The following is a 57,671-nucleotide window of genomic DNA, read 5'->3' on the forward strand; positions in this document are numbered from 1 at the left end:
GGGGATGGCTGGGTCCTCATTCGGCGACGGCTCCGTCCAGCGTGCGCGTCTGCGTCTGAGCGTCCTTCCGGAGGCCCGTGGGGCCGCGACCGTGTAGACAACGGGTATGGCGCACGACAGTCTCCCCGAGCTCGAACTCGCGAACGTCCGCACCCGCGAACGGATCAGCGACACCGTCGAGCGGATCCGGCACAAGGTCGACCTGCCCGCCCGCGCCCGGCTCGCCGCGGCGAAGACCCGGCAGCGCTGGCACCGTGACCCGACGCCGCTGGTCGCCCTCGGCACCATCGCGCTGACGGGTGTGGCCGCGATCGTCGTCGGCGCACGGATCGGACGGACACCAGCCGGGCACCTCGCCGAGCCGCCGGCGTGGACCGCGTTCTCCGCGCTCCTGCCGTTCGGCGCGCGCGGTGGTGACGAGTCCGCCCCGGGACGTGCCGGGCGCAAGGCACGCAAGGCCGGGCGGAAGGCGCGGCAGGCCCAACTCGAGCAGGACCCGGGGTACCAGTTGCGCAAGAAGCAGCAGAAGCGCCTGGCTCCCGTCGCCGCACAGGCGACCAAGTACCGCAAGCAGGCCGCCAAGCGCTCGAAGGGCAAGTGACCATGGCACGCAAGCGTGACGAGGGCAGCAACGGCAAGCCCGCACCCGACGACGTCCGCAAGCCGGACAACCCGACCGACCTGACGAAGCCGACGCTCAAGTACACGTTGGGCAAGACGCTCCGCGAGTTCTCCAGCGACCAGTGCACCGACCTCGCCGCCAGCCTGACGTACTACTCCGTGCTGGCGTTGTTCCCCGGGCTGCTGGCGATCGTGTCGATCCTCGGGCTGGTGTCGGACCCGAAGCAGACGGTCGACACGCTGCTGCAGGTCATCGGCAACGTCGGCTCGCAGCAGGTCGTGTCGCTGATCCGCGGACCCGTCGAGGGTCTCGTGCGCTCACCGGCGGCGCCGATCACCTTCATCGTCGGTGTCGTCGGCGCCATCTGGTCGGCGTCCGGGTACGTCGGGGCGTTCGGCCGGGCGATGAACCGCATCTACAACGTGCGCGAGGGCCGCCCGATCTGGAAGCTCCGCCCGACGATGCTCGGTGTCACGCTGTTCACCGTCGTCATGCTCGTCCTCGGGCTGCTCGCCCTGGTCAGCGGCCCCCTCGCCCGCAGCGTCGGCGACCTGATCGGGCTCGGTGACGTCGCCGCGACGGTGCTGCTCATCGTGCAGTGGCCGATCATGCTGGCGATCGCGATCATCGTCGTCGCGGTCCTGTACTACTGGGCGCCGAACATCAAGCAGCCGAAGTTCTCGTGGGTCAGTGGCGGGTCGATCCTGGCGCTGCTCATCTGGATCGTCGCGAGCGTGGGCTTCGGGTTCTACGTCGGGAACTTCTCGAACTACAACGCCACGTACGGCTCGCTCGGTGGCGTCATCGTGTTCCTGCTCTGGATCTGGATCACGAACAACGCGCTGCTGTTCGGCGCGGAGTTCGACGCCGAGATCGAACGCGGGCGCGAACTGCAGGCCGGCATCCGCGCTGAAGAGGACATCCAGCTCCCCGAGCGCGACACCCGGCAGATCGACAAGCAGGACGAGAAGCGCGCCAAGGACGTCCTCGAGGGCATCAAGATCCGACAGAGCGCGGGCGAGGAGTGACGGCCCCGGTCGCGCTGGTCACCGGCGCCACACGCGGCATCGGCCGAGCCATCGCTGCTGACCTCGGTCGCACCCACCACGTCCTGGTCGGGGGCCGGAGCACCGACGCGGTGGCCGCCGTCGTGGCGTCGCTGCCGGACGCGTCGCCGTTCGTCGGGGACCTCGGCGCGGGCGACCTGCCGCCGCTGCCCGACCGCCTCGACGTGCTCGTGCACTCCGCCGGCGTCGAGCAGGGCACCCGGGTGGCGGACACCCCGCGGTCGACGTGGGAGGCGGTCTTCGCCACGAACGTCTTCGCCGTCGCCGACCTGACCCGCGCGGCGCTCCCCGCACTCCGCGCAGCACGGGGACTGGTCGTGACGATCAACTCCGGGTCCGGCTTCGTCAGTGGTCCCGGCGGCGGGATCTACGGCGCGTCGAAGTTCGCGCTCCGGGCGTTCACCGACGCCCTGCGGGAAGAAGAACGGAGCAACGGCGTTCGGGTGTCGAGCGTGCACCCGGGCCGGACGGACTCCGACATGCAGCGGCAGCTCACCGACAAGCTCGGCGAGGACTACGACACCGCGTACTACCTCGACCCGCAGGACGTCGCCGACGCCGTGCGCACCGTCGTGGACCTGCCCGAGCGGGGCACGATCGAGACGCTCTCGATCCGCCCCACCCGGAGACGCTGACCCCGGGACGTCACCGCAGCTCGAGCCGCGCGTCCAGGTCGAGCCGGTCCAGGAACGTCTCGTCGTGACTGACGACGACGACCGCTCCCCGGTACGCCGTCACCGCGTCGACGAGCTGGTCGACGCTGGTCAGGTCGAGGTCGTTCGTCGGCTCGTCGAGCACCAGCAGCTGCGGCGGCGGGTCGGCGAGCACCAGACCCGCGAGCGCCACCCGGAACCGCTCCCCACCGGAGAGCGCCCCGGCCAGCCGGTCGACGGTGTCGCCGCGCACCAGGAACCGCGCCAACCGGTTGCGGAGCTCGGCCGTGGCCACCTGCGGCGCGCCCCGTCGGACGTTCTCGAGCACGCTCAGGTCGTCGTCGAGGGTGTCCTTGTGCTGCGGCAGGTACGCGATCTGGTCGACGTGCGCGGTCGCGTCCGTCCCGGGCAGCGGGTGCACCCGTGCGTCGGGCAGGCCGACCAGGTGCTCGAGCAGCGTCGTCTTGCCCACGCCGTTGTCCCCGGCGACCGCGATCCGCTCCGGACCCTGCACGACCGTCTCCCGGCCCCGCACCGTGATCGTCGCGATCCGACGTGACGCCGGGACCCGCGGGTCGGGCAGCTCGACGTGGATCGACTCGTCGTCCCGCAGTCGGAGCTCGGCCTCGCGCTTGGTCGCCAGCGCCGATGCCTCGTCGTCGGCGGTGCTCGTGCGGATCCGTCCGGCGGTCTCCTGCGCCTTCTTGCGGAGCTCGTTGCGCAGGATCGCCGGCATCGACCGCCCGGCCTTCTCGCCCGCCTTCGCCCGACGTGCGATGGTCGTCTCCGCCTCGATCCGCTGCCGCTTCTCGGTCCGGTGGCGTTGCGCCGCGACCCGGACCTCGCGCTCGACGGCGGCCTGCTGCACGGCCAGGTGTTCCTCGAAGGCGGAGAACGTCCCGCCGAACACGGTCATCCGCCCGGACCGGAGCTCGCACGTCTCGTCCACGTGCTCGAGCAGCTCGCGGTCGTGGCTGACGACGACCAGGGTGCCGCGCCAGTCGTCGACCATGTCGAGCAGCATCCCGCGGGCACGGCGGTCGAGGTTGTTCGTCGGTTCGTCGAGGAACGCGATCGGCAGGCCGCGCAGGCGGATCCCGGCGACGGCGACCAGCACGACCTGCCCGCCGGACAGCGTCGCGACGGGGCGGTCGAGGTCGTCGCCGATGCCGATGCCCTCGACCGCCAGGGCGGCGCGTTCCTCGACGTCCCAGGCGTCGCCGAGGACGTCGAAGTGCGCGGGATCGGCGTCGCCGCCGAGGATCGACCGGAGCGCACGGAGCCGATCGCCGACGCCGAGCAGGTCGGCGACGGTGGCCGGCCCGGTGCCGTCGGTGCCCACGGCGAGGCGCTGCGGGAGCAGGTCGACCGGACCCGACGTCGTGACGGTGCCCGACGTGGGGTGGAGCCGACCGGTGACCAGCCGGACGAGCGTGGACTTGCCGGCCCCGTTCCTCCCGACCAGACCGGTCCGTCCGGAACCGAAGGCGGTGGTCAGGTGGTCGAGGGCGACGGAGCCGTCGGGCCAGGTGAAGGTGACGTCGTGCAGGACGACGGAGGGTGAAGCGGGCATGGGGGCCTCTCCGGATCGTGAGCTGTGCGCACGACACCGGACCCACCGCAGTGCGGTGGAGCGCCCGACGGGGGCGCACGATCACGGTGTCAGCGCGAGGGCTGAGCTGAACCGGTGATCGACAGCAATCCGTCTGCTTCCGTCGGGGACCCCCGTGACCGTGACCCGTGCACACGGTCGGTCTCCCGCCCCGTGCGCTCCGCGGTCACGACGGAGTTCGTCCACCGTAAGCCGGTTCCCGGACCGACGCAAGGGATGACAGGGTGGACGCATGCCTTCGAACCTGCTCCCGACACCGTCGACGAACCCCGCGACCCTGCTCGACGCCGACCCTGAGGTGGACGCCGCGCTCGCCGCCGACACCCCCGTGGCGAGCGTCGTCGTGTCGCACCCGTCCTCGAGCCTGGCGTGGGCGCTGCTCGCCGACGAGGCCTGGGAGCGTGGCGCGACGCTCGAGTCCTACGCCTACGCGCGGGTCGGGTACCACCGCGGCCTGGACGCCCTGCGTGGGGCGGGGTGGCGCGGAGCCGGGCCGGTGCCGTGGTCGCACGAGCCGAACCGCGGGGTGCTGCGGGCGCTGTTCGCGCTGCGCCGTGCGGCCCTGGCGATCGATGAGCCCGGCGAGCCCGAGCGGCTGACGACGTTCCTGGACGGGGCCGACCCCGCGGTGATCCCGACGCTGTCCGCGTAGGGCGGCGCTCACAGCACCCCGGAACGGACACAGCACCGAGGATCTCCCCGGTGCTGTGTCCGTTCGACGGTTCGGGAGCGCCCGCCCTCGCCGCCAGCCCTACCCCAGCAGCACGCTCCACGCGGTCGTTGCCGGCCACAGCTGGTGCTCCGGCAGCACGTCCAGACCACAGGCGCGGCTCCCGAGCCCGTGCTGCGCCGCGTCGAGGTACAGGTACGTCGCCGAGGGGGTCGGCAGCTCGTACGGGTGCTGCGCCCGCGCCACCTGCTGCGCGGTCCACGGCGTGAGCGTGAACCCGGTACGACGAGTGCCCACCGACGACACCCGGAACGGCCCGACCGACAGCGTCCGCAGTTCCGGCCGGTGCCCGGTCTCCTGCGGCATCGAGTAGTTCGCCGTCAGCAGCGACACCGGCGACCCGAACACGCCGACGTGCGCCGCGTGCGACGAGTCCGCGTACGACTCCAGCGGCCCCGTGCCGAACCACTCCGCCGACTCGTCCACGAGCGACGCGGGCAGGTCGATCCGGACGCCGATGCGCGGCCAGGTGATGCCCCACGTGCCGAAGGGGACGGCCTCGGTGTCGAGCAGCAGCCCGTCGTCCGTGAGGGTCCACCGGTGCGTCACATCGACGCCGGCAGCACTGTTCGCGGCAGCGACCCGGACGCGCTGCACCAATCCGTGCGGCGTCCGCGACACCGACACCAAGCGGTGCGTCAGCCGGTCGAGGCCATGCTGCAGCCACTTCGTCGCCGACGCGGGCGCGTCCGGGTCGCCGACACCCTGCGTCAGTACCGGGTCGGCGGTCTCGTAGCCGCCCTGCGACGCCAGCCGGTCGTTGTCCGTGGGGGCGCGCCAGAGCTCCAGTCGCGGCCCGGCGACCTCGTGGCCCTTCCAGCTGGACAGGTCGCCACGGTCGGTGAACGTCGCCTCGCCGAGACGGTCGCCCTCCCACCCCTGCCGGGAGGCTCGGGGTGCGTCCGCCACGCGCGACCCGACGAGTGTCTGGGCGCGTGCGACGACGTGGCCGGTGTCCGCCCAGGCCGTCGGCCCGGCGAGCTCCGCGACGACGTCGAACCAGAGTTCCTCGCCAGCGGCGATCGGTCCGGCCGCGGCCTCGAGCACCTCGGTCGGCACGGGCACGGTCGCGGACTCCCGAGCAGCGACGACGCCCGGGGCCAGTCGTCCCGACGCCTCGACGACGCCGTTCCGTGCCAACGTCCACGTGAAGCGCAGCCCCGCGGTCGAGGCCGAGTGGTACCGGTTCTCGACCAGCACCGTCGCCGCGCCGAGGTGCAGCCGCACGGGGGCGACCACCGCGGCGAACTCCGCCAGCCCGGGGGTGGGGGTGTCGTCGGGCAGCACCAGGCCGTCCATCACGAAGTTGCCGTCGTGCACGACCTCGTGGAAGTCCCCGCCGTACCCGTAGTACGGCGTGCCGTCGGGCGTGTGCGTCAGCAGCCCGTGGTCGCGCCACTCCCACACGAACCCGCCGTGCAGCCGGGGGTACCGCTCGACCAGCGCCTCGTACTCGGCGATCTGCCCGGGTCCGTTGCCCATCGCGTGCACGTACTCGCAGTGCAGGAACGGCTTCGACCGCTGCCGAGCTGCCTCGGCCGGGCCGCACCCGAGCAGCGGGGTCGCCGGCCCGCCGCCGATCGACTCGGTCTCCTGCAGCGACGGGTACATCCGCGAGTAGACGTCGGTGTACTCGCCCGTGTAGTCGCCCTCGTAGTGGACGGGGCGCTCGGCGTCGCGGGCGTGCACCCAGTTCGACATCGCGGCGAGGTTCCGCCCGGTGCCGGACTCGTTGCCGAGCGACCACATCACGATGGGCGCGTGGTTCTTGTCCCGCTCGACCGTGCGCGCGATGCGGTCGAGGTAGGCGTCCTCCCACGCGGGGTCGTCGGAGGGGTTGCCCTGCCAGTCCTGGAAGACGAACCCGTGCGTCTCGAGGTCGCACTCCAGGATCACCCAGAAGCCGAGCTCGTCGGCCAGGTCGAGCACGCGGGGGTGCGGCGGGTAGTGCGAGGTGCGGATCGCGTTCACGTTGTGGCGCTTCATGAGCGCCATGTCCGCGCGGGCGTGGTCTTCGTCGAACACCCTTCCCCGCTCGGGGTGGGTCTCGTGGCGGTTCACCCCGTGGAACACGACGCGCTCGCCGTTGACCAGGAACCGGTCGCCCACGATCGACACCGTGCGGAAGCCGAGCCGGAGCGACACGGTCTCACCGCCCTCGGTCCCGCCGGCGGCCGTGCCGGTGGACAGCGTGGCGTCGTACAGCCGCGGGAGCTCGGCGCTCCACGGCTCGACGCCCTCGACCTCGATCGGCACCACGTCGTCCGGCGACTGCCAGGCGACGTCGACGCCGAGCGACGGCACGGCGAACCGCACCGGGAACACCGCGTCGAGTGTGGGGAACGTGATCGTCCCGCTGCCGGTGGACGGTCGCCCGGAGGCTGCCGTCCCCGCGGTCGCCGCGGACCCCAACGTGGCGGACCAGCCGGCGTGCACGAACACGTCGTCGATCGGTGCCGTCGGCCGCGCGAGCAGCGTGACGTCCCGGAAGATGCCGGGCAGCCACCACTGGTCCTGGTCCTCCAGGTACGAGGCGGCGCTCCACTGGTGCACGCGGACCCGGAGCTCGTTCGACCCGGGACGGAGCAGGTCGCTCACGTCGAACTCCGTCGGCAGGCGTGACCCGGTGGACCACCCGACCAGGGTGTCGTTGAGCCAGACCCGGAAGTGCGACTCGACCCCGTCGAAGCGCAGCAGCACGCGGGCCGAGGCGTCGAAGGACCCTGGCAGGTCGAACGCGCGTCGGTAGTCGCCGGTCGGGTTCTCCTCCGGCGGGTGCGGCGGGTTCGTCGGGAACGGGTACTGCAGGTTCGTGTAGCTCGGCGACCCGTGACCGTGCAGCACCCAGTGGGCCGGCACCGGGATCGACCCCCAGTCGTCGTCGGTGGTCGGTTCCGGCACCGAGGCGACCGGCGACCACCGGAAGTCCCACTCCCCGTTCAACGACTGCGACGGTGCGTCCGTGTGCAGCCAGGCCCGAGGTGCAAGTCGGGTGTCCGAGCCCGGTGCGGTCGAGGACAGTGCGGACAGTGCGGACGGGGAGTGGGGAGCGTTGGTCAACCCTTGACCGATCCTTCCGTGAGGCCCCCGCGCCAGAAGCGCTGGAGGACGATGATGGCGATGACGAGCGGGATGACCGAGACGAGCACCCCGCCGGTGGTGAGCTGGTAGAACTCCGGCAGGCGGTCCACCTGGGCACGCCAGTTGTTCAGTCCCAGTGTGATCGGGTACAGCTTCTGGTCTGCCAGCATGATGAGCGGCAGGAAGAAGTTGTTCCAGATGCCGACGACCTGGAACAGGAACACCGTGACGAGCGCCGGGGTCAGCTGCCGCAGCACGATGGTGTGGAAGATGCGCAGCTCGCTGGCACCGTCCAGTCGTGCGGACTCCATGAGCGCGGTGTCGACCGAGGCCGCCGCGTACACCCGGCACAGGAACAGGCCGAACGGACTGACCAGGCTCGGGATGAGCACGCTCCAGTACGTGTCGGTCAGGCCCATCGTCGAGAACAGCAGGAACAGCGGCAGTGCCGTCGCGGTCCCCGGCACGAGCACACCGCCGAGGATCGTGCCGAACACGAGCTGGCGCCCGCGGAACTCGTACTTGGCCAGCGCGTAGCCACCCGCGGCGGCGAAGTACGTCGCCAGGACGGCGCCGACGCCCGAGTACAGGACGCTGTTCGCGATCCAGCGGACGAAGATCCCGCCGTCGTACGTGAACACCTGCTGGATGTTGCTGAAGAGGGCGAAGTCGCCGCCGAACCAGAAGCCGTTCGTCGCGAAGAGCGCGCCGGTCGTCTTCGTGGCCGCGATCACGACCCAGTACAGGGGCACCAGGAAGTAGATCGCGACGATGACCAGGATCCCGGTCACCACGATCTGCGACTTGCCGGACCGGTCGAGCCGGCGGCGCTGGTGCGCCGAGATCGACGTGGTGTCGACCGGCAGGGCGTTCTGCTTCGTGGCCGGAGCCTCGATCGCTTCGCTGGTCATCGTTCGGTCCCCTCGATCGTCGCGACGCGACCGTTGGCCGGGAGGCCCGGGTCGGCTTGGTTGGTGACCGTGCGGACGGCGGCGCCTCGCGTCTGGATCGCGCGCCGGGCCTCCTGGCCGTCACGCCTGGACCGCTTGCGCTGGTCGCGCTCGTCCTTCGGCGGTCGGTTCGTCAACGCGAGGAACGCGAACGACAGGATGAAGGCAGCCAGCGCGATGATCACCGCCTGCGCACTCGCGACGCCGTACTCGTTGAACGCGAACGCGTTCGTGTAGGCGGCGTAGTTCGGCGTGTACTCGGTGTCGATCGCCGGGGCGACCGTCGACAGGATCTGCGGTTCCGCGAACAGCTGCAGCGTGCCGATGATCGAGAACACCGTCGTCAGCACCAGGGCCGGCGCGATGAGCGGGATCTGGATGCGCCATGCGACCTGGAAGGGGCCCGCGCCGTCCATCTTGGCCGCCTCGTAGACCTCGCCGGGGATCGACTTCAGCTGCGCCACGATGATGAGCATGTTGTAGCCGGTGTACGTCCACGTGACGATGTTCGCGATCGACCACAGCACGCTGTTCGCGCCGAGGAAGTCCGGCTGCAGCCCCATCGACTGCAGCAGCGACACGATGGGCGACAGGCCGGGCACGTACAGGAACGACCAGAGGATCGTCGCGATGACGCCCGGGACGCCGTACGGCATGAAGTAGACCGCGCGGAAGAACCCGGGCCAGCGGGCGCTCGCCGACTCCAGCAGCAGCGCCAGGATCGTGCACGCGATGATCATGATCGGGACCTGCACGATGCCGAACAGCAGCATCCGGCCGATCGAGGCGACGAAGCCGGAGTCGTTCAGCGCCGTGACGTAGTTGTCGAAGCCGGCGAAGCGTCCGGTGACACCGTCCTCGCCGAACAGGCCCTTGCGGTCGACGGTCGTGAAGCTCTGGAACAGCGCGCTGATGATCGGGATGATGAACGTCAGCACGAACAGGGCCAGGAACGGCGCGAGCAGGATCCACGGCGCACGCTTCTGCGCGCGGGTTGCCTTCGTGCTGGTGCGGAAGGCGGGCTTGGTGCTGGTCTGCTGGCTCATCGTGCCGTCCTGACGCTGAGGCCCTTTTCCTTGAACGACTGCACGATCTCGGCCTGGGCGAGTTCGACGGCGTCGGAGAGCTTGAGGTTTCCGGTGATCTTGCGGCGGAACTGGTTCTGCAGCGACGTGAAGGCCGACTGCGTCACCGGGGACCACGACCAGTCCACGTTCTGCTCCTTGGCCGCGGGGACGAAGACGTCCTCGTTGTAGTTCTGCCCGGAGAACCACGCGCTCGGCTTCTGCCGCTGGGCGCCGATGTAGTCCTTGGCGGGCGACCACCCGATGCCGCAGTACTTGATCATCGCGTTGATGCCCTCCTCCGAGGTGGTCATCCACGTGATGAACTCGAGTGCCTCCTTGGGGTGCTTGGCGTTCGCCAGGACCGCCGCGCTCGAGCCGCCGATCGCGCTCGAGCCGAAGCCGGACGCGTCCCACTTCTGCATCGGGGCGACCTTCCACTTGCCCTTGCCGCCCTGGATCGACTCGATGAGCGCGTCACCCCAGCTCGCGCTGGTGACGGCGGCGATCCGGCCGCTGGCGCACGCGGCGTACCACCCGGGGGAGTACGCGCCGGCGCTGGTGTCGACCAGGCCCGCGTCGATGCAGCCGTCGAAGAAGTCGGCGACCTTCATGGTGGCATCGTCGGTCATGTCCACGACCCACTCGTCACCGTCGACCTTGAACCAGCGCGCGCCGGCCTGCTGGGCGTAGGCGGCGAACGGCGAGGCGTCGGCGACCGGGAACACCTCGAGGTAGTTCTGCTTGCCGGTCTTCCGGACCTTGTCGGCGAGCACCTTCCACTCGTCCCACGTCGCCGGGGGCTCGCCGCCCGCCTGCTCGAGGATCGCGGTCTGGTAGTAGAAGCCCATGGGGCCGGTGTCCTGCGGGATGCCGTAGACCCCGTCGACGAACTCGACCTGGGCCCAGGCGGCCTCGTCGTACTTCGACTGGAAGTCCTTCGCGCCGTAGCGGGCCAGGTCGACCAAGCCGTTGGCGAGCATGAACTCGGGGATCTGCCGGAGCTCGACCTGGCCGATGTCCGGGCCGCCGCCGGCCGCCAGCGCGGAGTACATCTTCTGGTACCCGCCGGAGTTGCCGCCGGGGATCCAGTTCGCCTGCACCTGGATCTTCGGGTTCTCGGCGTTCCAGACGTCGCAGACCTTCTGCAGGTCCTTGAGCCAGGCCCAGTAGGTCAGCGTGACGGTCTCACCGCCGGCTGCGGCCGGGATCAACCCGGCCTTGTTCACGTTCGTCGACCCGGGCACCGCGCAGCCGGCCAGCAGACCGGTGGCTGCAGCACCGATCCCGAATCCGAACAGCTGTCGTCGCGTGAAGGGTCGTCGTGGGGTCGTGGGCGTCATTGCCTGCACCTCGGTTCGTCGGCGATCGGGTTGCACCTGCACTCTTCCACAGAACCGAGTGATGCTGGGCTTCTACGGACTGGGTGTTCGCTCCGACTGCGGGTCCGGTGTCGGAGGCGGCCGTGGGTCTGGGTGTTCGCTCCGATCGCGGACACGGGGTGCGTTGCAGGAGCAGGGTGGTCGGCACGTGAGAGCGCAGGGGCTCGGCGAGTTCCTGCTTCGTCCTACCGAAGGAGCTGCCATGACGTCGACCAACGCCACGAACGAACTGCACCGGGTCCTCGGGCACCGGCTGGAACGCGGAGGGACGTGGGCGTGGGCGTACGTCGACGCCTCCGGCAACGTCGAGGACCCTCGTCGGCAGGCCGCACTCAAGCTCCGCGGGGTCGAGGAGTCCCTGCGGGCCTCCGGCTCGGACACCGCTGCGGTCGACGTGATCGCCGGCGAGCTCGAGGACACCCCCGGCGTGCCGTCACCCGTCGCCCGGTACGTGCTCGTGCACGACGGGGAGCTCGTGCTGAGCGAGGTGCTGCCCGGCCCGATGCAGGCGGGCGAGTCGATCGGGGTCGGAGCCGTCCCCGACCTGGTCCCGCTCGTGGCGCACCGGCCGATCGAGCTGCCGTTCCTGGTCGTGCAGGTCGGCAAGGACGGTGGCGGGTACCGCGCCTTCAAGCTCGGGCACCCGGCGACCTCGGACGACGAGGAACGGATCACCGGGGAGACGTTCGACCAGCACAAGGTGAAGGGCGGGTTCGGCGACTGGAAGCAGCCGCGCTGGCAGAGCCGCACCGAGGAGGTCTGGCGGCAGAACACCGCCGAGGTCGCCGCCGCGATCGACAAGGCCGTCGCCCGGCTCACCCCCGCGTTGATCGTCGTCGCCGGCGACCAGCAGGCCCGCCCGATGCTCATCGAACGGCTGTCGTCGGACGCGCGGAAGCTCGTCAGCGAGGTCCCCGGCGGCGGCTTCGACGAGACCGTCCTCGGCGACCACGTGCGCGTCGCCCTCGCCCGGGTCATCGCCACGCACCGCCACGACGTCGAGGACCTGCTCCGCGGCCACGTCGGACGCGGTGACAACCAGGCCGTGACCGGACTCGGCCCGGTCGTCGAGGCGCTGCAGCAGGCGCAGGGGGCGACGATCGCCCTCGACGCGGTGGCCATCGGGGACCGGACGCTGCTCGCACTCGGGGCAGCGCCGTGGATCGCGACCGCGCCGGAGCAGGCCTCGGGCGTCCCGGTGATCGGCCCCGTGCCCGCGGTGTGCGCGCTGGTGCGCGCCGCGGTGCTGACGGACGCCGAGCTCGTGCTGGTCAACGCCGCGTCGTTGCCCGGGGGTGCGGCCGCCGCGGCGCTCCTCCGCTGGCCGGTGGGGCCGACCGTCCCGGCCTGAGTCCCACGGGCTGCTCCGTGCCGTCCGGCGTCGTCGGACGCGCGGTCGGGACGGTCAGTCGTGGGAGCGGTCGGCCCGGGGCACCAGGGGGAGCGCGAGCAGCGGCAGGACGGCCACGATGCCGAACGACGCCGCGAACCCGAGCGCCCCGACCAGCGCGCCGATGCCCGGGCCGACGGCGCTCGCCGCGATGAACTGTCCGGTGTTCTGCGCTCCCAGGGCACGTCCCGACCAGAAGGGCCCCGCCGCCTCGGCCACCGACGTGTACGCCAGCCCGTTGTCCGCGACCGTCACGCTCGTCGCCATGACCAGGAACACCGCGGCCCCGGCCAGGTGCGTGACGTCGACGACCGCCAACACGGCCATCACCACCGCCGCGCTCACGGCCACGACCCGCAGCGGCCCGACCCGGGACCCCGCGCGGTCGCTCCACACGCCGACCAGGATCCGGCCGATCGCGCCGACGAACTGTGACGCTCCGACCAGCAGTCCGGCCGCGGGCGTCGACCACCCGAGTCCCACGAGCCAGACCAGGCCGTACGTCGACAGGGTGAACTGCGGCACCACCAGCAGGACCGACACCGCGTGCACCCGCCACAGGAACCCGTCCGTCCGGTAGGGGTTCGCCGTGACGGCCACCGGTGCGCTCGAGCGCGCAGGGCGCGGCGGGTTCGCGATGCCGATCGCGCACGCCACCGCCAGCACGCCACACAGGACGATCGGCAGCACCAGTGCCGCCCGGATGCCCGAACCCTCGGCGAACTGCGGCACGGTGACAGCCGCGAGCGTCACCCCGAGCGGCTGGGACATCTGCCGGATCCCCATCGCCAGGCCCCGCCGCTCCTTCGGGAACCACCCGACGACGACCCGGCCGCTCGCCGCGTTCGTCGACGCGCTCGTCATCCCGGCTGCCAGGAAGGCCAGGCCGAGCAGCACGGGGTCACCACCGGCCACCCAGGCTCCGACGACGGCCAGGGTCGTCAGGACCAGTCCGCCGGCGATCACGACGCGCTCGCCGACCCGGTCCGTCAGTGCGCCCCAGGCGATGAGCGTCAGCACCATGCCGAACGTCGGCGCGGCGGCGAGCACACCGGCGAGGGCGAGCGGCGTCCCCTGCGCGTGCAGGTACGGGATGAGCAGGGCCGGAGCCGAGACGACGAGGGTGCCCGCTGCCTGGGCCGCGACACCGAGCGCGAGCATCGTCCACGCGCGGGTCGGGATGCGGGTGGTCGGGGTGGCAGGAGCGGTGGTGGTCACGAGGGCGTCGTTTCGTCGCGGAACTGATTGGTATACCAAAACGGTATACCATCAGACGTCGACCGCCACTAGGCTGATCTGCCGTGACCGAACCGACCGACGAGACGCCGGTGTCGCAGACGGCCCAGCTCTACGACAACCTGCGCGCTGCGATCCTGACGCTCGACATCGCACCGGGCGAGCGCATCTCCGAGCGCGGCCTCGAGGCACGCTTCCACGCGTCACGGACGCCCGTCCGAGCCGCACTGTCGCGGCTCGAGCGCGAGGGACTCATCCTGCACGAGGGCCGCTCGTGGACGGTCACGCCGATCGACCTGGACGAGATCGCCTCGCTCGCCGAGCTGCGTGGCGTGCTCGAGCCCGCCGCTGCCCGGCTCGCCGTCGCCCGCGCCGACGACGGTGCGCTCGCCGAGGTCCGCGCGCACCTCGACGCCCTCCGCCCGACGCCGGACCGCGAGTCCGGCATCCGGATGGGCTCGACGTTCCACCTGGACCTGGCCGCGCTCGGCGACAACCGCTTCATCACGGACGCCATCGCGGACGCGCTGACCCGGCTCGAGCGCACCCGCTGGATCGAGGTCCGCACGCCCGAGGCCCGCGACGCTGCGTGGGACGAGCACAGCGCGATCCTCGACGCGGTGCAGGCCGGGAACGCCGACGCAGCAGCGGACCTGTTGGCCGCCCACGTCGCCGGAACCAACGACCGCCTGCTCGCGTTCATCGCGCAGGAGCGTCGGCGCCTCCGCGGAGCGGGCATGGCGATCGTCGGGTCCACCGAGCGCTGACGGCGGTCGCGGTGCCCACGCACCGTCGTGTCCACTGACCGTCGCGACCACCCGGGGTGCCGCGCCCGCCCTGTCGGTGAGCGGGGCCTCCAGGCGGGTGTCGCGGTTACTCGATCCGCGACGCGTCGTCGAGGTCGTCCACCGGGATCGCGCCCGTGCGCTCGAGGAGCGCGTCGCGCACCTCGGCTTCATCGCGGCTCACGCGGATCGCGTCGCGGCGTCCTGAATGCGTCGACTGTGACATCTGGTCGTCCTTCCCGAAGGCGGGCGGTCGCCCGCTGATCCTGGTTCCTCACGGGACTCACTGAGGTCGCCCCAGTGTGGTCCGCAGCATCCGCGAACCGCAAGGGTCTCCGGGCGACTGTGGAGAACTCAGGCACGGGGCCGTGCCTAGGATGGTCCGCTGTCGGGGTGGCTCGCCTGCGGCGGATCGCTCACCGGACGGGAGGCCCTGGTTGCCCGAGCAGCGCACGGCGCCTCCCACGGTCTACGACGTCGCCTCGGCCGCCGGCGTCTCCATCGCCACCGTCTCCCGCGTGCTGCGCACGCCGGACGCGGTCCGCGAAGGCACGCGCGACCGGGTCCAGGCCGCGATCCGCAGCCTCGGGTACGTCCCCTCGGGCAACGCCAGAGCGCTCGCGGGTCGGCGCACCGGCGTGATCGGCCTGCTGCTGCCGGGGTTCGACGTCGTCGCGGACGAGCGACCGGGGCTCGTGACCGACGGCGGCGTCCGCGTGGTCGACGACCGTCGGCACGTGACGCAGCCCTTCGCGTCCAACCTGTACTTCGACGAGGTCCTGCGCGGCGCCGAGACCGAGGCCTGGCAGCGCGGTCTGGCGCTCATGGTCGCCGCCGGACGCGGCCCGTCCCGCGACGTCATCGTGAACGACGTCGCCGGCCGCGTCGACGGCCTGGCGGTCCTGGCGCAGACCGTGCCGGACGAGCTCCTCGAGCACGTGGCGCGGCGCATCCCGGTCGTGGTGCTCGCCGACGACCGGCGCTCGCACGGCTTCGACTCGGTGAGCGTCGACAACGCCGCCGGCATGCGCACGCTGGCGTCGCACGTGATCGGACGTCTGGGCGTCCGGTCGATCGCCTACGTCGCCGGCCCCGTGGACTCCCCGGACGACCTGGAGCGGGCGGCGGGCTTCGCGGCGGCGCTCGCCGACCACGGCGTCGACCCGGCCTCCGTGCGGACCGTGCACGGGGACTTCGGTCGGGTCCGAGCGCGGGAGCTCGCGGTGGACCTGGTGGCCGCCGGCATCCCGCGCGCCGTCGTCTGCTCGAACGACCAGTCCGCGCTCGGGGTGCTCGACGCGGTGCTCGCGGCCGGGCTCCGGGTGCCGGAGGACGTCGTCGTCACGGGCTTCGACGGCATCGACGCGGGGCGGTTCGCGGCACCGCCGCTGACCACCGTGCACCAGCCGATGGGGGCGCTCGGGCGGGCCGCCGTCGAGGCCATCGTGGACCGGCTCGAGCACCCCGAAGGGCCGGCGCGTGCGACCCGGCTGCCCGTCGAGGTCCTGCTGCGCGAGAGCTGCCCCCCGCAGCTCTGACGCGGGTGCCCGCACGGTGCGCGATCCTGCGGGCGACTGCGCCCTCGCACCGTGCGAGGTGCGCCGCTGGTGCGAGGTTGCACGCCACGTGCGCCGCAACGCCCTCGCACCGCGCCGACGACCTCGCACGTGCGCGCGGCGACGCGGGTGCCTCGCACCGTGCGCGCGACCTGCGCCCCGCCAGCGCCGCCGTGTACCGGGGGACGCAACAACTCCGCGCTTGCGCCGCGCGATGTAAGCGCATACATTGACCAGGTACCCACTCGACACGGAGGTCGACCGAGCAATGACGCTTCCCCCACAGCGCCCGCGCGGCACGCGCGAACGCGGTGCCGTCTCACGCGGCACGCGCGGACCCGGTGCCCGCACACGCGGCACCCGCGCGCCCGGCGCCCGTCGGCGCGGACGGCTGTTCGCAGCCCTCGCTGGCCTCGCCGCCGTGGCCCTCGCCACCGCCGGCTGCAGCATCCAGGTGCGGTCCGAGCCGGACCCGAGCATCGGCAAGGACACGATGCTCATCAACGCGGACCACGGCAACCCGCTGTTCGACCGCAACTTCAACCCGTACATCGCCAACGCCCGCACGGCGTCGAAGTGGATGTACGAGCCCCTGATCGAGGTCAACCCGCTCGACGGCAAGCGCAACCCGTGGCTCGCGAGCAGCTGGACCCAGCCCGACGCGAAGACGATCGACATGACGATCCGCAGCGGCGTCGAGTGGTCGAACGGGGACCCGTTCACCGCGAAGGACGTGGTCTTCACGTTCGACCTCCTGAAGAAGTTCCCCGCGATGGACGTCAAGGGCGCCTGGCAGCACATCGCGAGCATCGAGCAGCAGGGCCAGCACGTCGTCTTCCACCTGAAGTCCGAGGACGTCCCGAGCCTGACGATCATCGGCCAGACGTACATCCTCGGCGAGCAGCACTGGAAGGACGTCGAGGACCCGACGACCTTCCGTGACCCGAACCCGGTCGGTACCGGGCCCTTCGTCCTCGGGAACTACTCCGACCAGCAGTACTCGATGGACAAGAACCCGCGCTACTGGCAGGCGAAGAACATCGTCATCAAGCACCTGATCCTGCCGGCGACGAACACCCAGCTCGACACGGTCACCCGCGGCTACGACTGGTCGTACTCGTTCATCTCCGACGTCAAGGGCACGTGGGGTGCCGCATCGAGGACCAACACGTGGTGGTTCCCGCCGGGGGGTGTGATCGGCCTGATCCCGAACCTGACGAAGGCGCCGTACGACGACGTCAACGTCCGCCGGGGCATCTCGCTCGCACTGAACCGCGACGACATCGCCGAGACCGCCACCGAGGGCAACCTGAAGGCGGCCGCGCAGACCGGGCTGATCCTGCCGAACCAAGAGCAGTACGTGAACCAGCAGATCCCAGACAAGGGCGTCGTCACCCAGGACATCGACGCGGCCAAGGCGTCCTTCGCGAAGTCCGGCTGGGTGGAGCAGGACGGCAAGATCATGAAGGACGGCAAGCAGCTGTCCATCACGATCATGACCGCCAACGGCTACTCGGACTGGCTCCGCGCCGTGCAGGAGGTCCGCCGCGACCTGACCGCGATCGGCATCAAGGTGCAGATCACCGCGCCGCAGCCCGCCGGGTACCAGCAGAACATCAACAACGGCACCTTCGACATGGCGATGGGCGGCATGGGCAACGGCGACGTCTTCCAGGCGTTCAACTCGCTGCTCAGCACCGACTTCTACCAGCCCGTCGGCAAGTCGACCGTCAACAACTACGAGCGCTACCGGAACCCGGAGACCCAGGCCCTGCTCGATCAGTACAAGGCGACGACCGACACCGCGAAGCAGCAGGAGATCCTGGACCAGCTTCAAGAGGTCGTGTACGACGACCTGCCCGTGATCGGCATGTACTACGGCGGCCTCTGGGGGCTCTTCAACACCAGCAAGTTCGTCGGCTGGCCCAGCGCGGAGGACCCGTACATGGCACCGCAGAACTACGACTCGGCGCCGCTGCTCATCTTCTCGAAGCTCCGGCTCCGTGACAGCGCGGCCGGCCAGGAGATCCTCCGGAAGCAGCAGCAGGACCAGGAGGCCGGCAAGTGAAGTACATCCTGCAGAAACTCGTCCTCTTCGTCCTGACCCTCTGGGCCGCGGTCACGCTGAACTTCGTGCTCCCGCGCCTGATGCCGGGCAGCCCGACCGATGCGGCCCTGGCGAAGCTCAGCCAGAACGGCCCGGTCACCGACGCCACGAAGAAGGCCATCGAGGCCCAGCTCGGCGTCCCGACCGGCAACCTCTGGGACCAGTACGTCAGCTACCTGCACCAGGTCGTGACGCTCGACTTCGGCGTGAGCTACACGTTCTACCCGCAGCCCGTCGGCGACCTGGTCGGCCGCGCCCTGCCCTACACGCTGGTCCTGGTCGGCGCGGTGACGGTCCTGGCGTTCGTCATCGGCACCCTGATCGGTGTCGCGGCGGCGTGGAAGCGCGGCACCTGGCTCGACTCCCTGCCGACCCTGTCGGGGAGCTTCATGTCGACGTTCCCCTACTTCTGGACGGCACTGCTGCTGCTGTTCTTCCTCGGCTACGTCCTGCACTGGTTCCCGACCACCGGGGCGTCCTCGGCGACGAGCATCCCCGGGTTCAACGGGGAGTACATCGGTGACGTCCTCCAGCACGCGATCCTGCCGGCCCTGACGATCCTGGTCACGAGCCTCGGCGGCTGGATCATCGGCATGCGCAACGCGATGATCAACACGTTGGGCGACGACTACGTCACCTTCGCCGAGGCGAACGGCCTCCGTGGCCGCACCGTGGCCGTCCGGTACGCCGCCCGCAACGCGATCCTGCCGAACCTGACCGGCTTCGGGCTGGCGCTCGGTGGCGTGGTCGGCGGCTCGGTCCTGGTCGAGCAGGTGTTCGGCTACCCGGGCATCGGCTACCTGCTGTTCAACGCCGTCATCGGGCAGGACTACCCGCTCATGCAGGCACTCTTCCTGATGATCACCGTGTCGGTGCTCATCGCCAACTTCATCGTGGACGTCCTGTACGGCGTCCTGGACCCGAGGACGCGTCGATGACCAACACCAGCACGAACAACGCAACCGTCGCAGTGCGGACACAAGACGCACCAGAACAGCAAGCCCCGAGCAAGCTCCAGTCAGCCGCGCGCCAGCTCGGCATCGTGTGGGGCAACACCAAGGCCCGCATCGGGATCATCATCCTGGTGGTCTTCGTCCTCGTGGCGATCCTGGCCCCGCTCCTCGCACCGTACGGCGCCAGCCAGAACGGCTTCGCCCGGTCCGCGGACGCCACCGCCGCCCACTGGATGGGCACCACCGCCGCCGGCGAGGACGTCCTGTCCCAGCTGATCTACGGCGCCCGCATCTCGGTCATGGTCGGCGCGGTCGCAGGCATCCTGTCCACCCTCGTCGCCGTCGCGATCGGCCTCAGCTGGGGCTACGTCCGTGGCTGGATCGCCGAGGTCATCGGCTTCGTCGTCAACCTGTTCCTGGTGATCCCGGGCCTGCCCCTGATGATCGTCATCGCGGCCTACCTGCAGAACGGCGGCATCGCGGTCATCATCGCGGTCATCGTCGTGACCGGCTGGGCCTGGGGCGCTCGCGTCCTGCGGAGCCAGACGCAGTCGCTCCGCGGTCGGGACTTCGTCACCGCCGCGCAGTTCTCCGGTGAAGGTGCCACCCGCATCGTCTTCCGCGAGATCCTGCCGAACATGACGAGCCTGATCGTCGGCAGCTTCTTCGGCGCCGCGACCAGCGCGATCCTTGCCGAGGCCGGCCTGGAGTTCCTGGGCCTCGGCGACTCGTCCATCGTCAGCTGGGGCACGATCCTCTACTGGGCGCAGAACTCCAACGCGCTGCTCACCGGCCAGTGGATCCTGCTGTTCGCCCCCGGCCTCTGCATCGCCCTCCTGGCGATGAGCCTCACCCTGATCAACTTCGGCGTCGACGCCGTGTCCAACCCGCGACTGCGCGACGGCGCGCGCCGCAAGCGCAAGGAGGCAGCAGCATGAGCAGCCAGCCCACCACCGGCCTGGAGGCCCGTGACGGCGCCGCCACGCGCCTCCCGTCCGACAGCGGTGACGTCCTGCTGGACGTCCGCGACCTGTCGGTCGTCTACGAGTCCGCCGGCCAGACCGCCGTCCAGGCGGTCGACCACGTGTCCTTCCAGCTGCGCAAGGGCGAGTTCGTCGGCCTGGTCGGCGAGTCCGGTTCGGGCAAGTCGACGCTCGGCTACGCGCTGACCCGCCTGCAGAAGCCGCCGGCGCGGACGAACGGCGGCAGCATCGTCTTCGGAGGCGCGGACATCCGTGACCTCGACGACGAAGCGCTCCGGCAGCAGCGGCAAGGCGGCTTCGCGATGGTTCTGCAGTCGGGCATGAACGCGCTCAACCCGGTGCGGACGATCCGCAACCACTTCATCGACGTCTTCAACGCCCACGGCCACGTGCCGCGCGAGCGCTGGGACAGCCGGATGCGGGAGCTCGTCGGCAAGGTGAAGCTGCCCGAGTCGATGCTCGCGCGCTACCCCGGCGAGCTGTCCGGCGGCATGCGGCAGCGCGTGTCGATCGCGATCGCGCTGTCCCTCGAGCCGCAGCTCATGGTGTTCGACGAGCCCACCACGGCGCTCGACGTCCTCGTGCAGCACGCCGTGATGGACACGATCATCGAGCTCCAGCGCTCCGAGGGCTTCACGGCCGTGCTCATCAGCCACGACCTCGGCATCGTGCTCGAGGCCACCGAGCGCGTCCTCGTGATGCACGAGGGGCGGATCGTCGAGGACGGCGGCTCGCGGGAGATCCTCCGCGACCCACAGGACGAGTACACGCAGATGCTGCTCTCGCACTACGCGGATCCCCGCGCCGAGGTCGTCTCGCTGCCGGGGTTCCCCGACCGGTCGCTCCGCGGCACCGACCAGACCCGGCAGGAGACCACGTCGTCGTTCAGCACCGTCGGATCGCGCGAGCGCTCCGCGGCGCGGAACCCGATCACGGTCGAGCACCTCGTCAAGACCTACCCCGCGCCACGTCGTGGCGAGGACCCCGTGCGCGCCGTCCGCGACGTGTCGTTCACCCTCGAGCCGGGGCAGTCCCTCGCGCTCGTGGGCCAGTCGGGCTCGGGCAAGTCGACCATCGCGAAGCTGCTGACCGGGGTGGAGCAGCCGACCTCCGGCGCCGTCCGGTTCGGCGACCTCGACGTCACGCGGCTCGGGCGTCGGGGACTGCGTGACCTGCGCTCCGAGGTGCAGATGGTGTTCCAGGACCCGTACGCGGCACTCAACCCGCTGCACACCGTCGAGTACACGCTCACCCGTCCGGTCGTGAACTACACCGGACTGCGTGGTCGCGAGGCGCGTCACCGGGTGCTCGAACTCCTGGAGACGGTGGGGCTGACCCCGGTGGAGCAGTTCGCGCAGAAGCTCCCGCACCAGCTCTCCGGCGGCCAGCGGCAGCGCGTGGTCATCGCCCGGGCGCTCGCGAGCGACCCGCAGGTGATCATCGCCGACGAGCCGGTGTCGATGCTCGACGTGACGCTCCGTGCCGGCGTGCTGGCCCTGCTCGAGGACCTGCGCGAGCAGTGGGGCGTCTCGCTGCTGTACATCACGCACGACCTGCTGAGCGCCCGGCTCATCACCGACGACATCATGGTGCTGCACGACGGCGCCGTGGTCGAGCGCGGTCGGACGGCCGACGTGCTGCAGCACCCGCAGGACGACTACACGGTCGCGCTGCTGGACGCGGTCCCCAATCCCCGCAGGAGACTGGCGTCATGACGAACCTGCACGCCTTCCCCGCCGTCCCCGCCTTCGGCCACCTCCCCACCCCGGACGGCGTCGACGTCGTCGGCATCGACCTGCCCGTCGGCCGGTTGACCGCCTACCGCGTCGTGCCGTCGGGGGAGTCGAAGGGCGTGGTGCTCGTCGTCCCCGGGTACACCGGCTCGAAGGAGGACTGGCGCACCTTCATGCCCCTGCTCCGTGACGCCGGATGGACCGCGGTGGCGATCAGTCGTCGCGGCCAGGCCGACTCGGCAGCGCCGACCTCGCTGGCGGACCACTCCCTCGACGAGGAAGCCGCCGACGTCGTCCGCGTCGCCCGCCTGCTCGACGACGGCGCGCCCGTGCACCTGATCGGGCACTCGCTCGGCGGGGTGGTCGTCCGCGCGGCCGCGATCCAGGACCCGAGTGCGTTCCGCGACGTCGTGCAGTTCTGCTCCGGCCCGTACGGCTGGCCGTACCGCAAGGTGACGGAGCTGACGATCCTGCACGACACCGACGGGAACCTCCGACAGCTGTTCGACTCGACGAACCCGCTGTGGGCCGGTCGTCCCGACGCCGAGCTGCCGGACGACGCCCGCATGGTCCGCGAGCGCTTCGACGCCACGAGCCCGCACAGCGTCGTCGCCGGCGCGCACATCCTCGAGGACCACACCGACTCCTCCGCCGAGCTCCGCGCCACCGGGCTGCCCGTCCTCGTCACGCACGGCGAGTGGGACGGCGCCTGGCCGATCCCGTGGCAGCGGCAGATGGCCACGGACACCGGCGCGGAGTACGTCGTGATACCCGAGAGCTACCACGGCCCCCAGGTCGAGAACCCGCAGGGAACCGTCGAGGTCTTCGACCGGTTCTTGAGCAAGCACTGACCCGAGCAAGCACGGAAAGGCACCATCATCACCACGCTGCAGTTCCCCGACGGCTTCCTCTGGGGCGCCGCCACGGCCGCCCACCAGATCGAGGGCAACAACGTCAACAGCAACTGGTGGGTCCACGAGCACGAACCGGACACCACGATCGTCGAGCCCTCGGGCGACGCCGCGGACAGCTACCACCGCTACCGCGACGACATCCGGATCGCGGCGGAGCTCGGGCTGAACTCCTACCGGTTCAGCATCGAGTGGGCACGCATCGAGCCCGAACGCGGGTTCGTCAGCCGGGCCGAGGTCGACCACTACCGCCGCATGGTCGAGACCTGCCACGAGTTCGGCATCGAGCCGATCGTGACGCTGATGCACTTCACGGTGCCGCGCTGGTTCGAGCGCGACGGCTTCTGGCGCGCCCCCGACGCCGCGGACCTGTTCGCCCGCTACACCGAGGCAGCGCTCCCTGTCGTCGCGGACGGCGTGCGGTACGTCTGCACGATCAACGAGCCGAACATCGCGGCGATGCTCGCCGGCGGCGAGGACGCCGCCAACCTGGTGGCCTACGGCCTGCCGAACCCGGACCTGCAGGTGGCCGACGCCCTGCTGGCCAGCCACCAGCGGTCGCGAGCGGTGCTGGCACAGGTCGACGGCCTCCAGTCCGGCTGGACCATCGCGACCCAGGCGTTCCGCGCCTCCGGCGAGCCGGGCTCGGAGGAGATGCTGCGGGAGTACGGCTACCCGCGCGACGACTGGTACCTGGAGCACGCCGCGGGCGACGACTTCCTCGGCGTGCAGGCGTACACGCGGACGTTCATCGGGCCGGACGGGCCGTTGCCGGTCCGTGACGACGTCGAGACGACCCTGACCGGGTGGGAGTTCTACCCCGAAGCGTCGGCCGACGGACTGCGCAGCGCGTGGGAGCTGTCCGGGCACGTGCCGCTGATGATCACCGAGAACGGCATCGCGACCGCGGACGACACCCGACGCGAGGCCTACACCCAGGGCGCGCTCGAGGGCATCCACCGCTGCATCGAGGACGGCATCGACGTCCTCGGCTACCAGCACTGGTCGCTCCTGGACAACTACGAGTGGGCGTCCGGGTTCCGGCCGACCTTCGGGCTCGTGGCGTGGGACCCGGTGACCTTCGAGCGGACGCCCAAGCCGTCCGCGCACTGGTACGGCGGCGTGGCGCGCGCCAACGCGCTGACCGTCTGACGGGAGGCCCGGCTGCAGTCATCCCGTCGGCTCGCGCCGACGGGTGGTCGCCTCAGCGGTAGATGCCGAGCAGTTCGCCCGGCCCGCCGTCTCGCAGGAGCTCGGCGCGGTCCGCCGCGCTCGAGCCCTCGTCGTCCGTCGCGTACCGGTCGACGTCGCGGGTCAGTACCTCGCGGACGGTGTCGACGTCCCCGGAGTCGACCGCCGCGATGAGCAGCGTCGCACCCCGTGAGCCCCGCGCCCGGGGGTCCGCACCGGCGTCGGCCAGCACCCGGACCACCTCGGCGTGCCCGCCCCACGCTGCCCGGATGACCGGCGGGTTGCCGTCGTGGTCCCGCGCGCCCAGGTCCGCCCCGGCGGCGGCCAGCACCGCCACGGCACGCGGTGCATCCCGGTCGATGGCCAGCGTCAGCGGAGTCCGACCCTCGGTGTCCGTCAGTTCGAGCGAGGCCCCGCGGCGCAGCAGTTCCTCGAGCATCTCGGGCCGGTCGAACCACGCGGCGGCGTGCAGCGGCGCGAAGCCCCACCGCGGGTCCACGTCGTCGACGTCGCTCGCGTCGTCGGCCAGGTGCAGGCCGCCCAGGTCGCCGTACGCCGCTGCCCGGACCCCCTCGGTCGCCCACTCGACCCAGCCGTCCGGCACCGGCCCGTGCCAGCCGCGGGGTCGTCGGTCGTCCAGGTCGGTGAACGTGGCCTCGTCGACGCTGCGGACCGTGACGTCGACGTCGGTGAAGCGGATCGCGACCTCGCCCACGGGGGAGACCAGCAGACGGAGTTCCCATTCGTCGCGGCCCGCGTGCTCGAGTTCCCCGCGCAGGACATGGGCATCGCCCGCCAGCAGGGTCTCCGGGTCGAGCTGCTGGGGCTCGATCACGGCGTCGGTGAAGCGCAGCGTCACGCGCGCGTGGTTCCACCGTCGCCAGAGCCCGTCGGCGGTGTCGAGCACCTCGTCGTTGCGGACGAGGACCTCGGCGTGCAGCACGACCGGGTCGGCCTCGCCGTGGTCGGGGAGCGCGGCGTGGTCGTCGTCGGACGGCTCGGCATGTCGGCTGACCGGCTCTGCCCGCCACTGTGCGACGCGGGAGTCGGTCCACCGGACGGTCGCGAGTGCCGCGACGGGCGGGGGAGCGTCCTCGAGCAGGCGGTGCAGGTGCTCGGCGGCGCCGTCGAAGTCCTCCAGCGAGACGTAGCCCACGGCAGGCCAGTTCACTCGACTCCATCGCACGGGTCGACGCTACCGCGTGCGTCCTCGCTCCGCCGCCGCGCGCGGGGCCGCACGTGGTCGGAGTGCCCATCGTCGGAAGCGGGCCGCCGGCCGCTCGACGAGCAGTCTGCCGAGGACCGCGACACCGAGTGACACCGCGAGCGCCACAGATCTGACGGCGACGCCGCCGACCACTGGTTCGATCAGGGCGAGTACGACGAGGCGTCTAAGCAAGTAAGTTGCGCCGTTCAGACGCAACTTTCAGTTGCCAGAGTTGACTCGCCTCCTGTCAGGAGTAGAGTTGAGCCCATCGGACGCAAGTCCGGCAGACTTCAGCACCACGCATCCAACAGAAGGAGCACCACACACATGGGACGTGCAGTAGGCATCGACCTCGGAACCACCAACTCGGTCGTCAGCGTGCTCGAGGGCGGTGAGCCCACCGTCATCGCGAACGCCGAGGGCCTCCGCACCACGCCGTCGATCGTCGCCTTCACGAAGGACGGCGAGGTGCTCGTCGGCGAGACCGCGAAGCGCCAGGCCGTCACGAACGTCGACCGCACCATCGCGAGCGTCAAGCGCCACGTGGGCACCGACTGGACGACCGAGATCGACGGCAAGAAGTACACGCCGCAGGAGATCTCCGCCCGCACCCTCGGCAAGCTCAAGCGCGACGCCGAGCAGTACCTCGGCGAAGACGTCACCGACGCGGTCATCACCGTCCCGGCGTACTTCAACGACGCCGAGCGCCAGGCCACCAAGGACGCCGGAGAGATCGCCGGCCTGAACGTCCTCCGCATCATCAACGAGCCGACCGCGGCTGCGCTGGCGTACGGCCTCGACAAGGGCAAGGAAGACGAGCTCATCCTGGTCTTCGACCTCGGTGGCGGCACGTTCGACGTCTCCCTGCTCGAGGTGGGCAAGGACGACGACTTCTCCACGATCCAGGTCCGTGCGACCTCCGGTGACAACCGCCTCGGTGGTGACGACTGGGACCAGCGCATCGTCGACCACCTGATCAAGAAGTTCAAGGACGAGCACGGCGTCGACCTGTCCACGGACAAGATCGCCAAGCAGCGCCTCAAGGAAGCCGCCGAGCAGGCCAAGAAGGAACTCTCGAGCCAGCTGAGCGCCAGCATCCAGCTGCCGTACCTGACGCTGACCGCTGACGGGCCCCTCAACCTCGACGAGACCATCTCGCGCGCCCAGTTCGAGCAGATGACCTCCGACCTGCTCGACCGCACGAAGAAGCCCTTCAACGACGTCATCAAGGAAGCGGGCGTGTCGGTCAACGACATCGCGCACGTGGTCCTCGTCGGTGGCTCGACCCGCATGCCCGCCGTGGCCGAGGTCGTCAAGCAGCTGACCGGTGGCAAGTCGCCGAACCAGGGCGTCAACCCGGACGAGGTCGTCGCCGTCGGCGCCGCACTGCAGGCCGGCGTGCTGAAGGGCGAGCGCAAGGACGTCCTGCTCATCGACGTCACGCCGCTCTCGCTCGGCATCGAGACCAAGGGCGGGCTGATGACGAAGCTCATCGACCGCAACACCGCGATCCCGACCAAGCGCAGCGAGACCTTCACGACCGCTGACGACAACCAGCCGTCGGTCGCGATCCAGGTCTTCCAGGGCGAGCGCGAGTTCACCCGTGACAACAAGCCGCTCGGCACCTTCGAGCTGACCGGCATCGCGCCGGCTCCCCGTGGCGTGCCGCAGGTCGAGGTCACGTTCGACATCGACGCCAACGGCATCGTGCACGTGTCCGCGAAGGACAAGGGCACCGGCAAGGAGCAGTCGATGGTCATCTCCGGCGGTTCGTCGCTGCCGAAGGAGGACATCGAGCGCATGGTCCGCGAGGCCGAGGAGCACGCGGCCGAGGACAAGGCCCGCCGCGAGGCCAACGAGCGTCGCAACCAGGCCGAGCAGCTCGTCTACTCGATCGAGAAGCTCATCAAGGAGAACGACGAGAAGCTCCCCGCGGACGTCAAGTCCGAGGTGCAGGCCGACGTCGACGCGCTGAAGTCCGCCCTCGCGGGTGACGACGACGACGCCGTCAAGACCGCCTACGACAAGCTCAACGAGTCGCAGGGCAAGCTCGGTCAGGCGATCTACTCGCAGCAGGACGCGGGAGCCGCGGCCGGTGGCGAGCAGCCGACCGCCGAGGGCGCGCCGCAGCAGGACGACGAGGACATCGTCGACGCGGAGGTCGTGGACGACGAGGACGACAAGGACAAGAAGTAGCGATGACGGACCCCAAGGACAACGTGCCCGACGGTGAAGAGCCCCAGGTCGAGGGCGATGCCACCAACGCGGCCGAGCCCGAGGACCTGATCGAGGCCGAGGGTCCGGACGTCGAGGTCCCGACGGACGCCCCCGCCGGCGGTGAGCAGGACCTGTCCCCCGAGGACGAGGCCCTGCTCGCCGACGCAGCCCGCGGCATGGCGGAGGACAAGCTCAGCGCGTCCGACCGCGACCTGGTGGCCGAGATGCGTGCAGACATGCTCCGTGCGCAGGCCGAGCTGGTGAACTTCCGGAAGCGCGTCGAGCGTGACCGCGAGGCCAACCGCGAGGTCGCCATCGCCGAGGTCGTCCGAGCACTCCTGCCGGCGCTCGACGACCTGACCCGGGCCGAGGCCCACGGTGACCTGACCGAGGGCCCCATGCAGGTCATCGGCCAGAAGATCCGCGGCGGCTTCGACAGGTTCAAGCTCGTGCAGATCGGTGAGAAGGGCGAGCCCTTCGACCCGAACGTGCACGAGGCGATCGTGCAGCTCCCGACCCCGGGCGCCACCGGCCAGACCGTGGCGGACGTCGTCGAGCCGGGCTACAAGCTCGGCGAGCGCGTCCTCCGTGCGGCCAAGGTCGCGGTGGCGGTCCCGGCCTGAGCCGGGCGTCCCGTGGCGACGACAGCAGGAGGTAGGTGAGCATGGCCAGTCAGGACTGGTTCGACAAGGACTTCTACAAGGTCCTCGGGGTGTCGAAGGACGCTTCCGAAGCCGAGCTCAAGAAGACCTACCGCAAGCTCGCGCGGCAGTTCCACCCGGACTCCAACCCGGGTGACGCTGCGGCCGAGGCGAAGTTCAAGGAGATCAGCGAGGCGTACTCCGTGCTGTCCGACAAGGACCAGCGCGCCGAGTACGACCAGGTCCGCGCGATGGGCTCCGGCGCCCGCTTCACGGCGGGCGGCGGGGGCCAGGGCGGCTTCGAGGACGTCTTCGGGGGCATGTTCGGGCAGCAGGGCGGTGGCGGACAGCGCGTCCGCTTCGGCCAGGGTGGCGGTGCCGGCGGCTTCGAGGACATCCTCGGTGGCATGTTCGGCGGCGGCGGGGGTGCCGGCTTCGGCCAGTCCTCCGGCGGGTTCCGCGGCTTCGGTGGTCCGACCAAGGGCCGCGACGTCACGGCGTCGACCACGCTCGACTTCACCACGGCGATCACCGGCGACACGGTCAAGCTCTCGCAGGGCAACGGCCGGCCGGTGAACGTCCGCATCCCCGCGGGGGTCGCGGACGGGCAGAAGATCCGACTGCGCGGCCGGGGCGAGCCGAGCCCGGACGGCGGCGACGCGGGTGACCTCGTGGTCACCGTGTCGGTCCGCAAGCACCCGGTCTTCGAGCGCGACGGGCAGCACCTCCGCGTGGACGTCCCCGTGACGTTCGTCGAGGCGGCGCTCGGCGCGACCATCCAGGTCCCCACGCTCGGAGGCGAGCCCGTCAAGCTCCGGGTCGCGCCCGGCACGCCCTCCGGTCGTGTCCTGCGCGTCAAGGGGCGTGGCGTCACGACCAAGAGCGGGACCGGCGACCTGCTGGCGACGGTCCAGGTCGCGGTGCCGTCGCACCTGTCCGACAAGGCGCGCGAGGCCGTCGAGGCGCTCGCGTCCGCCCTGCCGGACGAGGACCCGCGCGAGGACCTGCTCGCCAAGGCGCGCAGCTAGCATGACCAACCCAGCCTGGAGGCTCGGCGCGGCTCCGTCAGGAAGCCAGCCCGAGCCTCCAGTCTGGTTTTCAGACCACGCGGACGACGGAAGGGGCGCTCGATGACCGACATGGACGAGAACTCGCCCGTCTTCGCGATCGCGGTCGCCGCGGAGTTGTCGGAGATGCACCCGCAGACGCTGCGGCAGTACGACCGCCTCGGCCTCGTCGTGCCGGGGCGCACCCGTGGCGGCTCGCGCCGGTACTCGATGCGCGACGTCGCCCAGCTGCGGGAGATCGCGCGGCTCGGCTCGGAGGGCGTGTCCCTCGAGGGCATCCGCCGCGTGCTCGAGCTGGAGAACGAGAACCGGGCGCTGCGTGAACGTGTCCGCGAGCTCGAGACCGCGCTCGCCGACCAGCTCATCAACCGACCGGGTGCCCGGGTGTTCGCCGCGACGGCGACCGGGGCGGCGGTGTCGCTACGGGCCGGTGCGCGGCCGCAACGGAACACGCAGATCGTGCTCTGGCGGCCGCCGAATTGAACGACACGAAGGCCCCTCCGCGGTGTGCGGAGGGGCCTTCGTCGTGCTCGGTTCAGACGGAGGCGGGGGCGAGTGCCGGGTCGACGACGTCGAGCGTCGGCAGCCAGCGGATCTGGTCGCCCTCGCTGAAGGCGATCGAGTCGACGGTGCCGGTCATGGTCAGCTGCCGGCCGTCCGGCGAGATCGTCACGTCCCCGAGTCGGAGTCGCAGGTCGATCGGCTGCCAGTCACGCCCGGCGGGCTTGATCTGTCCGTCGACGGTCGTCATCCCCGGAGAGAACACCGTGCCGGCCGGCGCGGTGAGGGTCATCTCGGTGCGCAGGTTGACGAAGGCATGGGTCGCCACGAGGCCGACCGGGACCGGGGTCGAACCACCACGAACGAGCGTGGTCTCCGGGCTGTCGACGGCGGCGACGGCCTCGACGCTCTCGGGGACGGTGAGCGTGGTGCGGACCCCGTCGGCGCGCTGGAACACGACGAAGGTGTCGCCCGGTTCGGCGTCGGCCGGCAGGGGGAGCCGGAACCCGCCGGTCCCGGAGGAGGTGGCGGTGTCGATCACGTCGGCGGCGAGGGGACCGGTCGCGAGCGACACGGTCGTGTACCCGGAGGCGGTGCCGCGGAGCGCGAGGGTGCCGTCCGCGTCGCGCAGGATCCGTCCGTTGCTGACCGGCGCGGCTCGGACGGTGGTGGCCCACTCGTCCTCGTCGCCGAAGCGGACGGAGACCACGGCGAGGTTGCCGAGCGCTGCGGGCAGCTCGGCGGTGAAGGTGCCCTCGGCCGAACTCGTGGCGACCACGCGTTCGGTGCCAGCGCCGTCGGAGACCGTGACGGGTACCGAAGGGGTGCCGTTGCGCCCGTGCAGCGTGACGGTGTTGGTCGTGTCGTCGTAGGTGGTGGTGACGCGAGGGGTCACCGCCGGGCGGCCGTCGAGGTACGCGGTCATCACGCGGTACGGCGACGACGAGGCGAACCCGGTCATCGTCCATCCGGCGATGCCGCGGGCGTTGGAGACCCAGAGGTCGGAACCCACGTTGTGCAGACGGTTCTCGTTGTCGGCCTGGACCTCCCACTGCTGGTCGGCGTCACCGTCGACGCAGGGCTCAGCGACGGCTCGGCGCGGCTGGGCCGGTGACGTCCGGTCGGCGACGCCGAGGCAGACTCCCTCGTCGACGAGTGCGATGCGACCGTCGTCGGCGAACCGGTCGAGATCGAGCTCGACACCCTGCTCGATCGCGTCGAGCAGGTCGTCGTGCTGCCGCCCGCTGAAGGGACCGCGGCTGTTGTCGATGGAGTGGTACTGCTGGTCGTTGCCGGGCAGTTCGACCGCCAGCACGAGCAGCCCGTGTGCGGCGTCCCGGGGCGTGGCGCTGGCGGTGACCGGACCCGCGATCGCGAGCCCGGCGACCAGGGCGGTGCCGAGGCCCGCGGCGAGCAGACGGTGGGTGGTGGGGAGGGGCATGGTCTGGTCTTCTCTTCTCTTCTCTCGGTGAGCGGGGCAGTCGCCTGGTCGGGTCAGACGCTCGCCGGGGCGCGTGATGCGTCGACGACGTCGAGGCTCGGCCACCAACGGAGCTCGTCGCCCGTGCTCAGCCGGTCGGCGAGCGTGCGGTCGTACGAAGCGGTGAGGGTGCGGCCGTCGGCGGAGACGTCGACGTCGGTGATGCGGAACCGGCTGTCCACACCGCCCCATGCCCCGCCGACGGGCTTGCGCTCGCCGTCGATCGTCGTCGTCCCCGGGGTGAACGCGGTGCCGGCCGGCGCCGTCATCGTGATGGTGCTCGTGATCCGGGTGAGGTCCTGGGCAGCTCGGACGCCGATCGGTACCGGGGTGGACCGCGTGCGGTCGAGCGTGGTCGCGGGCTGGTCGACGGCGTCGAGGGCCGCAGCGGGGACGGAGACGGTCACCGAGGTACGGACGCCGCTGATGCCCTGGTACACGACGAGCGTGTCGCCGGGTCGGGCGTCCGGCAGCGGGATGCGGATGAACCCCGCGTCGGTCGAGGTCCCGGTGGCGACCACGTCCGAGGCGAGCGGGCCGGTGCCCACGTGGACCTGCCAGGCGGGCCCGCCCTCGCCGTAGAACACGATCGTCCCGTCCGGGTCCTTGCCGAACCGTGGCTTGTCGATCGCCCCGACGCGGAGCGTCACGGTCTGGCGTGCGGTCCGCCCGACCTGGACGTCGACGGACTCCGCGTCGCTGAAGTCGCGGGGGAGGGGGCCGGTGTAGGAGCCGTCGTCCCCGGTTGCGCCGAGGGGTTCCCAACGGTCGTCTCGACCGAACACCCCGACCGCCGCGCCTGCGGGACCGTTGCGGACCTGCAGGGCGAACGAGTCCGTCGCGTGGTCGTAGTCGGCCGTGACGACCGGAGTGACGACGGGGCGTCCGTCGAGGTAGTCGGTGAGCACGCGGTACGGAGCATCCGCGAGCGTGTCCGTCAGCGTCCAGCCCGCGGTCGGCAGGACACTCTGGACCCAGAGTCCCGTGCCCTCGTTCCGGAGTCGATCGCCGGAGCCGCTGACGATGCGCCACACCTGGTCGGGGTCCTGGGGGTCACAGCCCCGCGAGACCGCCCGGGCAGGCCGGACCGGCGTCGCCGGCTGCACTCCCAGGCAGGAGTTGAAGCCCTTCGTCTTGATGCGGCCGTCGGTGTCGAACGCGGACAGGTCGAGTTCGGTCGCCCACAGGAGGGCGTCCGCGAGGTCGTCGTGGTGCTCGGCTCCGAACGGGGTCATCGACCCGTCCACCGAGGCGTACGTCGTGTTCTGGCCGGCCTGTTCGACGGCGAAGACGAGGAGCCCCTCGGCGGTGGAGCGGGGAGCGGCCAGCGCGATGGTGGGGCCGGTGGCCCCGAGGACGAGCGCGGCGGTGACGGCGGCTGCGAGAGCCGCTGTCGACAGGGAGAGTCGCATGGAATGAACATACTGCATACTGAATACCAACCGGTACTGCAGTACCGAGAGGAGCGACGACGGGACGATGTCGGGGCCCTCGAGCGTGCCGTACGGTGCGGGCCATGGACATCCTCGGCTGGATCACTGAACAGGCTTCGCTGCTGCCCGACCCGCTCGTCTGGGCGCTCGGCGGCCTCTTCGCGTTCATGGAGGCCGGGCTCGGGCTCGGGGTCGTGTTCCCGGCCGAGACCGCGGTGCTCATCCTGTCCGCCGCGATCGACGCCCCGTGGTCAGCGGTCGTGATGGGCTTGGTGGTGGCGGTCTTCGCCTCCGTCGGGGACCACCTCGGCTACCTGCTCGGGCGACGGTTCGGCAGCGGGATGCGCGATCGGAAGGTCATCCGCAAGCTCGGCGTCGCGAACTGGGACCGGGCGGTCGGGGTGCTCGAACGTCGGGGAGCGTGGGCGGTGTTCCTCACCCGGCTCGTCCCGGTGATCCGCACGCTCATGCCCGCTGCCGCCGGGGTCGCCGGGCTGCGGTACACCGCGTTCCTGGCCGCGTCGATCGGTGGGTCCATCACCTGGGCGGCCGTGTACGTCGGTTGCGGGGTCCTGCTCCGTAACTCGCTCGACGCCGTGCAGCGGGTGCTGGGGAACGCCGCCTGGGTCATCGTCGCCGTGGCCGTCGTCATCGGGGTGGTGGTGTTCCTGGTCGGGCGTGCGCGGAAGCGTCGCGCACCGGCCGCCGCCGATGTCGACGCTGTGACCGGGCTGGCCCCCGAGCAAGTCGTCGAACCCGCGCCGCGAGTGCGTCGTGTCCGTGGCGTCGTGGAGCTGCTGACGGTGGCGCGGGCGGTGTTCGCCCTCGTGATCGCCGTCGTGGTGCTGTTGGACCCGGGGACCGCCGTGCTGCGCAGCGTGGTCTTCGGTGCCGGGGCGCTGCTGCTGACGACGGTGGTCGTGCGGAGGCTCGTCCGACCCCGGTCGCAGGGCGCCGTCGAGCGCATCGCCGACCGGGTCATCGCGGTCGGTCTGGTGATCGTGCCGTTCGCCGCGCACCTGATGCCGCTCTCGCTCATGCTCGCCGTGGCGGTGCCCGACCTGCTCGTGGCGCGGTTCGCCCTGTCGACCGGAGCGCGGCGCACGAGCCTGCGGACGCCGGTGCTCGACCAGGTCCGGAACGGGTTGCTGCTCGTCTCGGTCGTGCTCATCGCCGGCGCGATGGGCATCACCGCCGTCGGCTTCGTCGGGTCGCTGTCGTTGTTCGCCGCGATCGTGCTGGGCGGCATCGTCGCGGGGCAGTACGGTCGGCGGCTGCTCGCAGCGTGGGAGTACCGCACTCAGTAGCCTGGGGGCGTGAGTGCCTTCGACTTCGCCGACCAGTTCCGGCGCACCCCCGACGACGGGGGTCCCGACCTGGTCGTCATCGACGGCACGGACCGCTTCATCCTCGACGAGGCGCCGCACGTGCACGGCGACGCGCTCCGGCAGCCGGGCGAGGTCGCCGTGGTGGACGACCGGTACGGCGTGCTCACGCTCGGCGTCATCACGGTGCACGGCGCGAAGGACGTCCGGGTCGTGCAGGACTCGCTCGTGGGGGAGCGGGCTCTCGAAGCCACTGCCGGGACCTTCGGCCTGCGCGGCTTCCACCACCCGACCACCGCCGAAGAGGCCTTCCGCGGCGTGCGGCTCGTCCTGCTCCGGCTGTCGAAGTCGAACGACCGGCTCGACGAGATCGCCCGGGCGGTGGCCCGGTTCGCCTCGCCCGACGTGGTGCTGCTGTGCGGCGGGGTGTCGAAGCACATGAACCTGTCGCAGAACGACGTTCTCCGTCGGTCCTTCGGCGACGTCGTCGCGTCACGCGGCCGCGGGAAGTCCCGACTGCTCGTCGCGCAGGACCCCCTGCAGGCCGCCGCGAACCGGGCAGCGCTGACGAACCCGTGGCCGCGCAGTGTGCACGTCGACGAGCTCGGTATGACCGTCGTCGCGCACGGCGGGGTCTTCGCGGGGACCTCGCTCGACCAGGGCACGCGGGTGTTGCTCGACGTGCTCGACGACGCGGTCCCGAACGCCCGCGTCGCCGTCGACATGGGGTCGGGCAACGGGGTCATCGCGACGATGCTCGCTCGCCGCCGACCCGGGCTCCGCGTCATCGGGACGGACGTGTCCTCGATCGCGGTGATGTCCACGCGCGCCACCGCCGAGGCGAACGGCGTCGCCGACCGCGTCGAGGTGGTCCGTGCCGACGCGGGCGACGAGCTCGGCTCGAACTCCGCCCAGTTGGTCGTCTGCAACCCGCCGTTCCACGATGACACCACGGTGAGCACCGACGCGGCCGAGGCGATGTTCCGGAACGCGGCCACGATCCTCCAGGCCGGCGGTGAACTGTGGTGCGTCTGGAACTCGCACCTGCGCTACCGGCCGGTGCTCGAGCGCCTGGTCGGTCCGACGCGTCAGGTGACGCGGACCGACAAGTTCACGGTGACCGCGTCGCGTCGTTCCTGACACGCGACGCGACGCGTCGGTTGCGACTGCACGCGCTGACGACGACTGCGCGGCGGGGAACGTGCGCAGATGTCGTTCGGGCGCGCAGTCACAGCGCGCCGGCGCGCTCGCCTGGGTCAGCCCGCCGCGGGCACACCGGCCTGCCGCAGTGTGGCGGCGACGAAGGGGACCGAGCGGAGGTCGTGGGCATCCAGACGCACGAAGCCACGCACCGCAGGGTCACGGCAGATCCAGTCCTGGCGGCGCTTCTCGTCGATGACGACCTGCTCGGGGGACCTGCCAGCTCGCATCGTCCGGTCGCGGTACTTGACGACACCGTCGTACTCCACGACGACGCCCTGGTCGGGGAACCAGAAGTCGACCCGGGCGACGAGCCCGTCCGGGGAACGGAACACGTGCTGCAGTTCCGGCTCCGGGGCGCCGGCCTCGTGCAGGACGACGCGGGCGACAGACTCGCCCACCGAGTCCGAACGCGCGTCGGCGAACGCGAGCGCCGTCAGGGCCTGCGAACGACACCGCGACGAGCCGACCTCGATCAGCGCCGCGATCGCTGCTCGGGGAACGCCGCGCCGGAGCACCTGGTCGAGCACGACGACCGCGTCGCGGAAGGGCATCGACCGTGCAGCAGCAGCTGCGCTCGCGGCCAGGTCGAGGACGGGGACCTGCTCGGCGCCGAACCACACGCGGACGACCTCGCCCGCAGAGGAGGGGCGACGCTCGAGTAGCTCCGACCGGCGGTCGACCCGGTCCCGCGGCTCGACCACGACGACCCGGTTCGGAGCCCGCGCAAGCAACCGGATGCCGTGCAGGAGCAGGGCGGACTCGCCGCCGAACACCGATCCCGCGGGCAGACACCCGACGACCGCCGACACCCGGATCAAGTGTCGGGACCGGTCGTCCAGGTCCCCCCATCGGGCACGGTCCGCGTACAGGCCCCGAGCGAGTCGCACCAGCGACGTCCCTGCGGCGCGCTGGAGCTGCCGCGCGACGGCCACGGGCGTGTCGTCGTCGACGCGGTGCAGCGGGCAGTCGGGGACGGGGATCACGCGTCCAGCGTGGCGGAGGTGGGGCGTGCCTCCCGGCCTGTCCACAGGTGATCCGCGATCGGACGGCGAAACGACAACTGCGCACGTGGGAACGTGCGCAGTTGTCGTCAGGTCGTGCAGCAGCGGCAGCGAGCGAGCGAGAGCGTCGCGACCGCCGGCTCAGGCCGGGACGTAGTCGAACGTGTCGGGGTCCGGGCCGGTGCGGTGGCCCTTGTCGAGCGTCGTGATGTCGGTCATGTCCTCGTCGGAGAGCTCGAAGTCGAAGATCGCGAAGTTCTCCTCGACGCGCGAGCGGGTGACCGACTTCGGGAAGACGATGTCGCCGCGCTGGATGTGCCAGCGGAGGACGACCTGCGCCGGGGTCTTGCCGACGTTGCCGGCGATGCGGGTGATCGTCTCGTCGTCGAGCACCAGGCCCTGGGCGATCGGGGACCAGGCCTCGGTCGCGATGCCGAGCTCGCGGTTGTGTGCGCGGAGCTCGTCCTGGGCCAGGTACGGATGCACCTCGATCTGGTTGACGGCCGGCGTGATCGTCGTCTCCGCCTTGAGTCGGTTGAGGTGGTGCGCCTGGAAGTTCGAGACACCGATCGAGCGGGCGGTGCCGTCGCGGTACAGGTCCTCCATGGCCTTCCACGTGGGGACGAAGTCCGTCACGGTGGGCAGCGGCCAGTGGATCAGGAACAGGTCCATGTAGCCACCGAGGAGCTCGGCCGACTTCTTGCCGTTCTCGAGGGCGGCCTCGGGAGCATGGAAGCCGTTGTTGAGCTTCGACGTGACGAAGATCTCGGACCGGTCGATGCCGGACTCGGCGATGGCCTCGCCGACCTCTTTCTCGTTGCCGTACATCTCGGCGGTGTCGATGTGGCGGTAGCCGACCTCGAGCGCAGCCAGGGTGGCGGCCTTCGTCTCGGAGGGATCGATCTGGAACACACCGAAGCCGAGCTGCGGGATGGTCTTGCCGTCGTTGAGGGTGATGTCTGGAACGGTCATGACCCCAGACAACCAGCGCGCACCCGAGCGGCGTTCCGGCAACGTCCAGCGAACGGGGTGCAGGGGAGCGCGCGCTTCAGCTCAGCGCGTGCGCTTCAGGCCAGCGCGTGCGTGATGTACGCCGCCAGTGCCTCGCCGTACGCCACCGCCGGGTCCGCGGCCGCGAACGTGCGGTCGACCCCGTCGATGGTCGCGGTGACGGTGTGCACGACGCGGTCCCCGGATGCCATCCGGGTGAGCCCGACGAAGGCCGGACCGAGCAGCTCCCGCAGCTGGTCCTCACGCGGCAGCCAGAGCGACTCGTCCGCGGTCACGGAGTCGAGCGCCCACTCGGTGGTCCCGTTGAAGCCGAGGATCGTGCCCGAGGGGTGGTCGTGGCGCTCGACGGTCATCTCCGACACCGTGTAGACGTCGTCGTCCACGCCGGGCTTGTCGATGACGAACCGGTCGCCGGTCGCGGGGTGCCAGCGGAGGCCCGCGTCGCGGAGGGTCTTGGCGAGTTCGACGGTGATCACGACACCAACCTGCCACGAAGCCGTCACCACGGGCACAGCAGCGGCTCGGCACAGCAGCGCCCCGGCACAGCCGCGACCCGGCACTGAGCGGACGCACGTGTTCCGGAAGGCAACCCGTACTACGATCACGCGTGCGCCCGCGCTCGGACCGCTCCACGGTCCCACGCGCGCGACGCGACGCCGCCCGGACGACCGGTGCCGTGCCTCCAGGCCGTTGACCGGCCACGGGTACCGCCGCCAGCCGGGCCCCGACCGCGGCGGACCACGGACCGGCCCGCCGAGCAAAGGACCGCCATGACCCTCGACCGCGAGGAACTCCAGCGCGACTGGACCGTCTCGATCGGCGACGACTCCACGCCGGACGGCGTGCCCGGCGAGGCCCTCGCCGCGCTCCGCGGTGCCGGGATCGCGGCGAGCGTCCCCGGGCAGGTGCACACCGACCTCGAGCGCGAGGGACTGCTGCCGGACCCGACCTTCGACCGCAACGAGCCGGCGACCGCCTGGGTCGGTCGAGCTGACTGGGCGTACCGCCGGCAGCTCGACGTGGACCCGCGCGGCCACGAGCGCATCGACCTGGTGTGCGACGGGCTCGACACCGTCACCGAGCTCACGCTGGACGGCGTGCAGATCGGCACGACGCGCAACATGCACCGCCGCTACCGGTTCGACCTGCGCGACCGGACCGGCGGCCGGAGCAGCGCGCGCACCGGCGAGGACGGCGGCGTCGCGAACGACGAGCGGACGCTCGAGATCCTGTTCGAGTCCCCGTACCGCGAGGCCGGCCGCGTCGCCGCCCGCGCCGGGGCGATGCCAGGGCCGTACGACGAGCCGTTCCCCTACGTGCGCAAGATGGCGTCGAACTTCGGATGGGACTGGGGTCTGACCGCGGTCACCAGCGGCCCGTGGCGCGCGGTCGCCGTCGAGCGCTGGTCCACCGCGCGCCTGCGTGACGTCCGCCCGCTCGTCGACGTCGAGGCGGGCGAGGGCGTGCTCGACGCGCACATCGCCTTCGAGCGCTCCGGCCCGGACCCCTACGGCGAGACGACGGCCGACCTCGACCAGGACGGCGAGGACGACGACCTCGTGCTCGTCGTCACCGTCGCGGGGGAGACCGCCGACGGCACGAAGACCCGGCAGCGGTCGCGTGCCCAGGTGACGCCGAAGGAGGACGAGACCGTCGTCACGGTCCGCATCCCGGACGCCCGCCTCTGGTGGCCGCGCGGCTACGGCGAGCAGCCGCTGTACGACGTGTTCGTCGAGCTGCAGACCGTCGAGGGCGAGGTCCTCGACCGGCAGACCTTCAAGACCGGCTTCCGCTCGACCCGCATCGACACGACGAAGGACACCGTCGGGCGGCCGTTCGACGTCCACGTCAACGGCACGCTGATCGACGTGCGCGGGGTGAACTGGATCCCGGACGACGTGATCGTCTCGCGGGTGGACCGTGCCCGGTACGCGGCGCGACTGCAGGCAGCGGCCGAGCTCAACACGAACCTGGTGCGCGTCTGGGGCGGTGGCGTCTACGAGTCGCACGACTTCTACGAGGTCTGCGACGAGCTCGGCCTGCTGGTCTGGCAGGACTTCCCGTTCGCGTGCTCGGCCTACCCCGAGGACGAGCCCCTGCGCAGCGAGGTCGTCGCCGAGGCGCGGGACAACGTCGCCCGGCTGGCCCGCCACCCCTCGCTGCTGCTGTGGAACGGCAACAACGAGAACTTCTGGCTGCACGACGCCGACGACTGGGGATCGGCGCTCGGCGACCGCGGGTGGGGGCTCGACTACTACCTCGACCTGCTGCCCACGATCGTGGACGCGGTCGACCCGTCGCGCTTCTACACGGTCGCCTCGCCGTGGTCGGGTTCCGAGAGCCTGCCCGCGAACGACGTCGACCACGAGACGCACCACTCGTGGGACGTCTGGAACCGCCTGTCGGACGAGCACTACCGCGACTCGGTCCCGCGGTTCGTCTCCGAGTTCGGCTGGCAGGCGCCGCCGGCCTGGCGCACGCTGCGCGACGCGGTGACCGACGACCCGATGACGCCGACGTCGCCCGGTGTCGTCCACCACCAGAAGGCCGCGTCCGGCATGCAGAAGCTGGCGGACGGCCTCGCTCCGCGGTTCGGGGCCGTGCCGGACGGTGACTTCGACCGCTGGCACTACCTGACCCAGCTGCAGCAGGCGCGCGCGATCGCGACCGGTGTCGAGCACTGGCGCACGCACTGGCCCCGCAACACCGGCGTGGTCGTGTGGCAGCTCAACGACCTGTGGCCGGTCTCGTCGTGGTCTGCGATCGACTCCGCGGGGCGGCTCAAGCCGCTCGCCCACGAGCTGCGCCGTCTGTACGACGACGTGCTCCTGACGATCCGTCCTGCGTCGGCCGTCCCGGTGTCGGTGGGCCGTCCGCCGGCGGACAGCGCGGGTCGGACAGGAGGCTCGGACCAGACGACCGCGTCGCTGCCGGTCCCCGACGGGGTCGGCTCCACTGCCTCCCTGCCGGTACCGGAGCAGGTCGCGTACCAGCAGGGCGACACGGCCGTGCTCGTCACGGAGTCGTCGCCGATCGAGGTCGCCGTGCGGTCGACGCGGCGCGGGCTGGACAGCGTGGTGCGGGTCCGGCGGATCGACATGGCCGGGCGGGTGCTCGCCGAGGTCGAGCTCCCGGTGCACCTCGACAAGGCCGGTGTGGGCGTCGTGGCGCTGCCGGCGTCGGTGGGTGTCGTGGCCGACCCGACGGCCGAGCTCGTCGTGGCCGACATGGACTGGCGCCGTGCCGTCTGGACGCCCGCGCCCGACAAGGACATGCGGTGGGAGCCGGCGCACTACCGGGCGTCGTTCTCGCCCGCGGCGGACGGCGACGGCCTGGACCTGGTGGTCGAGGCCGAGTCGCTGGTGCGGGACCTGCTGCTGCAGCCCGACCGGGTGCAGCCGACCGGCACCGTCGACCGCGGGTTCATGACCCTGCTGCCGGGGGAGCGCGTGCAGTACCGGTTGCACGGCGTCACCGAGGCGGACGTCCCGGCGCTCACCGGCACTGCCGTCCTGTGGAGCCTCGATCGCGTCCTCGGATCGTAGACGTTCCTGGGCGCGCGGTGTCCGTTCTCGCCCTCGCCTGTGCATCCGGACGCGTGGGAGTTACCATTGGACGGACAAGGACTTCCGCTGGGCGCATCGACGACGATCCGCTGACGGCGACCAGTTCCGCAATCAAGGAGTCATGATGCTCGGAAACCTCACCGGTCTGCACCTGCTGATCATCCTCGGGATCGTCATCCTGCTCTTCGGTGCGACCAAGCTCCCGGCGCTCGCGAAGGGCCTCGGCCAGTCGATCAACATCTTCAAGAAGGAGATGGACACCGACGACAAGAAGGCCAAGGGCGCGGACGGGACCGTCCAGAACACCACGGCGGACCCCACGACGCCTGCCGCGCAGCAGGCTCCCGTCGTCAACCCGGGCCCCTCGGTCCAGCCGAACTCCACCACAGACCACCGGATCTGATCCGGCCCTGCCCCGTTGCTGAAGCCCCCGTGATCCCACACGGGGGCTTCGTCGTGTGCGGCGACCGCGAGCGCGGACCGGGTCCGTCAGGCGGATGATGAGCGCATGACCGATCGCGCCGCGCCCGTGCACACCGTCCCGTTGCGGGACGACCGTCGGGTGGTGCTGATCGTGGCGATCCTGTCGTCGTTCGTGGTCGGGCTCGACGCCAGCGTCGTGAACGTCGCCCTCCCGGCGATCCGACACGAGCTCGGCGGCGGGCTCGTCGTGCAGCAGTGGACGGTGGACGCCTACCTCGTCACGCTGGGGTCGCTCATCCTGGTCGCGGGGTCGCTCTCGGACCTGTTCGGCCGCGTGCGGATCATCCAGTGGGGGTTGGTCGTCTTCGGCATCGCGTCGGTGGTCTGTGCGATCGCCCCGACGGGTGAGGTCCTCATCGTGGCGCGGGCGTTCCAGGGCGTCGGCGGGGCGCTCGTCACGCCGAGTGCGCTCGCGCTCATCGTCGCGGCGTTCCGTGGTGCTGCCCAGGCGAAGGCGATCGGTTCGTGGACGGCGTGGTCGAGTGCGGCGTCGATCCTCGGTCCCGTGGTCGGTGGCGTCATCGTCGACGGCATCGGCTGGCGGTGGATCTTCGTCGTGACGGCGGTCCCGATCGCGGTGACGATCCCACTCGTGCGTCGGATCTCCGGTGACGTGATGGCCGGCGACCGCCCGCACGTGGACGTCGTCGGGGCGGTGCTCGCGGTGCTCGGCGTCGGCGGGGTGGTGCTCGGGCTCATCGAGCAGGAACGTCTGGGGTGGGGTTCGGCGGTCGTCGTCACGGCGCTCGTCGTGGGTGCGGGGGCGCTCGTGGCGTTCGTGCCGTGGGAGCTCCGCGTGACCCGCACGGGCGGTTCGCCACTGGTGCCGCTCGGGCTCTTCCGGGCGCGGAACTTCACCGTCGGCAACCTCGCGACGCTGTCGATCTACGGCGCCCTGGGCATGGTGTTCTTCGTCGTCACCCTGTTCCTGCAGGAGGTCTGGGGCTTCCCGGCCTGGGTCGCCGGACTCGCGACGCTGCCGCCGACGCTGATGCTCCTCGCGCTGTCGACGACGGTCGGGTCGCTGTCAGGACGGTACGGCCCGCGGTGGTTCATGGCCGGCGGACCGGCGACCGCGGCGGTCGGGGCGCTCCTGCTGCTGCTGGTCGGCGACGACCCGGCGGGCTACTGGTGGTCGGTGCTGCCCGGGCTCGTGCTCATCGGCGCGGGGATCGCCGCGATGGTGACCCCCCTGACGAGCGCGGTCCTCGGGTCGGTGCCGCAGTCCGAGGCCGGTGCGGGTTCGGCGGTCAACAACGCGATCGCGCGCATCGCCGGGCTGGTCACCGTCGCGTTGGCCGGTGTCGTGCTCGGCGGTGAGGTGAGCGTGGGCGCGCTGCACCGCGCGATGGTCGTGATGGCGCTGCTGCTGGCAGCTGGAGCCCTGGTGAGTGCCATCGGGATCCGGAATCCCACACGACGTTCGTGAGTTGAGTGCAGTAGACTCAAGTTGCACACCAACGCAAGGAAAGGACACCACGCATGGCGAACCTCCAGGGCGCTCCTGACTCTGCGGAGCAGCAGAAGACCGCCCTCGAGCAGTACGGCGTCGACCTGACGGCGATCGCGCGGAGCGGCAAGCTCGACCCCGTCATCGGCCGCGACGCCGAGATCCGGCGCGTCTCCCAGGTGCTGACGCGCCGCACCAAGAACAACCCCGTGCTCATCGGCGAGCCCGGTGTCGGCAAGACCGCCGTGGTCGAGGGCCTCGCGCAGCGCATCGTGGCCGGTGACGTCGCCGACTCGCTCAAGGACAAGCGGCTCGTGTCGCTCGACATCTCCGCGCTCATCGCCGGTGCGAAGTACCGCGGTGAGTTCGAGGAGCGCCTCAAGGACGTCCTCAAGGAGATCAACGACTCCGACGGCCAGGTCATCACGTTCATCGACGAACTCCACACGCTCATGGGCGCCGGTGGCGGCGAGGGCTCCGTCGCGGCGTCGAACATGCTCAAGCCGATGCTGGCGCGCGGCGAACTCCGCCTGATCGGCGCGACGACGCTCGACGAGTACCGCCAGTTCATCGAGAAGGACGCCGCGCTGGAACGCCGTTTCCAGCAGGTCTACGTGGGGGAGCCGAGCGTGCCGGACACGGTGGCGATCCTCCGCGGACTCAAGGAGCGCTACGAGGCGCACCACAAGGTGACGATCAACGACTCCGCGCTGGTCGCCGCGGCGAGCCTGTCGAACCGCTACATCTCCGGGCGCCAGCTGCCCGACAAGGCCATCGACCTGATCGACGAGGCCGCCAGCCGACTGCGCATGGAGATCGACTCCAGCCCGGTCGAGATCGACGAGCTCAAGCGCAGCGTCGACCGCCTGAGGGTGGAGGAGTTCGCGCTGAAGCAGGAGAAGGACGACGCCTCGAAGGCCCGGCTGGCGACCCTGCGGACCGAGCTGCAGTCCCGCGAGGAACGTCTGCACGACCTCGAGTCCCGGTGGCAGGCCGAGCGTGCCTCGCTGAACCGGATCGGTGAGCTCAAGCAGCAGCTCGACGAGATCAACATGCGCTCCCAGCGGGCACAGCGCGAGGCCGACTACGAGACCGTGTCCCGGCTGGAGTACGGCGAGAAGCCCCGGATCGAGGCCGAGCTCGCCGCCGCCGAACAAGCCGAGTCCGCCGACCGGATGGTCAACGACAGCGTCACCGACGAGGACATCGCGGCCGTCATCGCCCAGTGGACGGGCATCCCGCTCGGACGGCTGCTGCAGGGCGAGACCGAGAAGCTCCTGCACCTGGAGACCGAGCTCGGACGTCGGATCATCGGGCAGCGCACCGCGGTCGGCACGGTGTCGGAAGCGGTGCGTCGCACCCGCGCGGGCATCTCGGACCCGGACCGGCCGACGGGGTCGTTCCTGTTCCTCGGGCCGACGGGCGTCGGCAAGACCGAGCTGGCGAAGGCGCTCGCCGAGTTCCTGTTCGACGACGAGAAGGCCCTCGTCCGCATCGACATGAGCGAGTACGGCGAGAAGCACTCCGTCGCGCGGCTGATCGGCGCCCCGCCCGGGTACGTCGGGTACGAGGCCGGCGGGCAACTCACCGAGTCCGTCCGCCGTCGGCCGTACTCGGTGATCCTGCTCGACGAGGTCGAGAAGGCCCACCCCGAGGTCTTCGACGTGCTGCTGCAGGTGCTCGACGACGGTCGGCTGACCGACGGGCAGGGCCGCACGGTCGACTTCCGGAACACGATCATGGTGCTGACGTCGAACCTCGGCTCGCAGTTCATGACCGACCTCACCCTGACGTCCGAGCAGCGTGAGGAAGCGGTGCGCGAGCTCGTGCAGCAGGCCTTCCGTCCGGAGTTCGTGAACCGCCTCGACGACATCGTGGTGTTCCAGGCGCTCACGTCCGAGGACCTCGGCCAGATCGTCTCGCTGTACGTCGACCGCCTCGCCCGACGGCTGTCCGACCGGCGGCTCGAGCTCGCGGTCACGCCCCAGGCGCGCAGCTGGCTCGCCGAGCGCGGGTACGACCCGGTGTACGGCGCCCGGCCGCTCCGCCGGCTCATGCAGCGGCAGATCGACGACCAGTTGGCGCGGGCGATCCTCTCCGGAGACGTGCGCGACGGCGACACCGTGCGGGTCGACCTCGCCGCAGGCGGCGACGGCCTGGTGGTCGAGCCCTTCGAGCTGGCGGAGATCGTCGAGGAGTGACCGACGGGAGGCCCGTGACCGGTTCCTGAGACCGGTGGCGGGCCTCCCGGCCTAGCTTGCGGAGCATGCCTGAGATCCGCGCGTTCCGTCGCCTCACCGACTCCATCGAGCACGCGAGCGTGCTCGACCCGGCGGTCGACTTCGACCGGAAGGTCGTCAACGCCTTCGCCCGGCCGAAGGGCCTGCGGCAGCTGCTGCACGGTGTGCCGTTCGGGCACCCGCTGCATCCGCTCATGGTGCAGGTGCCGCTCGGCGCCTGGATCTCCGCGGCGGTGCTCGACCTGCTCGGCGGGAAGGGCAATCGGCGGGCGGCGAAGACGCTGGTCGGGGTGGGACTGGTGTCCGCTTCGAGTGCGAGCGTCGCCGGGTACGTCGACTGGTCCGAGCTCGACCGTGAGCAGCTCCGTACTGGATGGGTGCACCAGGCCGTCAACTGGGTCGGCATCTCGCTGTACGGGCTGTCCTGGTGGCAGCGGAAGCGCGGGAACCACGGCGCAGGGAAGCTGCTCGGCTTCGCCGGGCTGACCGTGGTCGGTGTCGGCGGGTACCTCGGCGGGCACCTGGCGTACCGGCAGCGCGCGGGTGTGAGCGACCACGGCGAGGTCCCGTTCGACGCGTGACGCGCTGCGCTCGTCGCGCCGGTGACGCGTTACGTCGGTGAAACACCCGGGCCACCAGGCTCGGGGCATGGACCACCTCAGTACCGACACCGTTCCCCTGACCGTCATGCCGAGCGGCGGTGCTGCCACCTTCGTGGTGCGCATCGACGAGCAGGCCGGGGAGGTGCACCTCGACCCGGCTTCCTCCCAGGCGTAGTGGTGTGTGATACATCGGTGCGCGTACTGGTGGTCGACGACGAACGGGCCCTCGCTGACCTCGTGGCGAAGGGCCTCGTGCGGCAGGACATGGCCGTCGACGTCGTGTACCGCGGGGACGAGGCCGACGAGCTGCTGAGCGTGAACGACTACGACGTCGTGGTCCTGGACCGCGACGTCCCCGGTCTGCACGGCGACGAGGTCGCGCGGCGGCTCACGGCCCGCGGCGGGCTGACCCGGATCCTCATGCTCACCGCCGCCACCACGCTCAGTGACCGGGTGCACGGGCTCGAACTGGGCGCCGACGACTACCTGGCCAAGCCGTTCGAGTACCCCGAGCTCGTCGCCCGCGTCCGAGCACTCGGTCGGCGGAGCGTCGCTCCGGTCGCGCCGGTGCTCGAGCGCGGCGACCTGGTGGTCGACTCGAACCGGCGGATGGCCACGCGCGGCGGTCGTCCGCTCGACCTGACGCCGAAGGAGCTCGGCGTGCTCGAGGCGCTGCTCCGGGCAGACGGCCGGATCGTCTCCGCCGAAGAGCTGCTCGAGAAGGTCTGGGACATGAACATCGACCCGTTCACGGCTGCGGTGCGGGTGACGATGTCGAAGCTCCGGCGGAAGCTCGGGGAACCCGACCCGATCCGGACCGTGCCGGGCAAGGGGTACGCGGTGTGATGCGGCGGCGTTCGCGGCCTCGTCGGACCTGGAGCATCCGAGCCCGGACGGCGCTCGCGTTCGCTGCCGCGGCGATGGCGTTGGCGGCGGGCGTCGTGGTGTTCACCAACCTGATGTCGATCGCCGGCGCGGGTCATGCTGTCGCCGCGCTCGAGTTCACCTCCGCGGATGACCTCGACTCCGGAGCGGGCGGGACCGGGACGATCACGTCGTCCGGACCCGGCGTGTCGGCAGGCATCGCCGGAGCGCCGGAACCCGATGGGTTCCCGGACGGGACGTTCTCGGACCGGCCCGGCGCGGACCTCGCCGCCGTGCAGGTCATCGCGGTCCTGCAGTGGCAGTGGTCGGCTGTCGGGGTGGCCGGTGCCGGGCTCGTGGCGGGGGGCGTCGGGTGGCTCGTGAGCCGACGGATGCTCCGGCCGATCGACCGCATCACTGCGACGGCGAACCGGATCACGGCGTCCAACCTGCACGAGCGCATCGACCTCGACGGACCGGACGACGAACTCCGGCGCCTCTCGCGTACGGTGGACGACCTGCTCGATCGACTGCACACCGCGTTCGAGAGCCAACGTCGCTTCGTCGCACAGGCCTCGCACGAGCTGCGCACGCCGCTCGCCGTGCAGCGCGCTGCGCTCCAGATCGGCCTCCCGGACGACGCGGAGCCCGACGACGTCCGCGCCACGCGGGACGAACTGCTCGAGCAGAACCGCCGGACCGAGCACATCGTGGAGTCGTTGCTGACGCTCGCTGAGGCCGACCGTGGGATCGCGGGGCATGCGGCCGCGGTCGACCTCGCCGAGCTCGCGGACGAGGTCGTCGCGTCCGTCAGCGACTTCGCCGCACGCGTCGGTGTCGCGGTCGTGCACGAAGCGATCGCGTCCGACGGTGCCCCGGACCCGCTCGGTGACGAGACCCTCGTCCGCCAGCTGATCACGAACCTGGTGCGGAACGCGGTCGAGTACAACGAGCCAGACGGGTTCGTCCGCGTGACGACCGACGCGACCGGGCTCGTCGTCGAGAACTCGGGGCCCGTCGTGTCCGATGACGTCGTCCCGCTGTTGGTCGAGCCGTTCCGGCGGTGTCCCCGGTCGACGGAGACCGGTCGGCACAGTGGCCTCGGACTGTCCATCGTCGCGTCGATCGCACAGGCCCACGGGTGGCGCCTGGAACTCACGGCACGGCCGGGCGGCGGGTTGCGTGTCGGTGTTTCGCTGATGTGACGCCGCGGGTACGCGGCCCGAAACAGCCGTTCCGCTGTGCTGGACCCATGACGATCACGAACACCCGCCGCCTGCGCGGCACCATCGGTTCCCTGGCCGTCCTCGCTGCGGTCCCGTTCCTGCTGGTCGCGTGTTCGGGGCAACCGGACGCCGACGGTGCCCTGCGCGCCGATGCCGGCATCGGTGCGCAGTGGGGTGCGTGCATGCGTGATGCCGGCTTCGACGTGACGGACCCGGACGACGCCGCCGTGCAGGCCGGTGTGGCGAAGGTCCCCGCCGGCGCCGACCAGGCCGCGTTCCAAGCGGCTGCAGCTTCCTGCGCGCAGCACGCCGGCGTCACGGGTGCCAGCAGCGCCCAGCGGGACCGGTGGGAGCGCGAGTACGCGGCCGTCGCGAGCTGCGTCCGGGAACACGGCTACGCGGACCTCCCGGAACAGCAGCCGGGCAGCATCACCGTCGAGGGCTACCCGCGCGCCGAGGAGCCGGCCTTCGAGCAGGTCATGGACGACTGCATGGCGGAGTACTCGCCCGACACGAAGCCGATCGGCGGCTGAGAGCGACCACGGCACCCCGCCGAGACGCCGCCGCCACCTGCGCCACCACCTCCATCGCCGACCTCTCCACGAACGGAAGCCACCATCATGACCACCCGCACCACGGACACCTCCCCCGCCAGCACCCGCAGGCGGACCCGGTTCGCCGTCGCCGTCGCCGCACTGCTGCTCGCGCCAGCGATCCTGACCGCCTGCTCCTCGGACCAGCCCGACAGTGCGCCGTCGCCCGAGCGTGACACTGCATCCGCGTTCTTCTCGTGCATGCGGGACAAGGGCTACGACGTTCCTGATCCGACGGCCGACCAGAAGAGTGTCTCGCTCGAGGTCCCGGACGGTGTGGACCCGTTGCAGTACCGGGACGACATGGCGGGGTGCGCGAAGAGCAGCGGTGCTGGCGACGGGGCGGCGCAGCCCCTGCCGGGTGCGGGCAAGGAGTGGGAGAAGACGGTGTCGTGCGTCCGCGAGCACGGCTTCCCCGACTTCCCGGACGACATGGACGCGGCCGCGTCGTTCGCGCCCGCCGACACCAGCACCTACGAGGACGTGCTGGAGACGTGCTCGACCGGCGAGGCCGCTGATGCCTCGGGCGCCGAATGAGCACCGGGACCCGACGGCGCAGCATCGTCGTGAGCGCCTGTCTCGTCGCGGCACTCGGCGCCGGAGCCGGCATCTGGGCCGTCGTCGACCAGCCCGAACGGTCGTCGGCGAGCACCACGCACGACCAGGCCTACACGGGCCCGACCGCGACGGTCGACAAGGGCGACCTCACCGACTCGAAGGTCTTCGCGGGGACGCTCGGCTACGGCGCACCGACCGGTCTCACCGGCGCAGCGCAGGGGACACTCACGTGGTTGCCGACGCCCGGCGACGTGATCGGTCGTGACGCACCGCTGTACGCGGTCGACGAGCGCCCCGTGCGGTCGATGCACGGCACGATCCCGCTCTGGCGCTCGCTGGAGCGGGGGCTCAAGGGCGGCGACGTCCGGCAGCTCAACGAGAACCTGGCGGCGCTCGGCTACGACGTCGGGCTCGACGAGACGTTCGGTCCGCGGACCCAGCGCGCCGTCAAGCGGTGGCAGAAGGCGCGCGGCCAGGAGACGACGGGCGTGCTCACCGCGAACGACATCGCGTTCGTGGCCGGCGACGTCCGGGTCGCCTCCGTCGGGCTCGCGCTCGGGCAGCCGGCGTCGGGCGAGGTCCTCCAGCTGACGAGCACGAAGCGGATCGTCGTCGCCACCGTGTCACAGCGTGAGGCCGAACGCCTGGCCGTCGGGACGTCGGTGTCGGTACGCATCAACGGCGCCGGCGAGCCGATGCCCGGGCAGGTCACCGACGTCACGCCGAACACGTCCGACGACGGGGGCGCCAAGGTCGACGTGTCCGTGTCCTTCGACGCGGGGGACCGACAGCTGCCGGCTGCCGCATCGGCCCAGATCGACGCCCAGGGCACGACCGAACAGGGCGTGCTCTCGGTCCCGGTCGCGGCGCTCGCGGCCGGTCCGGGCGGGAAGTACTCCGTCGACGTCGTCGGGAAGGACGGCACCCGGAAGCGCGTCGCCGTCGTACCGGGCTTCACCGCGGACGGCCGCGTGGCGGTCACGGGCGAGCTGTCGGCAGGCGACCGCGTCGTGGTGCCGTCGTGAGCGCGCACGCCGTCGTGAACGCATCGAACGTCGTCCTGACGCTCGACGCGGTCACGAAGACCTACGGTGACGTCGGCGCGCTCCGCGGGGTGTCGCTCTCTGTCGCCGCAGGGGAGCTCGCCGCGGTCGTCGGTCCGTCGGGATCGGGCAAGTCGACGATGCTCAACATCATCGGCACGCTCGACCGGCCGACGTCGGGCACGGTGGCGATCACCGGCCACGACGTCGCGACGATGCGCGACGACGCCCTCGCCCTGCTGCGCGCCCAGCACGTCGGGTTCGTGTTCCAGCACTTCCACCTGCAGTCCGGCGCGACCGCAGCCGAGAACGTCGCCGACGGCCTGCTCTACGCGGGCGTCGGCCGTCGCGAACGGCACCGCCGCGCCGTCGTCGCGCTGGGTCGGGTGGGGCTCGGACACCGCACCGACCACCGGCCGCACCAGCTGTCGGGCGGCGAGAAACAGCGTGTGGCCATCGCGCGCGCCATCGTGGGCGATCCGACGATCCTGCTCGCCGACGAGCCCACCGGCGCACTCGACACCGCCTCGGGGGTGCTGCGATCCTGGAGTTGCTGCGTGAACTCAACGCCGCCGGGACGACGGTCCTCGTGATCACCCATGACCTGGAACTCGCGGCGTCCCTGCCACGGCAGATCCGGATGCGCGACGGCCTGGTCGAGCACGACTCGGCCGGGTCGGCCGCGGGAGCCGTGGACGCCGCCGGACTCGCGGACGCCATCCGAGGTGCACGGTGAGCGCGCGGAAGACCCTCGGCGCGCCGGACCTGCTCCGGCTCGGGGTGTTCGGGCTGCGGACCCGTCCGGGCCGTGTCGTGCTGTCGGCGCTCGGGATCGCGATCGGCATCGCCGCGATGATCGCCGTGGTGGGCATCTCGTCGTCGAGCAAGGCGAAGCTCGACCAGGTGCTCGACTCACTCGGCACGAACGTCCTCACCGCCACCAAGGCGGAGGGGTTCGGCGAGACGCCGCCGCTGCCGGACACGGCGTACGACTCCGTCCGGCGGCAGCAGGTCGTCGAGCACGCGGCTGCCGTCGGCGCCGTCAAGGAGAGCCCCGTGTACCGGACCCCGTTCATCCCGGCGCCGGAGACGAAGGGCATCGGGGTCATGGCCGGCTGGGGCGACGTCCCCGGGGTGCTGGGCGGGTCGGTTGCCTCGGGGCGCTGGCTCGACACCGGTGCGGACGCGCCGCCACAGGTCGTGCTCGGGTCGGATGCTGCGGCGGCGCTGGGGATCGACCGGGTCGGGGCGGACAGCCGGGTCTGGTTGGGCGGTCGGTGGGTCCAGGTGGTCGGGACGCTGCGCCCGCTGCAGCTCGCCGAGGACCTCGACAACCAGGTCTTCGTGCCGGGGTCCCTGGCCGAGGAGCTCGGCTTCGACGGTGCGCCGACCGCGGTCTACACCCGGGTCGACCCCGACCGGGTGGAACAGGCCCGCGACGTGCTCGCGGGCGCGATCCGACCGGGTGCTCCGCAGGACGTGGGGGTCACCCGTCCGTCCGATGCGCTGGCGGCGAAGAACGCCACGGACGACTCGTTCACCGGCCTGCTGGTCGGGATCGGCGGTGTCGCGCTGCTGGTCGGCGGCATCGGCGTCGCGAACACCATGGTGATCACGGTGCTGGAGCGTCGCGCGGAGGTCGGGGTCCGTCGAGCGCTGGGTGCCCGGCGTCGGAACATCCGGGACCAGTTCCTCGTCGAGTCGCTGCTGTTGTCATTCGTCGGCGGCCTGGCCGGAGCGGTCATCGGCGTCGGCGTGACGGTGGTGTTCGCCGTGACCCAGGGGTGGCCCGTCGCGATCCCGGTCTGGGCGGTCGGCGGCGGACTCGGTGCGACCGTGGTCATCGGCGGGGTCTCCGGGTGGTACCCGGCGGCGCGCGCAGCGCGCATCCCACCGACGTCGGCGTTGGCCGCGGCCTGATCCGACGGTGACCGCCTGGAGGCCCGGTGCCGGTCCTCGAGACCGGCGCCGGGCCTCCAGGCGGTTGCGGTGATCGCCCGTTCGTGCGCCGCAGATGATTCCTGGTCATGACCAGTTCGTCAAGCATCGTCGTCGATCCGTTCCACATCCGTGATCCCCCGGAAGCACGCGGATCGAAAGTCTCCACAGGGACCGATCCAACGATTGACAAGGGCGCTGAGGAGGTGTTCTGTAGCGAATACGCAACGACCTTTCACAATGGTCGGACCAAGGGAGTCAACGTGACACGCACGCGATTCGCCGCACTCGGCGCGCTCGGCCTGGCAGCCGCGCTCGCCCTCGCCGGGTGCTCCGCCGGAAGCAACGGAGCTTCCGACAGCGGGACGAAGGCCATCGGCACACCCGACGGCAAGGGCAAGGCGCTCAACGTCTGGATCATGAACGGGGACCTCAGCCCGAAGATCCTGTCCGTGGCCGAGCAGCAGTTCACCAAGGCGACCGGGGCCAAGGTCAAGCTGCAGCTGCAGCAGTGGGACGGCATCACCACGAAGCTGACCACGGCGCTGGCGCAGAAGGACGCACCGGACATCGTCGACCTCGGCAACACCGACGTCCCGGTGTACGCGGCGACGGGTGGCCTGATGGACCTGACGCCGTACAAGAAGGAACTCGCCGACGGCCAGACCTGGCTCTCCGGGCTCGAGGGCCCCGCGACGGTCGACGGCAAGCTGTACGGCGCACCGCTCTTCGCCGGCAACCGCGCGGTCATCTACAACAAGAAGACCTGGGCGGACGCTGGTGTCACGAGCGCACCGACGTCGTACGCCGAGCTCACCGCCGACCTCGACAAGGTCAAGGCCGCGAACCCGGCAGCCGACTTCTCCGCGTTCTACATGCCCGGGCAGTACTGGTACGGCGGGCTGCAGTGGGTGTGGGACGCCGGCGGGCAGATCGCCACCGAGAAGGGCGGCAAGTGGAGCGGGGCCATCGACTCGGCCGACGCGGTCAAGGGCCTGACGGCGTGGAAGACGTTCCAGAACACGTACTCCGCCACCTCGACGCAGGACATCAACACCGACAAGCCGGCCGAGAGCGACGTCTTCGCCCAGGGCAACGCCTCGGCGATCCTCGGATCGGCATGGGAGATCGGGTCGATCACGACCGCGAAGCCCGAGCTCAAGGACCAGATCGGCACCTTCGCGCTGCCGTCGATGACCACGGGCAAGAACACGCCGGTGTTCCTCGGCGGGTCGGACCTCGGCATCCCGGCGAAGTCGGCGAACCAGGACCTGGCGCTGTACTACATGAAGATCCTCACCTCGAAGAAGTTCCAGGAGGACCAGGTCTTCGGCGTGGACGGCTGGGAGCCGAACTCGACACAGTTGCTGGACGCGGTGTCGAGCAAGGTCGACGAGCTGCACAAGCCGTACTTCGAAGCGGCCGCCACCAGCCGTCCGACGCCCGCGACCCCGGGCTGGGCGACTATCGAGGGTGACGCGAGCTTCCAGTCGATGTTCGCGGACATCGCCACCGGCCGGAAGTCGCCGAAGGAGTCGGCGACCGACTTCTCGCAGCACCTCACCTCGGCGCTCAACGCGAGTCTGTAGTCGATGACCTCGACCGCGGACACGGCGACCGGTCCGGCTTCGGCCGGGCCGGTCGCCGGCACGGGGCAGCCCCCCGTCGCCGTCCCGCCCCCTCCCGGTCGACCCGGGCGCGGGCTCCGTCCTCGTCGCCGGTCGGTGACGACCTCGCGTGCGCCACTGTTCCTACTGGCACCGGCGGCGCTCATCCTGCTCGCGCTGGTCGTCTACCCGCTGGTCCGGCTCGTCGTCATCTCGTTCCAGGAGTACGGGCTGCGGGCGATCTTCACCGGACAGGCGGGGTTCGCCGGACTGACGAACTACACGAACGTCCTGACCGACGGCAGCTTCTGGCCGGTGATCCTGCGCACGGTCGTCGTCACGGCGTCGATGGTGCTCGGGACGCTCGTCATCGGCATGGCGGTGTCGCAGCTGCTCACCCGCCTGGGCGTCGTGATGCGCACGGTCGTCAGCGTCGTGCTCGTGCTGGCGTGGGCGATGCCGAACGTGGCGTCGAGTCTGGTCTGGCAGTGGTTGTTCCAGCCGTTCTACGGCGTGCTCAACTGGCTCATCACGCAGCTGCGGGTGTTCGGCGACCACACGCAGGACAACTGGGCATCGCACCCGGCGCAGGCGTACACGATCGTGCTGACGCTGGTGATCTGGCAGGCGGTGCCCTTCGTCGCCCTGACGCTCTACGCCGCGCAGTCGCAGATCGCGCCGGAGTACTACGAGGCCGGTGCCCTCGACGGCGCCACGACGTGGGCCATGTACCGGGCGATCACGCTGCCGGCCCTCGCGCCGACGCTGCTGCTCGTCACGATCCTGTCGGTGATCTGGGACTTCAACGTGTTCAACCAGATCTGGCTGCTCACCCGGGGCGGCCCCGAGGACGCGACCCTGACGCTCGGCATCTGGACCTTCGTGAAGTCGTTCGTCTCGAACGCCTACGGCCAGGGTGCCGCGATCGCGGTCATCTCGACGGCGATCCTCGGCGTGCTCACCAGCTACTACATCCGCCGGCTCGTCCGTAGCGGGGAGGAGGACCTGTGACCGCCGTGGACCGTCAGGCCGTCGAGCAGCCGGTCGGCACGTCAGCCGCCCGTCGGCCGGTCGCGCTGAAGCCGCGCAAGCGGAAACCGCGTGTGCTCGCCAACACCCTGGCGGTGCTGTTCTGCCTGGTGTGGGTGTTCCCGATCTACTGGATGGTGAACACCGCCTTCAAGCCCGCGGACGAGGTCACGACGATGACCCCGATCTGGTTCCCGCTCCGGCCGACGCTCGAGAACTTCACGCGGGCGCTCACACAAGAGGGCTTCCTGGTCTACCTGCGCAACTCGGCGATCGTGGTGGTCGCCGCGGTGCTGCTGTCGATCGTGGTGGGGTTCCTGGCCTCGGCGGCGCTGTCGCGGTTCCGCTTCCGGGGGCGGCGGGCCATCCTGGTCGGGATCCTGTTCGTGCAGATGATCCCGTCTGGTGCCCTGCTCATCCCGCTGTTCCTGTCGTTCCAGACCCTGGGACTGCTGAACAGCTACATCGGGCTGATCCTGGCGTACGTCGCGAGCGTGCTGCCGTTCTCGATCTGGGTGATGCGCGGGTTCTTCGTCGCGGTCCCGATCGAGATCGAGGAAGCGGCCAAGACCGACGGCGCGGGGACGTTCCGCATCCTGTGGAGCGTGCTGTTCCCGCTCGTGCTGCCGGGCGTGATCGCGACGAGCGTGTTCGCGTTCATCGCCGCGTGGAACGACTACCTGACCGCGTACGTGATGCTGAAGGACCAGTCGATGTACACGCTGCCGGTGTGGTTGGCGGGCTTCTCGACCAACAAGGGCACGGACTTCGGCGGGCTGATGGCCGCGAGCGTGCTGTTCAGCCTGCCGGTGGTCGTGTTCTTCCTCATCGTGCAGCGCCGCCTGGTGTCGGGCATGACGGCCGGTGCGGTGAAGGGGTAGCTGCCGGGCGGCCATGGGGCCGCGCCGATGCGGGCGGGAGGCCCGGTGCCAGCTGGCACCGGGCCTCCCGTCCGTCGTGGTGCGGTTCCGGTGGGCCAAGGTGCGAACACACGCCGCTCACGTGCGCCGAGGTCGCACGAAGTGCCGCTCGGACACGTTCCGAGCGGCAGTTCGTGCGACTTCGGCGGCGTTCCGGCGGCGGGTCGTGCGACCTCGACGGATGGAAGAGGACAGCGAGTCGGCACGCAACGGTCTTCGGGTGTGTTGGTTTCGGGAAAGAACAGTTGCGAGCGTGTGGGTTTGCGGCGTATGGTGCTCGAAACCAACGGGAACGAAGGAGTTCGGGCATGTACGCAACGGAGCGTCACGACGCGATCGCCGCGCAGCTGCACAGCGCCGGCCGGGTCTCCGTCGCCGACCTCGCCGAGCACTTCGACGTCACGACCGAGACCGTGCGCCGCGACCTCGACCTGCTCGAGACCGCCGGTGTCCTGCGCCGCGTGCACGGGGGAGCGGTCCCCGTCGGACGGTCGAGCGTCGTCGAGCTGAGCGTCGCAGAGCGCGAGGGCCAGCACGGCTCCGCGAAGTCCGCGATCGCCCGGGCCGCGATGCGCCTGGTGCCCCCGACCTTCACCGGCTCGATCGCCCTCGACGCCGGCACGACCTGCGCCGCGGTCGCGTCCGAGCTCGCACGGTGGGAGCCCGCCGAGCCCGGGGCGACGATCACCGTCGTCACGAACTCCGTCCCGATCGCCGCGACCCTGCAGCACAGCGCCCACGTCGAACTGCACCTGCTCGGCGGCCGCGTGCGCGGGGTCACGAGCGCCGCGGTCGGCACGGCGACGGTCGAGCAGATCGGGGCGTTGCGCCCGGACATCGCGTTCGTCGGCACGAACGGGCTGTCCGCCGGCTTCGGCCTGAGCACACCGGACGAGTACGAGGCGGGGGTCAAGGGCGCGTACGTGCTCGCAGCCCGTCGCAGCGTGGTGCTCGCCGACGCCGCCAAGCACGGCGTCGAGGCCCTGATGCGCTTCGCCCGACTGGACGAGATCGACACGCTGGTCACCGACGACGAGCCCCCGGCGGACCTGTCCGTCGCCCTGGCCGACGCCGACGTCGAGGTGGTCGTCGCATGACCGACCACGGCACCACCGGTCAGTACGCCGCCGGGCGCATCGTCACCGTCACGCCGAACCCGAGCCTCGACCGGACGATCGAGCTGGCCGGTGAGCTGCAGCGCGGCACGGTCCAGCGCGCGACCCGGACCACGGCGGAGCCCGGCGGCAAGGGCGTCAACGTCTCGCGGGTCGTCGTCGCGAGCGGTGGCGACACCGTGGCCGTCCTGCCCGGCGACGAGCTCGACCCCGTCCTGCTCGGGCTCGCCACGCGCGGCATCCCGACCGCGGCGCTGCCGATCGGCGCCCCGCTGCGCTCGAACGTCACCGTCACCGAGCCGACCGGCACGACGACGAAGCTCAACGAGCCCGGACCCTCGCTCGCCGGACGCCTGCAGGACCTGGCCGACCTGGTCGCCACGACCGCCGGAGCCACCGCGACCGGTCCCGCCGCGCGCTGGGTGGTCCTGGCCGGGTCGCTGCCCCCGGGCCTGCCGGACGACGCCCTGGCCGTGCTGGTCCGCGCCGTCCGGGCACGCCACGGCGACGACGTGAAGATCGCGGTCGACTCGTCCGGCGTCCCCTTCACCGCGCTGCTGCAGTCCGGGGAACGGATCGACCTGGTGAAGCCGAACGCCGAGGAGCTCGCCGAGGTCGTCGGCGGGGACCCCGACGCGTACGAGCGCGACCACGTGCTGGCCGCCGAGGCCGCCGACCGACTCCGCGACCGCGGGGTCGAGAGCGTCCTGCTGACCCTCGGCAGCGCGGGAGCGGTCCTGATCGGCCCCGACGGCGCCTTCGCCGCGGCTGCCCCCCGGATCACGGCCCGCTCGACGGTCGGCGCGGGGGACTCCTCGCTCGCCGGCTACCTGCTCGCCGAGGTCGCCGGTGCCCCGCCGGAACAGCGGCTGGCCCAAGCCGTCGCCACCGGTGCCGCCGCCGCAGCCCTGCCCGGCAGCGACGTCCCCGCCCTCGACCACACCGACCCGGACGCCGTCACGGTCACCCGGATCGGTGCCACCGCCCCAGCCACTTCCGCCCCCGAAGCCAACCCCACACCCCGAACCCCCACTGCGTCACTGCAAAGGAGCACACCATGACCGCTGCGCGAGACTCGAGTCCGGGCCTGATCAGCGTCCCCCTCGTCGGCCTCGACGAGGACCTCGGCGCCACGTCGGCGGACGTCATCCGCGTCCTCGCCGACCGCGTCGCCGCGAGCGGCCGTGCGGCATCCGGCGAGAGCCTGGCTGCCGACGCCATCAAGCGCGAGGCATCGGTCGGCACCGGCGTCCCCGGTGGCATCGCCATCCCGCACGCCCGATCGGCCTCGGTCACCGAGCCCACGCTGGCGATGTCGCGCCTGGCCCGGAAGGTGCCGTTCGGT

General features: G+C 71.1%; 52 protein-coding genes (1 of these 52 running past the window's edge). 39 read left to right on the forward strand and 13 right to left on the reverse strand.

The window, feature by feature from the left end; translation table 11 throughout:
- The first annotated feature begins 106 nt into the window (after positions 1-106).
- The 3 genes from BIU90_RS09080 to BIU90_RS09090 are packed head-to-tail and all read left to right on the forward strand — an operon-like array spanning position 107 to position 2,324.
- Positions 107-601: a hypothetical protein gene (locus BIU90_RS09080; protein WP_071299913.1), complete on the forward strand. Its 495-nt coding sequence runs from the start codon at positions 107-109 to the stop codon at positions 599-601.
- Positions 602-603: 2 nt separating this feature from the next.
- The gene (locus BIU90_RS09085; protein ID WP_071299914.1) at positions 604-1,650 is read left to right on the forward strand and encodes a YihY/virulence factor BrkB family protein; all 1,047 of its coding nucleotides are present in this window, start codon (positions 604-606) and stop codon (positions 1,648-1,650) included.
- On the forward strand, positions 1,647-2,324 hold the full coding sequence (locus BIU90_RS09090) for an SDR family oxidoreductase (RefSeq protein WP_071299915.1): 678 nt from the start codon (positions 1,647-1,649) through the stop codon (positions 2,322-2,324). Before BIU90_RS09085 ends, BIU90_RS09090 begins: the two co-directional genes overlap by 4 nt.
- Positions 2,325-2,334: 10 nt before the next feature.
- Here BIU90_RS09090 and BIU90_RS09095 read toward each other — a convergent pair whose 3' ends face one another.
- Positions 2,335-3,915, reverse strand: coding sequence for an ABC-F family ATP-binding cassette domain-containing protein (locus tag BIU90_RS09095; protein WP_071299916.1), 1,581 nt, complete (start codon positions 3,913-3,915; stop codon positions 2,335-2,337).
- 271 nt (positions 3,916-4,186) lie between these two features.
- Here BIU90_RS09095 and BIU90_RS09100 point away from each other — a divergent pair, with 271 nt between their 5' ends.
- Complete coding sequence (locus BIU90_RS09100; RefSeq protein ID WP_071299917.1) at positions 4,187-4,606, forward strand: DUF3151 domain-containing protein; 420 nt, start codon at positions 4,187-4,189, stop codon at positions 4,604-4,606.
- Between the two features lie 99 nt (positions 4,607-4,705).
- Here BIU90_RS09100 and BIU90_RS09105 read toward each other — a convergent pair whose 3' ends face one another.
- From BIU90_RS09105 to BIU90_RS09120, 4 genes are read right to left on the reverse strand one after another with little or no spacing between them, the layout of a single operon-like run.
- Complete coding sequence (locus BIU90_RS09105; RefSeq protein WP_071299975.1) at positions 4,706-7,714, reverse strand: glycoside hydrolase family 2 TIM barrel-domain containing protein; 3,009 nt, start codon at positions 7,712-7,714, stop codon at positions 4,706-4,708.
- Between the two features lie 26 nt (positions 7,715-7,740).
- Entirely contained in the window at positions 7,741-8,676 is a 936-nt protein-coding gene (locus BIU90_RS09110; RefSeq protein ID WP_254786989.1) for a carbohydrate ABC transporter permease, read from the reverse strand.
- On the reverse strand, positions 8,673-9,761 hold the full coding sequence (locus tag BIU90_RS09115; RefSeq protein ID WP_071299918.1) for a carbohydrate ABC transporter permease: 1,089 nt from the start codon (positions 9,759-9,761) through the stop codon (positions 8,673-8,675). Before BIU90_RS09115 ends, BIU90_RS09110 begins: the two co-directional genes overlap by 4 nt.
- Positions 9,758-11,122 (reverse strand): sugar ABC transporter substrate-binding protein, encoded by a 1,365-nt coding sequence (locus BIU90_RS09120; RefSeq protein WP_071299919.1) that lies wholly within the window; start codon positions 11,120-11,122, stop codon positions 9,758-9,760. Before BIU90_RS09120 ends, BIU90_RS09115 begins: the two co-directional genes overlap by 4 nt.
- Before the next feature lie 241 nt (positions 11,123-11,363).
- Between BIU90_RS09120 and BIU90_RS09125 the strand changes: the two genes are divergently transcribed.
- Entirely contained in the window at positions 11,364-12,512 is a 1,149-nt protein-coding gene (locus BIU90_RS09125; protein WP_071299920.1) for a Vms1/Ankzf1 family peptidyl-tRNA hydrolase, read from the forward strand.
- 54 nt (positions 12,513-12,566) lie between these two features.
- Here BIU90_RS09125 and BIU90_RS09130 read toward each other — a convergent pair whose 3' ends face one another.
- On the reverse strand, positions 12,567-13,712 hold the full coding sequence (locus BIU90_RS09130; RefSeq protein ID WP_071299977.1) for an MFS transporter: 1,146 nt from the start codon (positions 13,710-13,712) through the stop codon (positions 12,567-12,569).
- 140 nt (positions 13,713-13,852) lie between these two features.
- Between BIU90_RS09130 and BIU90_RS09135 the strand changes: the two genes are divergently transcribed.
- Positions 13,853-14,554 (forward strand): GntR family transcriptional regulator, encoded by a 702-nt coding sequence (locus tag BIU90_RS09135; protein ID WP_083403820.1) that lies wholly within the window; start codon positions 13,853-13,855, stop codon positions 14,552-14,554.
- Between the two features lie 106 nt (positions 14,555-14,660).
- Here the strand turns inward: BIU90_RS09135 and BIU90_RS18675 are convergent, their stop codons facing one another.
- Positions 14,661-14,798 carry a hypothetical protein gene (locus tag BIU90_RS18675; RefSeq protein ID WP_175470174.1) on the reverse strand — a complete coding sequence of 46 codons (138 nt, stop codon included), beginning with the start codon at positions 14,796-14,798 and terminating at the stop codon, positions 14,661-14,663.
- Positions 14,799-15,009: 211 nt separating this feature from the next.
- Between BIU90_RS18675 and BIU90_RS09140 the strand changes: the two genes are divergently transcribed.
- The 7 genes from BIU90_RS09140 (at position 15,010) to BIU90_RS09170 (ending at position 23,967) form a co-directional block, all read left to right on the forward strand.
- Positions 15,010-16,110, forward strand: a complete 1,101-nt coding sequence (locus tag BIU90_RS09140; protein WP_071299921.1) for a LacI family DNA-binding transcriptional regulator — start codon at positions 15,010-15,012, stop codon at positions 16,108-16,110.
- A gap of 439 nt (positions 16,111-16,549) precedes the next feature.
- A complete protein-coding gene (locus tag BIU90_RS09145) occupies positions 16,550-18,196 on the forward strand; it encodes an ABC transporter substrate-binding protein (RefSeq protein WP_071299979.1) in 1,647 nt (548 codons plus the stop codon).
- Positions 18,193-19,173, forward strand: coding sequence for an ABC transporter permease (locus BIU90_RS09150; RefSeq protein WP_071299922.1), 981 nt, complete (start codon positions 18,193-18,195; stop codon positions 19,171-19,173). Before BIU90_RS09145 ends, BIU90_RS09150 begins: the two co-directional genes overlap by 4 nt.
- On the forward strand, positions 19,170-20,126 hold the full coding sequence (locus BIU90_RS09155) for an ABC transporter permease (RefSeq protein ID WP_254786990.1): 957 nt from the start codon (positions 19,170-19,172) through the stop codon (positions 20,124-20,126). Before BIU90_RS09150 ends, BIU90_RS09155 begins: the two co-directional genes overlap by 4 nt.
- Complete coding sequence (locus tag BIU90_RS09160; protein WP_083403822.1) at positions 20,123-21,886, forward strand: ABC transporter ATP-binding protein; 1,764 nt, start codon at positions 20,123-20,125, stop codon at positions 21,884-21,886. Before BIU90_RS09155 ends, BIU90_RS09160 begins: the two co-directional genes overlap by 4 nt.
- Positions 21,883-22,755 (forward strand): alpha/beta fold hydrolase, encoded by an 873-nt coding sequence (locus BIU90_RS09165; protein ID WP_071299923.1) that lies wholly within the window; start codon positions 21,883-21,885, stop codon positions 22,753-22,755. Before BIU90_RS09160 ends, BIU90_RS09165 begins: the two co-directional genes overlap by 4 nt.
- A 36-nt stretch (positions 22,756-22,791) precedes the next feature.
- Entirely contained in the window at positions 22,792-23,967 is a 1,176-nt protein-coding gene (locus BIU90_RS09170) for a glycoside hydrolase family 1 protein (protein WP_217640909.1), read from the forward strand.
- A 52-nt stretch (positions 23,968-24,019) separates the two neighbouring features.
- Here the strand turns inward: BIU90_RS09170 and BIU90_RS09175 are convergent, their stop codons facing one another.
- On the reverse strand, positions 24,020-25,192 hold the full coding sequence (locus tag BIU90_RS09175) for an ankyrin repeat domain-containing protein (protein WP_083403823.1): 1,173 nt from the start codon (positions 25,190-25,192) through the stop codon (positions 24,020-24,022).
- A 348-nt stretch (positions 25,193-25,540) separates the two neighbouring features.
- Here BIU90_RS09175 and dnaK point away from each other — a divergent pair, with 348 nt between their 5' ends.
- The 4 genes from dnaK to BIU90_RS09195 all read left to right on the forward strand — a co-directional run bounded on the left by dnaK (position 25,541) and on the right by BIU90_RS09195 (position 29,621).
- Positions 25,541-27,409, forward strand: coding sequence for a molecular chaperone DnaK (gene dnaK, locus BIU90_RS09180; protein WP_071299926.1), 1,869 nt, complete (start codon positions 25,541-25,543; stop codon positions 27,407-27,409).
- 2 nt (positions 27,410-27,411) lie between these two features.
- Positions 27,412-28,053 (forward strand): nucleotide exchange factor GrpE, encoded by a 642-nt coding sequence (locus BIU90_RS09185; protein ID WP_071299927.1) that lies wholly within the window; start codon positions 27,412-27,414, stop codon positions 28,051-28,053.
- A gap of 41 nt (positions 28,054-28,094) precedes the next feature.
- Positions 28,095-29,099, forward strand: a complete 1,005-nt coding sequence (locus BIU90_RS09190) for a DnaJ C-terminal domain-containing protein (protein WP_071299928.1) — start codon at positions 28,095-28,097, stop codon at positions 29,097-29,099.
- Between the two features lie 111 nt (positions 29,100-29,210).
- Positions 29,211-29,621: a heat shock protein transcriptional repressor HspR gene (locus BIU90_RS09195; RefSeq protein ID WP_071299982.1), complete on the forward strand. Its 411-nt coding sequence runs from the start codon at positions 29,211-29,213 to the stop codon at positions 29,619-29,621.
- A gap of 52 nt (positions 29,622-29,673) precedes the next feature.
- On the opposite strand, the gene BIU90_RS09200 is transcribed toward BIU90_RS09195, so the two are convergent.
- Both BIU90_RS09200 and BIU90_RS09205 read right to left on the reverse strand, forming a co-directional pair.
- On the reverse strand, positions 29,674-31,080 hold the full coding sequence (locus BIU90_RS09200; RefSeq protein ID WP_071299929.1) for a hypothetical protein: 1,407 nt from the start codon (positions 31,078-31,080) through the stop codon (positions 29,674-29,676).
- A 53-nt stretch (positions 31,081-31,133) separates the two neighbouring features.
- Positions 31,134-32,531, reverse strand: a complete 1,398-nt coding sequence (locus BIU90_RS09205) for a hypothetical protein (protein ID WP_071299930.1) — start codon at positions 32,529-32,531, stop codon at positions 31,134-31,136.
- Between the two features lie 104 nt (positions 32,532-32,635).
- On the opposite strand from BIU90_RS09205, the gene BIU90_RS09210 reads away from it, so the two are divergent.
- Positions 32,636-33,859 carry a DedA family protein gene (locus BIU90_RS09210; protein ID WP_071299931.1) on the forward strand — a complete coding sequence of 408 codons (1,224 nt, stop codon included), beginning with the start codon at positions 32,636-32,638 and terminating at the stop codon, positions 33,857-33,859.
- Positions 33,860-33,868: 9 nt separating this feature from the next.
- A complete protein-coding gene (locus BIU90_RS09215; RefSeq protein WP_071299932.1) occupies positions 33,869-35,017 on the forward strand; it encodes a class I SAM-dependent methyltransferase in 1,149 nt (382 codons plus the stop codon).
- A gap of 116 nt (positions 35,018-35,133) precedes the next feature.
- Here the strand turns inward: BIU90_RS09215 and BIU90_RS09220 are convergent, their stop codons facing one another.
- From BIU90_RS09220 to BIU90_RS09230, 3 genes are all read right to left on the reverse strand, one after another.
- Entirely contained in the window at positions 35,134-36,063 is a 930-nt protein-coding gene (locus BIU90_RS09220) for a hypothetical protein (RefSeq protein ID WP_071299933.1), read from the reverse strand.
- Between the two features lie 159 nt (positions 36,064-36,222).
- Positions 36,223-37,053: an aldo/keto reductase gene (locus BIU90_RS09225; protein ID WP_071299934.1), complete on the reverse strand. Its 831-nt coding sequence runs from the start codon at positions 37,051-37,053 to the stop codon at positions 36,223-36,225.
- A gap of 95 nt (positions 37,054-37,148) precedes the next feature.
- The gene (locus BIU90_RS09230) at positions 37,149-37,568 is read right to left on the reverse strand and encodes a pilus assembly protein CpaE (protein ID WP_071299935.1); all 420 of its coding nucleotides are present in this window, start codon (positions 37,566-37,568) and stop codon (positions 37,149-37,151) included.
- 294 nt (positions 37,569-37,862) lie between these two features.
- On the opposite strand from BIU90_RS09230, the gene BIU90_RS09235 reads away from it, so the two are divergent.
- The 20 genes from BIU90_RS09235 to BIU90_RS09320 all read left to right on the forward strand — a co-directional run.
- Positions 37,863-40,637 (forward strand): glycoside hydrolase family 2 protein, encoded by a 2,775-nt coding sequence (locus BIU90_RS09235; RefSeq protein WP_071299936.1) that lies wholly within the window; start codon positions 37,863-37,865, stop codon positions 40,635-40,637.
- Positions 40,638-40,782: 145 nt separating this feature from the next.
- Positions 40,783-41,061 carry a twin-arginine translocase TatA/TatE family subunit gene (gene tatA / locus BIU90_RS09240; protein ID WP_071299983.1) on the forward strand — a complete coding sequence of 93 codons (279 nt, stop codon included), beginning with the start codon at positions 40,783-40,785 and terminating at the stop codon, positions 41,059-41,061.
- A 105-nt stretch (positions 41,062-41,166) separates the two neighbouring features.
- A complete protein-coding gene (locus BIU90_RS09245) occupies positions 41,167-42,570 on the forward strand; it encodes an MFS transporter (RefSeq protein WP_071299937.1) in 1,404 nt (467 codons plus the stop codon).
- A gap of 53 nt (positions 42,571-42,623) precedes the next feature.
- Positions 42,624-44,792: an ATP-dependent Clp protease ATP-binding subunit gene (locus BIU90_RS09250; RefSeq protein WP_083403824.1), complete on the forward strand. Its 2,169-nt coding sequence runs from the start codon at positions 42,624-42,626 to the stop codon at positions 44,790-44,792.
- A 65-nt stretch (positions 44,793-44,857) separates the two neighbouring features.
- Positions 44,858-45,412 (forward strand): DUF2231 domain-containing protein, encoded by a 555-nt coding sequence (locus BIU90_RS09255; protein WP_071299938.1) that lies wholly within the window; start codon positions 44,858-44,860, stop codon positions 45,410-45,412.
- A 67-nt stretch (positions 45,413-45,479) separates the two neighbouring features.
- Positions 45,480-45,608, forward strand: coding sequence for a hypothetical protein (locus BIU90_RS19175; RefSeq protein WP_302847391.1), 129 nt, complete (start codon positions 45,480-45,482; stop codon positions 45,606-45,608).
- Between the two features lie 17 nt (positions 45,609-45,625).
- On the forward strand, positions 45,626-46,279 hold the full coding sequence (locus BIU90_RS09260) for a response regulator transcription factor (protein WP_071299939.1): 654 nt from the start codon (positions 45,626-45,628) through the stop codon (positions 46,277-46,279).
- Positions 46,279-47,502 carry a HAMP domain-containing sensor histidine kinase gene (locus BIU90_RS09265; protein WP_071299940.1) on the forward strand — a complete coding sequence of 408 codons (1,224 nt, stop codon included), beginning with the start codon at positions 46,279-46,281 and terminating at the stop codon, positions 47,500-47,502. Before BIU90_RS09260 ends, BIU90_RS09265 begins: the two co-directional genes overlap by 1 nt.
- A gap of 47 nt (positions 47,503-47,549) precedes the next feature.
- Positions 47,550-48,056 carry a hypothetical protein gene (locus BIU90_RS09270; RefSeq protein WP_071299941.1) on the forward strand — a complete coding sequence of 169 codons (507 nt, stop codon included), beginning with the start codon at positions 47,550-47,552 and terminating at the stop codon, positions 48,054-48,056.
- 87 nt (positions 48,057-48,143) lie between these two features.
- Positions 48,144-48,653, forward strand: coding sequence for a hypothetical protein (locus tag BIU90_RS09275; RefSeq protein WP_071299942.1), 510 nt, complete (start codon positions 48,144-48,146; stop codon positions 48,651-48,653).
- Between the two features lie 29 nt (positions 48,654-48,682).
- Positions 48,683-49,699, forward strand: a complete 1,017-nt coding sequence (locus tag BIU90_RS19180) for a peptidoglycan-binding protein (protein WP_175470175.1) — start codon at positions 48,683-48,685, stop codon at positions 49,697-49,699.
- Positions 49,696-50,310 (forward strand): ABC transporter ATP-binding protein, encoded by a 615-nt coding sequence (locus tag BIU90_RS09285; RefSeq protein WP_368086274.1) that lies wholly within the window; start codon positions 49,696-49,698, stop codon positions 50,308-50,310. The genes BIU90_RS19180 and BIU90_RS09285 overlap by 4 nt, the downstream gene beginning before the upstream one ends.
- On the forward strand, positions 50,307-50,453 hold the full coding sequence (locus BIU90_RS19245; RefSeq protein ID WP_368086275.1) for a hypothetical protein: 147 nt from the start codon (positions 50,307-50,309) through the stop codon (positions 50,451-50,453). Before BIU90_RS09285 ends, BIU90_RS19245 begins: the two co-directional genes overlap by 4 nt.
- The gene (locus BIU90_RS09290) at positions 50,450-51,637 is read left to right on the forward strand and encodes an ABC transporter permease (protein WP_071299944.1); all 1,188 of its coding nucleotides are present in this window, start codon (positions 50,450-50,452) and stop codon (positions 51,635-51,637) included. Before BIU90_RS19245 ends, BIU90_RS09290 begins: the two co-directional genes overlap by 4 nt.
- Positions 51,638-51,918: 281 nt before the next feature.
- Complete coding sequence (locus BIU90_RS09295) at positions 51,919-53,244, forward strand: extracellular solute-binding protein (protein ID WP_071299945.1); 1,326 nt, start codon at positions 51,919-51,921, stop codon at positions 53,242-53,244.
- Between the two features lie 3 nt (positions 53,245-53,247).
- Positions 53,248-54,273: a carbohydrate ABC transporter permease gene (locus BIU90_RS09300; protein WP_083403826.1), complete on the forward strand. Its 1,026-nt coding sequence runs from the start codon at positions 53,248-53,250 to the stop codon at positions 54,271-54,273.
- Complete coding sequence (locus BIU90_RS09305) at positions 54,270-55,172, forward strand: carbohydrate ABC transporter permease (RefSeq protein WP_254786991.1); 903 nt, start codon at positions 54,270-54,272, stop codon at positions 55,170-55,172. Before BIU90_RS09300 ends, BIU90_RS09305 begins: the two co-directional genes overlap by 4 nt.
- A gap of 347 nt (positions 55,173-55,519) precedes the next feature.
- The gene (locus BIU90_RS09310; RefSeq protein ID WP_071299947.1) at positions 55,520-56,308 is read left to right on the forward strand and encodes a DeoR/GlpR family DNA-binding transcription regulator; all 789 of its coding nucleotides are present in this window, start codon (positions 55,520-55,522) and stop codon (positions 56,306-56,308) included.
- Positions 56,305-57,387, forward strand: a complete 1,083-nt coding sequence (locus tag BIU90_RS09315) for a 1-phosphofructokinase family hexose kinase (protein WP_083403827.1) — start codon at positions 56,305-56,307, stop codon at positions 57,385-57,387. Before BIU90_RS09310 ends, BIU90_RS09315 begins: the two co-directional genes overlap by 4 nt.
- Positions 57,384-57,671: the start of a fructose-specific PTS transporter subunit EIIC gene (locus tag BIU90_RS09320; RefSeq protein ID WP_071299948.1), read on the forward strand. Its footprint extends 1,815 nt past the window's final position; 288 of the gene's 2,103 nt are visible here — the first part of the coding sequence; it begins with the start codon at positions 57,384-57,386; its stop codon lies beyond the right edge, outside the window. Before BIU90_RS09315 ends, BIU90_RS09320 begins: the two co-directional genes overlap by 4 nt.

The organism is Curtobacterium sp. MCBA15_001, from assembly GCF_001864835.1.
In the GTDB taxonomy this organism is placed as follows: Bacteria; Actinomycetota; Actinomycetes; order Actinomycetales; family Microbacteriaceae; genus Curtobacterium.

What these genes read in the sequence shown, in the direction of transcription:
- BIU90_RS09115 (WP_071299918.1), bottom strand. Translation starts at nt 9,761, where the DNA reads ATGAGCCAGCAGACCAGCACCAAGCCCGCCTTCCGCACCAGCACGAAG.
- BIU90_RS09080 (WP_071299913.1), top strand. Translation starts at nt 107, where the DNA reads ATGGCGCACGACAGTCTCCCCGAGCTCGAACTCGCGAACGTCCGCACC.
- BIU90_RS09110 (WP_254786989.1), bottom strand. Translation starts at nt 8,676, where the DNA reads ATGACCAGCGAAGCGATCGAGGCTCCGGCCACGAAGCAGAACGCCCTG.
- BIU90_RS09300 (WP_083403826.1), top strand. Translation starts at nt 53,248, where the DNA reads ATGACCTCGACCGCGGACACGGCGACCGGTCCGGCTTCGGCCGGGCCG.
- BIU90_RS09190 (WP_071299928.1), top strand. Translation starts at nt 28,095, where the DNA reads ATGGCCAGTCAGGACTGGTTCGACAAGGACTTCTACAAGGTCCTCGGG.
- BIU90_RS09210 (WP_071299931.1), top strand. Translation starts at nt 32,636, where the DNA reads ATGGACATCCTCGGCTGGATCACTGAACAGGCTTCGCTGCTGCCCGAC.
- BIU90_RS18675 (WP_175470174.1), bottom strand. Translation starts at nt 14,798, where the DNA reads ATGTCACAGTCGACGCATTCAGGACGCCGCGACGCGATCCGCGTGAGC.
- tatA (WP_071299983.1), top strand. Translation starts at nt 40,783, where the DNA reads ATGCTCGGAAACCTCACCGGTCTGCACCTGCTGATCATCCTCGGGATC.
- BIU90_RS09250 (WP_083403824.1), top strand. Translation starts at nt 42,624, where the DNA reads ATGGCGAACCTCCAGGGCGCTCCTGACTCTGCGGAGCAGCAGAAGACC.
- BIU90_RS09165 (WP_071299923.1), top strand. Translation starts at nt 21,883, where the DNA reads ATGACGAACCTGCACGCCTTCCCCGCCGTCCCCGCCTTCGGCCACCTC.
- BIU90_RS09265 (WP_071299940.1), top strand. Translation starts at nt 46,279, where the DNA reads ATGCGGCGGCGTTCGCGGCCTCGTCGGACCTGGAGCATCCGAGCCCGG.
- BIU90_RS09195 (WP_071299982.1), top strand. Translation starts at nt 29,211, where the DNA reads ATGGACGAGAACTCGCCCGTCTTCGCGATCGCGGTCGCCGCGGAGTTG.
- BIU90_RS09245 (WP_071299937.1), top strand. Translation starts at nt 41,167, where the DNA reads ATGACCGATCGCGCCGCGCCCGTGCACACCGTCCCGTTGCGGGACGAC.
- BIU90_RS09315 (WP_083403827.1), top strand. Translation starts at nt 56,305, where the DNA reads ATGACCGACCACGGCACCACCGGTCAGTACGCCGCCGGGCGCATCGTC.
- BIU90_RS09120 (WP_071299919.1), bottom strand. Translation starts at nt 11,122, where the DNA reads ATGACGCCCACGACCCCACGACGACCCTTCACGCGACGACAGCTGTTC.
- BIU90_RS09185 (WP_071299927.1), top strand. Translation starts at nt 27,412, where the DNA reads ATGACGGACCCCAAGGACAACGTGCCCGACGGTGAAGAGCCCCAGGTC.
- BIU90_RS09310 (WP_071299947.1), top strand. Translation starts at nt 55,520, where the DNA reads ATGTACGCAACGGAGCGTCACGACGCGATCGCCGCGCAGCTGCACAGC.
- BIU90_RS09160 (WP_083403822.1), top strand. Translation starts at nt 20,123, where the DNA reads ATGAGCAGCCAGCCCACCACCGGCCTGGAGGCCCGTGACGGCGCCGCC.
- BIU90_RS09235 (WP_071299936.1), top strand. Translation starts at nt 37,863, where the DNA reads ATGACCCTCGACCGCGAGGAACTCCAGCGCGACTGGACCGTCTCGATC.
- BIU90_RS09205 (WP_071299930.1), bottom strand. Translation starts at nt 32,531, where the DNA reads ATGCGACTCTCCCTGTCGACAGCGGCTCTCGCAGCCGCCGTCACCGCC.
- BIU90_RS19175 (WP_302847391.1), top strand. Translation starts at nt 45,480, where the DNA reads ATGGACCACCTCAGTACCGACACCGTTCCCCTGACCGTCATGCCGAGC.
- BIU90_RS09095 (WP_071299916.1), bottom strand. Translation starts at nt 3,915, where the DNA reads ATGCCCGCTTCACCCTCCGTCGTCCTGCACGACGTCACCTTCACCTGG.
- BIU90_RS09270 (WP_071299941.1), top strand. Translation starts at nt 47,550, where the DNA reads ATGACGATCACGAACACCCGCCGCCTGCGCGGCACCATCGGTTCCCTG.
- BIU90_RS09085 (WP_071299914.1), top strand. Translation starts at nt 604, where the DNA reads ATGGCACGCAAGCGTGACGAGGGCAGCAACGGCAAGCCCGCACCCGAC.
- BIU90_RS09275 (WP_071299942.1), top strand. Translation starts at nt 48,144, where the DNA reads ATGACCACCCGCACCACGGACACCTCCCCCGCCAGCACCCGCAGGCGG.
- BIU90_RS09100 (WP_071299917.1), top strand. Translation starts at nt 4,187, where the DNA reads ATGCCTTCGAACCTGCTCCCGACACCGTCGACGAACCCCGCGACCCTG.
- dnaK (WP_071299926.1), top strand. Translation starts at nt 25,541, where the DNA reads ATGGGACGTGCAGTAGGCATCGACCTCGGAACCACCAACTCGGTCGTC.
- BIU90_RS09155 (WP_254786990.1), top strand. Translation starts at nt 19,170, where the DNA reads ATGACCAACACCAGCACGAACAACGCAACCGTCGCAGTGCGGACACAA.
- BIU90_RS09200 (WP_071299929.1), bottom strand. Translation starts at nt 31,080, where the DNA reads ATGCCCCTCCCCACCACCCACCGTCTGCTCGCCGCGGGCCTCGGCACC.
- BIU90_RS09255 (WP_071299938.1), top strand. Translation starts at nt 44,858, where the DNA reads ATGCCTGAGATCCGCGCGTTCCGTCGCCTCACCGACTCCATCGAGCAC.
- BIU90_RS09225 (WP_071299934.1), bottom strand. Translation starts at nt 37,053, where the DNA reads ATGACCGTTCCAGACATCACCCTCAACGACGGCAAGACCATCCCGCAG.
- BIU90_RS09125 (WP_071299920.1), top strand. Translation starts at nt 11,364, where the DNA reads ATGACGTCGACCAACGCCACGAACGAACTGCACCGGGTCCTCGGGCAC.
- BIU90_RS09130 (WP_071299977.1), bottom strand. Translation starts at nt 13,712, where the DNA reads ATGCTCGCGCTCGGTGTCGCGGCCCAGGCAGCGGGCACCCTCGTCGTC.